Here is a 55,013-nt window from a genome sequence, read left to right as displayed (position 1 = left end):
TCCCGCGCCTGCGGCCGAATGACGGACCATGGTTCTTTGGATGTCGCGTGAGCGGCAGCTTCCAGGAAGCGGCCTGAGTCGCGGAAGATATTGCGGGAGAGCTCCATCTGGTGCTGAGGCGCCGCCGCAAGATGCGCGCCCCAATCGAGCCAGGCGAGCGACAAGGCCACAGGCGAGATTCCGCCCGTGAACCGCGCCAGCATGGCATGAAACGCGCGATCGAGTGGATACGAATCCGTTGTTTGCGGGCAAGTGCAGTCAGCCGGCGTGCCTGCGACCCTTTCGTGAATCCCGGCAGCCGGCCTGGTAGCGGGAGCTTGCAGCGGCGCTTCGGCCCGCGGGAAGATCTTCACGACGCTCATGGCTCATTGTTCCTGCGGGCTTCCGTTCTACGCCTGCGGCAGGATATGGCGACGCTTCCGCCGCGCGTTGAGCTGCATCAAATCGCGGCACGGATCAAAATCGGTCAATCAAGGCAAGCTTTGTCCGCTTGACCTGAGTCAAACCGCACCCCGATGGACTCACTAGGCTTTGTCCGTTGAAATTGACATGCCAGCGGAGTTGTCCATGCGCGCCCACCAGATCATGACCCGGTCGGTCATCTCGGTTACCCCCGACACCAGCATCGTCGAGGCGGCTAATATCATGCTGAAGCGACATGTGAGCGGCCTCACGGTGGTCGACGCTACCGGCAAGCTGGTGGGCGTGGTGTCGGAAGGAGATTTCATCCGCCGCAGCGAGATCGGCACCGGGCGCAAGCGCGGGCGCTGGCTGCGGTTCATCCTCGGTCCGGGCAAATCCGCCAGCGACTTCGTCCATGAGCACGGCCGCAAGATCTCGGAAGTGATGACCGACTCGCCCGTGACCATCACCGAGGATACGGCGCTTGCGGAGATCGTCGACCTCATGGAGCGAAACAATGTCAAGCGGCTGCCGGTGGTGCGCGGCGACAAGGTCGTCGGAATCGTGTCCCGCGCCAACCTGTTACAGGCCGTGGCCGGGCTCGCCCGCGAAGTGCCGGATCCGACCGCGGACGACGACCACATTCGCAGCCGCATCATCGACACCATGGAGAATAACGACTGGTGCCCGTTCGGGCTGAACGTCATCGTGCGCGACGGTATCGTTCATCTCAGCGGCGTCATCACCGAAGAGCGGGCACGGCAGGCCGCGATCGTCGCCGCGGAGAACGTCGAGGGCGTGAAGAAGGTGCACGATCATCTCTGCTGGGTCGACACCATATCCGGCGTCTATCTCAACTCGCCCGAAGACGACGAGCTCGCCAAAGCGAGCTGATTGCCGCGGAGTTCAGCTCGGAATGACGGCGGTGGCTTCGATCTCGACGCGCGCCGCCTTCTCGACGAGGCGGACGACCTGAACCAAGGCCATCGCTGGATAGTGCGTTCCGAAGACGTCGCGGTAGATCCTGCCGAGCTCCTTCAGATTGGCCAGATACTCGTCCATGTCGACGACGTACCAGGTCAAGCGCACGAGGTGCTCGGGCCGGGCACCGGCCTCGGCCAGGATCGCTGCGATGTTGTCCAGGGTCTGGCGCACCTGCGCGACGAAGCCGTCGGCGAGACGCTCCTCGGCGTCCCAACCGATCACCCCGCCGGTGACGACGATGCGTCCTTCGGCAGCCATGCCGTTGGCATAGCCCTTCGGCAGCGGCCAGCCTGACGGCTGCAGGATCTGCGCCTTGGTGCGCGTTCCATCCTCGGCTGCGGTCGGCAGGACCGCGAGTTGCGGGCTTTTCGGCGTCGTCACAGACAATTCTCTATCCTTCTCTCATTCCGCGGCGACGCCTGAGGACGTCACTGCAGCCTGCGCCAGCTGCCGCAGGGCAAAGCGCTTCAGCTTGCCGGTCTCGGTTTTCGGCAATTGCGCGACGAACTCGATGGCGCGCGGATATTTATACGGCGCGATCTCGCGTTTGACGTGCTCCTGCAACTCGGCCACCAGCTGAGCGTCAGGGGTCACGCCGGGCGCGGCAATGACATAGGCTTTGACGATCATGCCCCGCGCCTCGTCCGGCGCGCCAACCACACCGCACTCGGCGACCGCCGGATGCGTGAGCAGTGCCGCTTCGACGTCGGTTCCTGCGATGTTGTAGCCAGCCGACACGATCATGTCGTCGGAGCGCGACTGGTACCAGAAATAGCCGTCGCTATCCATCAAATAGGTGTCGCCGGTGATGTTCCAGCCGTTCTGGACGTATTTCCGCTGCCGCTCGTCGGCCAGGTAGCGGCAGCCCGTCGGCCCGCGCACGGCTAGACGGCCCATCGTTCCCGGCGGCACGTCCCGGCCTTCATCATCGACGATCTTGGCTTCATAGCCCGGCACGGGCTTGCCGGTGGCGCCGGGGCGGATCTCGTCCTCGGTCGCGCTGATGAAGATGTGCAGCATCTCGGTCGAGCCGATGCCGTCCATCAGCTTGATCCCGGTGGCCTTAAGCCAGGCATCGAATGTTGGCTTGGGAAGGGTCTCGCCCGCAGACACGCATTTGCGGAGCGAAGAAATGTCGCGGCCTGCGAGCTTGCCAAGCATGGCACGGTATGCGGTCGGCGCCGTGAAGCAGACCGTGGTCTTGTACTGCTCGATCGCATTCAGAATGTCGTCCGGCGTCGTCTTCTCCAGTACAACGAAGGAGGCGCCGATATGCATCGGAAACAGCACGCCGCCGAAGCCGAAGGTGAAGGCGAGCGGCGCCGAGCCGATAAAGCGATCGTTTTGCTCGGCGCGCAGATTGTTGCGCGCATAGCCGTCACAGACCGCGAGCATGTCGCGGTGGAAATGCATGGTGCCCTTGGGATCGCCGGTCGTGCCCGAGGTGAAGGCGATCAGGCAGATGTCGTCGGCGGCGGTATCGACCGCCTCGAACTCCGGACTGGCATCGGCGATCAGCGCTTCGAGCGAATCCGCCGCGCCATTGCCCCAATAGACGGCCCGCTCGAGGCCCGGTGCCGCAGCCTTCGCCTTCTCCATCTCCTCGGCGAGCTTTCCATCGCATAGCGCCAGCGTGATCTCCGCCTTCTGGATCGGATAGGACAGCTCCTTGGCGCGCAGCAGCGGCATCGTCGCCACGCAGATTCCGCCGGCCTTGATCACCGCGAGATAAGTCGCAACCATCATCGGATTGTTGGCCGAGCGCAGCAGCACACGCCCGCCGGTGACGAGGCCGAGCTTGCCAACCAGCACATTGGCGATGCGGTTCACCAGCGCCTGCAGCTCGCGATAGGTGTAGCTGACGGCCGGGCTGATGACGCAAGGGGCATCGCCATGGCCCTGCTCGACCCAGCGATCGAGGAAATAGCTGACGCAGTTCAGTCGCGGCGGATAGTTCAGCTCCGGCCGCGTGAAGATGAATTCGGGCCAGAGCTCGCGCGGCGGCAGATGTTGCCGCGCGAACGTATCGACATGGGCCGTCGCGGCGCTGCCGTCAGACGAGCCCGTCCCTTGAATCTTGGCGGCGTTGGCCATCGCACGCTCCTTTCAGCATGGATTGCACCCGGCAGCACGATCTGGAAAACATTTTAGGCTTAAAACAATTCGGCGCAATAGGGGATTTTGGGCATCCCGTGTTTTTTCATGCGGCAAAGGGTGTCGGGCTGTCGCGCCCGCAGGCTACGGCCGGCGGCGGGCGGCCGATTTCTGCGCGGACGCCTTGGTCTTGGCGAGGAGGCGCATCAATTCGCGCACATCCTTCGGGGAGAGATCGGCGAACAGATCGGCGATCCAGGTCTCGTGCTCGGCGGCCATCCTGCGGAACTCGGCACGCCCGAGCTTGGTCAGCCGGATCACCTGGACGCGGCGATCGGTGTCTGAGGTCCGCCGGTCGAGATGGCCTGATTCCACCAGGCGCTCCACGAGCCCGGTCACATTGCCGTTCGAGACCATCATGCGCTTGGAGACATCTGACAGGGTCATGCCGTCAGGTGCCTTGTCGAGCTGTGCCATCAGGTCGAAACGCGGCAACGTGACGTCGAACCGCTGCCGCAGCCGGCCGCGCACCTCCCCCTCGATCAGCGTCGTGCACGTCAAGAGCCGCAGCCACAGCCGAAGCTCTTCGGCGTGGTCCTCCGGTGTTTCGACGGCCTTGGTCTCGGAATCGAGCATGTCGATGCAGTCACTCACGGCCGGCATTGGCGCGGGCGGATTCCCCCAACGTTTTGAGCTTCAAATAAATCCGAGCCGGCCGCAAGTCCAAAGCTGCAACAATCGACCGCACGCCAATTTCTTTAGGCTTCAAATAATTGGCGCGCAGCTTGCATGCATCGCTGCTCGCAGGATGCGACGCCCCGCGCTCGGCTTGCCGCGGCCGCCGTCATCGGCATAAGCTTTGGATTGGAGTACGTGGCTTGCAGCGCAAGCCAATCGTCACGAGGGACAGATCATGAAGACGAAAATAACCTTGGCCGCAGCTGCGATGCTACTCGGCACCGTGGTGACCCCTGCCCTCGCCCAGGAAAAAATCAAGCTGGGTGTGATCGTGACCCTATCGGGGCCCGCCGCAGCGCTGGGCCAGCAGGTTCGCGACGGCTTCGCCCTCGCCGTGAAGGATCTCGGCAGCAAGATGGGTGGCCGCGATGTCGAGGTCGTCGTCGTCGACGATGAGCTGAAGCCGGATGCTGCGGTGACCAAGGTGAAGGGCCTTCTGGAACGTGAGAAGGTCGACTTCGTGGTCGGGCCGATCTTCTCCAACATCCTGCAGGCCATCCACCGGCCCATCACGGAGTCGAAAACCTTCCTGATCAGCCCCAATGCCGGTCCGTCGACCTTCGCCGGCAAGGATTGCAACCCGTTCTTCTATGTGACCTCGTATCAGAACGATCAGGTGCACGAGATCCTCGGCAAGGTCGCGCAGGACCGCGGCTACAAGCGGATGTACCTGATGATGCCGAACTATCAGGCTGGCAAGGATTCGGTGGCGGGCTTCAAGCTGGACTACAAGGGCGAGATCGTCGAAGAGTCCTACATGCCGCTGAACACGTTGGATTTCCAGCCGGAGCTCTCCAAGATTTCCTCGCAGAAGCCCGATGCACTGTTCACATTCATGCCGGGCGGCCTCGGCGTCAATCTCGTCAAGCAGTACCGGCAGGCCGGGCTCGCCGATACTATTCCGGTGCTCTCGGCCTTCACGGTCGATGAATCGACCCTGCCGGCACAGCAGGATGCGGCGGTGGGCATGTTCGGTGGCGCGAACTGGGCGCCCAATCTCGACAATCCCCAGAACAAGAAGTTCGTTGCCGCCTATGAGGCCGCCTACAACAGCGTTCCCGGCACCTACGCCTTCCAGGCCTATGATGCCGCGATGCTGATCGACAGCGCAGTCAAGGCCGTGAAGGGCAATCTCTCCAACAAGGAGGCCGTTGGCGCCGCGTTGAAGAAGGCCGACTTCACCTCGCTGCGCGGGGCCTTCAAGTTCAACAACAACAATTATCCGATCCAGGATTTCTACCTGACCAAGGTCGCCAAGCGTCCGGACGGCAAGTTCCAGACTGAGATCGTGCAGAAGGTGTTCGAGAATTATGGCGACCGCTATGCCAAGGACTGCAAGGCGGCGAACTAAGGCCGTGTATTGCGTTACGGGAGGACTGCAATGAAGAGCGAAATCACCGGCATCACGCGGGCCAATGAAGGAATCCACGGCATTTCCTGGAACATCCTCGGCCAGACCTACGTGCCGAAGAGCTACGCGGAGAACAGCTTCTCCTGGCACGCGACGCTACCGCCGGGCACCTTCGTGCCGCCGCACATTCACCCCGACCAGGATGAGTATCTCTATATGCTGGAGGGCAAGCTCGATTTCATGCTGGGCAATTCGGAGGCGCAGGCCAGTGCAGGCGACCTGATCCGCCTCGGCATGGGCGTGCCGCACGGCATCTTCAACAAGTCGGAGCAGACCGCCAAGGTGCTGTTCTGGGTCTCGCCGAGCCGCAAGCTGTTCGACCTGTTCTGGGGTCTCCACAACATGAAGGAGCAGAAGCCCGAGGACGTCGTGGCGATGGCCGCCGAGTTCAACATCCACTTCCTGCCGCCGCCGCCCGGCGGCTAGAGCATGATCCGGAAAAGTGCGTAGCGGTTTTCCGAAAAGATCATGCTCAAACAATAACCCTAAAGCGCGATGCCGATTCGTCCCAATCGCATCGCGCTTTAGGCGCGCTTCAGGCGCGCACCGCCGCGAGTCCGGGCACCGCGGCGAAACCTGCCTTGGTGGCATAGCCGCGCACGATGGCCTCGCGCTGGGAATAGCTTAGGACGTTGTCGACATTGTCGAAGCCGTCGGGCGCGAGCTGCTCGACGGCGTCGATAACGCCCTCTGGCCCGCCGCGCCGGTTGGAGCGGACGATTTCGGCCGTCATCGGCAGACGCTTCTTCTCGTATTCGAGCAAGGCCTGACGCGGGTGTTCGGCGCGCACCAGCACATCCGCAAGACAGCGCGCGTCGAGAATGGCCTGCGAGGCGCCGTTCGATCCAACCGGATACATCGGATGCGCGGCATCGCCGAGCAGCGTGACCCGGCCCAATGACCAATAGGGCAAGGGATCGCGATCGCAGGTCGGATATTCGTAGAATTCGGGCGTTGCCGAGATCAGGCTCTTCACGTCGATATAGGGCACCGAGAAGCGAGCCACATGCGGCATCAGCTCTTCGCGGCGGCCCGGCCGCGACCAGTCTTCCTTCCGCGGTGGCGGCGCGTTGCCCTCGCCCACCTTCACCAGCACCGCCCAATTGGTCAGGCGGCTCGCCGGGCTCGATCCTTCCGCGATCGGATAGATCACCACCTTGGCATTGAGACCGCCGGCCACGATCATCGATTTGCCGGTGAGAAACAGCGGCCAGTCGCGCGCACCGCGCCACAGCATGAGGCCGTTCCAGCACGGCGGCCCTTCGTTCGGAAACAGCGTCTCGCGGACGCGCGAGTGAATGCCGTCGGCGCCGATCAGGATATCGCCGCGCGCGGTGTGGACATGGGCGCCGGCGCGATCGAAGAAGTAAGCGGTGACGCCGCCCTCGTCCTGCGAGAAGGCGCCGAGCCGGCAGCCGGTGTGGATCGCCTCGCGGCCCAACCGCTCCTCGACTGCACGATGGATGACGCCCTGAAGGCGCCCGCGATGGATCGAGAATTGCGGCACATCGTGGCCGGCGTCGATGCCGCGAGCTTCGCGCCAGACCTCCTGGCCGTGGCGGTTGAGATAATAGAGCTGATCGGTGCGGATCGCGACCTCGTCGAGCTTCTGCAACAGGCCGAGGCCGGCCAACTCCCGCATCGCGTGCGGCAGCGTGTTGATGCCGACGCCGAGCTCGCGAATGGTGTCGGCCTGCTCGAAGATCTCGCAATCCAGGCCGCGCGAGCGGAACATCAAAGCCGTCGTGAGACCACCGATACCGCCACCGACGATAATCGCCTTCATCGCCCTAACTCCACTCGAACCGCAGGCAATGGGTTAACGTCGCACGGGCGGTCACTCCGCCGCAAGCGGCTTTGTCGCCTCCGTCTTGAGCTCGGCCCGGGTCTTGGGCTTAGCCTTAATTCTCAGCTCCTGGAGATCCTGCCGGTCGCGCACGCTGTCGCGGAACCCGAATACATGCGCATCGGCGACATCATCGCGCGATTGGCGAGCTTCATCTCACGCAGGCGGCAATGAAATTATTTTAAACCTAAAATAATCCCCCGCAAGTCCCCCCCTCGCTGGATTGGCTGCAGATAATTACGACCGGCTCAGTCGCCCCTGAAGACCGGTTTGACCTTGCTGGCGAAAGCCTCGAAGGCGCGCTCGAAATCCGCCGTTGTCATGCACAGGGCTTGAGCCACGGCCTCTGCCTCGATCGCCTCCTCGACGGACATCGCCCATTCCATAGCCAGCATCCGCTTGGTCATGGTGTTGGCGAAGGTCGGGCCTTCCGCGACCTGCTTGGCCAGAACCTGCGCCTGGGGCAGCACCTGCTCCGGGGTGACGATACGGCTGAAGAAGCCCCAGCGCTCGCCCTCTTCCGCCGTCATGAACCGGCCGGTGTAGAGCAGCTCGGAGGCGCGGGACTGCCCGATGATGCGCGGCAGGATGGCGCAAGCACCCATGTCGCAACCAGCCAGCCCCACCTTGTTGAACAGGAACGCCACCTTGGCCCCGCTCGCCGCAAGGCGCATATCAGACGCCATCGCGATTATCGCTCCGGCCCCGGCACAGATACCTTCGACCGCGGCTACGATCGGCTGCGGACAGGCCCGCATCGCCTTGACGAGGTCGCCGGTCATGCGCGTGAAGGCGGTCAGACCCTTGGTGTCCATCTTCACCAGCGGGCCGATGATCTCGAACACGTCGCCGCCGGACGAGAAATTGCCGCCGGCACCCGTCACGACGATGGACTTGACCGCGTCGTCGAAGGCGCAGGCGCGGAAGAAGTCGGTCAGCTCCCGATAGCTCTCGAACGTCAGCGGATTCTTTCGTTCGGGGCGGTTGAGCGTGACCGTCGCAACGCCGTCGACCACCGCCAGCAGGAAGTGCTGCGGCGAGTAATCCGCAAGCGGCACGGTGACAGGATTGGCTGGTCTGCTCATAGGATCTCCTTGGCTTTCTTGTTCCGTGCCAGTGCCCGGCAGGCTAGACTTCGCCACCGGCCACCGCAATCGCCTGTCCGGTGATCGAGCTCGCGCCCTCGCCGCACAGCCAGAGAACTGCGTCTGCGACCTCCTGAGGCGTGACTAGGCGTCCTTGCGGATTGTGCTTCGCGAGCTCGGCGATTGCCTGCTCGCGGGTTCGGCCTGTTTTCTTCATGATGTTGTCGATGCTCCCCGCGACGAGGTCGGTGTCGGTGAAACCGGGACACACCGCGTTCACCGTGACGTTGCTTCCGGCCATCTCGAGAGCAAGGGAACGCACCAGGCCAATCACGGCGTGCTTGGCCGCTGCATACGCGCTGACATAGGCGTAGCCCTTGAGGCCTGCGGTGGACGCTACCGCGACGATGCGCCCGTAGGGACGATCCTTCATGCCCGGCAGCACGGCCTGGACGGCATGCACGACGCCCATGAAATTGACATCCATCATCCGGCTGAAGAGCGCGCTGTCCGATTTCGCGAACGGCGCCGATTCAGCGCTGCCCGAGTTGGCAATCAGGATGTCGATCGGCTTGCGCGCACTTGCCCCGGCGATCGCGGCTTTCAGAGACGCTTCGTTCGAGACATCAGCGACAGCCGCAAAGTGCGCGGCGCCTGCATTGACCGCCTCGTCGAGAACCGCCGCGTTCCGGCCAAGCACGGTCACGGTCGCACCGGCGCCGACGAGAGCGGACGCGATCGCGCGGCCGATGCCGCGCCCGCCTCCGGTGACCAGCGCGTGCGGCGAATGCGGCAATCCGGACATGCGCTGGCTCCCTCGGATATCGTGACCAGTGTTCGATATATTTTAACCTTCAAGTTTTTGCAACGAAAGCGGCGCTTGGTCGGGGAATGATGCAGCATGAGCGACGGCCCGAAAATTGCTTTAAGTATAAAATTATCGCTTTCCATCCTCGAAAGGCCTGTTAGCATCGAGGGGCCCAGCAGAAGGATGTCGCGTGTCGCAGCCTGTGCCAATGATAACAAAGGACGGACGCTTCGCCTACGAAGCCGCGGGCGATCCGGACGCGATACCGCTGATCTTCCTGCACGGCATCGGCGGCGCGGCGCGGGCCTGGCGGCGGCAGCTTGCGACATTTGGCGACCGCTTCCGCGCGATCGCATGGGACATGCCCGGTTATGGAGGATCGGCGCCGCTTGCGAGCGTCAGTATCGCTGCCCTGGCGGAGGCGCTGCAGCAATTCATCGCGCAACTCGGCGTCAGTAGGCCTGTTCTGGTCGGCCATTCCATCGGCGGCATGATCGTTCAGAAGTGGCTGGTTCAGTCCCCCAAGCTGGCACGCGCAGTCGTGCTGGCGCAGACCAGCCCTGCGTTCGGAAAGGCGGACGGCGACTGGCAGAAATCATTCATCGCAGCGCGACTGGGACCGCTTGATCGCGGGGAGACGATGAAGTCGCTGGCCCCCTCCCTGGTGAAGGAGCTCGTCGGCGACGATCCCGATCCGAACGGGATGGAGGTTGCCCGCGAATGCATGGGGAGCGTGCCCGAAGCGAGCTATCGCGCCATGATGCTGGCTCTCATCGGCTTCGATCAACGCAGCACGCTCGGAAATATCTCCGTTCCCACGCTGTTGCTGTCCGGCTCAAAAGACAACAACGCGCCCGCGCCGATGATGGCAAAGACGGCGACCTATATCCCGGGGGCCGAATATGTCGAGCTGCCTGGCGTCGGCCATCTCGCCAATCTCGAACGCCCCGAGGCTTTCGACGAAGCTCTCGGCCGGTTCCTGAACTCTCTCGCGACCAAAGTCTAAGGTAACTGCGCGATGACCATGCAAGTCAGCAAGACGATTGGCGCGACCGACAAGGTCGCGCTGGATGCGCCGATCTTCGATCCCACTGCATTCCGCTTGAACGACGAGCAGGCCGGCATCATCAGCCGCGCGAGAGAGATCGGCCAGACCGTGTTCGCCGGTCGCGCCGCCACTTACGATCGTGAGGCGACTTTCCCGACTGAAAATTACCGCGATTTGCATCGCGTCGGCCTGCTCGGCATCGCCGTGCCCAAGAGGCACGGCGGCCTGGGTGCCAATTACCAGACCTATGCCTTGGCGGCGGCCGAGATCGGCCGCTATTGCGGCGCCACCGCGCTGACCTGGAACATGCATGTCTGCTCGACCCTGTGGTCGGGTCCGCTCGCCGACGATCTGGACATGGACGCGGACACCCGTGCCGAGCACGAGCGGCGGCGCGCGGTTCACTACAAGCGGATCGTCGAGGACGGGGCGATCTATTCGCAACCCTTCTCCGAAGGTGGAGCTGCCGCTGCGGGCGGCGTTGCTTTTGGCACCGAAGCAAGGCCGGTCGCGGGTGGCTGGATCGTCAACGGCAAGAAGATCTTTGCATCGCTCTCGGGCCACGCCGACTATTACGGCGTGCTTTGCACCGAGATCGAGCAAGGCGAGAAGGCGTCGCGCCGCAATACGCTTTACCTGGCGATATCAGCCAAATCAGAAGGCGTCTCGGTCGTCGGTGAATGGGATCCGCTGGGCATGCGCGGCACGGTCTCGCGGACGCTGCTGTTCAAGGACGTGTTCGTTCCGGAAGATTCGGCGCTGATGCCGCGCGGCGTGTATTTCCAGGCAGCTCAGCGCTGGCCGCACATGTTCCTGACGCTGTCGCCGACCTATATGGGCCTGGCGCAAGCCGCCTACGACTTCACCGTGCGTTACTTGCGCGGCGAGGTCCCGGGCATGCCGTCGGTCAAGCGGCGGATGTACCCGACCAAGCAGATCGCGGTGGCGCAGATGCAGATCAGGCTGGAGCAGATCAAGACGATCTGGTTCCAGGCCGTGACCGAGGCGCGCGCCAATCCGGGCAAGGAGCAGGTGCTGCGCGCCTACGCCGCGCAATATTCGGTGATGGAGGGCGCCAATGAGCTCGCCACGCTCGCGATCCGCACCTGCGGCGGTCAGGCCATGCTTCGCTCGCTGCCGCTGGAGCGGATCTATCGGGACAGCCGCTGCGGCTCGCTGATGCTGCCCTGGACCGCTGAGCTCTGCCTCGACCGGATCGGGCGCGAAGCGCTGTACGAGGCCGGTGAAACGGACGACTGACCGTGGACCTCTGTAGCCTGATCGACCGCAACGCGGCGTTCGCGCCAGACAAGACGGCCATTGCCTTCGAAGGGACGCGGCTGAGTTATGCGGCATTCGCCGCACGCATCGAGCAAACGGCCACGGCCTTGAAACAGGCGCTTGGCGTCGGCCGCGGCGATCGCGTCGCGATTCTAAGCCTGAACCGGCCGGATTATCTGGTTCTGCTTTACGCCTGTGCGCGCCTCGGCGCGATGCTGGTGCCGCTGAACTGGCGACTGGCCGTCGCCGAGCAGCTGTTCATTCTCAGTGATGCCGGCGCCAAGGTCCTGGTGCTCGAGCAGGCGTTTTCCGGAGTGCTTGCCGAGCTGGGGCAGACCGCGGCAGGGACATCCGTCGTCGGCCTCGACTTCACGCCGCCTCGCGGCACGGTATTCGAAGATTTGCTGGTCCGCGGTGACGGCACGAGCCGAAATCCACACACCGACCTCTCCAGCCCGCTGCTCATCGTCTACACGTCAGGCACGACGGGAAGGCCCAAGGGCGCGGTGCTACGCCAGGAGGCGCTGTTCTGGAACGGCGTCATGAGCCAGCACATGCACAACATGACATCCGACGACCACGTGCTGACCGTGCTGCCGTTCTTTCACGTCGGTGGCCTCAACATCCAGACGACGCCGGCGTTGCAGCTGGGCGCGACCGTCACGGTCCATGCGCGCTTCACGCCGGACGCCGCGCTTGCGGCCATTGAAGGGGAACGGCCGACACTCACGGTGATGGTTCCTGCGATCCTTCAGGCGGTGAGTGAGCATCCCGCCTGGGCGACCGCTGATCTTTCCTCACTCAAGGCCGTCGCCACCGGCTCGACCATCGTACCGCCGCACCTGATCGAGCGCTTCGTCGCGCGCGACGTCCCAGTGCTTCAGGTCTATGGCTCGACCGAAACCTGCCCGATCGCCGTCTACACGCGGCTTGGCGGCGATCTTTGGCGCGCGGGATCGACCGGCCTTGCCGGCCTGTGCTGCGAGGCAAAGGTGATCGACCAGGCCGGCGAAGAACTGCCCGCGGGCACGCCGGGCGAAATCGCGGTGCGCGGTCCCAACGTGTTCTTCGAATATTGGGGAAACGACGCCGCAACGCGCGAGGCGCTGCAGGATGGCTGGTATCGCACCGGTGATATCGGCCTGTGCGATGCCGACGGCTATTTCTGGGTCCGCGACCGAAAGAAGAACATGATCATTTCAGGCGGAGAAAACGTCTACCCGGCCGAGGTCGAGCGCGTCCTGCTCGAACACCCCGACGTCAGCGAATGCGCCGTGATCGGCCGGCCGGACCCGCGCTGGGACGAGGTGCCGGTCGCCTATGTCATTGCGAGATCCGGCTGCCGGCTCGAGGCGGACGAATTGAGGGCGCATCTTCAGGCGCAACTCGCGCGCTACAAAATTCCGCGCGAGATCGTCTTCGTCAACGACCTGCCGCGGACGGCGCTGGGCAAGGTCCAGCATTTCCTGCTGAAGCAGCTTGATGCGCAGTCACGGGCGCAAGGAGAAGCATCTTGAAGATCGCAGTTCTGGGTGGGGGAAACGGCTCTTTCGCGGCCGCGGGCGATTTTGCGCTGTCGGGACATGAGGTGCGGCTCTGGCGCCGCGATGCCGATCAGGTCGCGGCCCATCGCGCCGCCGGCTCGCGCATCCTGGTCAAGGATCACACCGGCCGTCATGACGTGAAGCTAGCGCTGGTCACGACCGACATGGCGGACGCCGTCGATGGCACGGAGTTGATCCTGTGCCCGGCTCCGGCCTTCGCTCAAGCAGATATCGCTCGCCTGCTCGCGCCGCATTTGCGGGACGGTCAGGTCGTGTTTCTGCCGCCAGCGACGTTCGGCTCGATGATCTTCGCCCAGGCGGCCCGAGATGCCGGCAACAATGCCAAGGCCAGCTTTGCCGAAACGGGCACACTCCCGTGGCTGACCCGCAAGCACGGACCCTTCGAGGTCGCGATCACCATTCGCGCCAAGCGGCTCCCCGTCGGCGTGTTCCCGCTTGACCAAGCGCCCCACGCGCTCGCTGTGATCGGACGCGCTTTCCCAGACGCGATCGAGGCGTGCGGAGACGCGCTGTCGGGCGCCCTGATGAACGCAGGCCCGATCATTCACCCGCCGTTGATCGTGATGAACGCAGGGCCGATCGAACATTTCGAGCGCTGGGACATTCACAAGGAAGGTACGCAAACCGCGATCCGCCGGGTCACTGACGCGCTCGACGCAGAACGCATCGCGGTGCGCGAGGCACTCGGCTACGGCGCGCCACATTTCCCGCTGGCTCACCATTACGCGAAGGAAGGCGAGATCTGGATGTATGGCCGCGGCTCGCACGACCGGTTGACCGATTCCGGTGATTGGCGCGAGCGGATCGTGCTGACAGAGCACCGTTACATGCGCGAGGATCTGCGGCTTGGGCTGTCGCTGCTGGTGTCCGTCGCGGGCCTCGCTGGCGTGGACACACCGCTGGCCAAAGCGTTTCTGTCAATCGGCGGCGCGGTCTGCGGCGAAGATTTTGCGCGAGGTGGCCGAACGCTCCAGACGCTGGGACTCGGCGAGCTCAGCAAGGCTGAATTGCAGACGCTGCTCCGCAATGGATTCTGATCAATGACCAGTCGCATCAATATCGCCTGTGTCGGCGCTGGCCGCATGGGCCGGGGCATTGCCGTTGCCTTCGCGTATGCAGGGCACAGGGTCACGATGATCGATATCAAGGCGCGTTCCGCGGAGGACTTCACCAAGCTGGAAACGGACGCGCTTGGCGAAGTCAGGAAGACCTTCGCCAGCCTGTCAAAACTGGGGCTGCTGACCGACGCGGATGTCGATCCGCTGATCGCGCGGGTCTCGGTGGTGCCGGCGAGCCGGAGCGGCGCAGCGTTGGCCGAAGCCGGAATGATCTTCGAAGGCGTTCCTGAGGTGGTCGAGCTCAAGCGCGAGGTGCTGGGGGCGGCGGCAAAGCAGGTCGGCCCTGAAACGATCATCGCGTCGACGACCTCGACCATCCTCGTCGACGATCTCTCGGGCGCGATCGTGAACCCGCGCCGCTTTCTAAACGTGCACTGGCTCAACCCGGCCTATCTCATCCCGCTGGTCGAGGTTTCGCCCGGCAAGGCGACAGACCCGGCCGTCATCGACGAGGTCAAGACGCTGCTCGAAGGCATCGGGAAGGTGCCGGTGGTCTGCGCCGCCACACCGGGTTTCATCGTCCCGCGCATCCAGGCGCTGGCAATGAACGAGGCCGCGCGCATGGTCGAGGAAGGCGTCGCCAGCGCCGAAGAGATCGACAAGGCGATCCGTTACGGCTTCGGCTTCCGCTATGCCGTGCTCGGGCTGCTCGAATTCATCGATTGGGGCGGCGGCGATATCCTATACTACGCCAGCCGTTACCTCGAAGGCGCGCTTGGTAGCGACCGCTATCGCGCGCCGGAGGTCATTTCCCGCAACATGCATGAAGGCCGGATCGGCCTGCGCACGGGCGTCGGCTTCCTGGATTACTCCGGGATGGACGTCGATGCTTATCGCGTGAAGCGGTTGCAGGCCATGGTCGACCTGCTCCGGCACTTCGACCTCGCCCGGCCGCCCGTGCTCGATCGCGGCTACCCGAAGACGTCCTGAAGCACGCCTTCGCGGACGACCGCAACGCCGTCGAGCTCGATCGTCGTTCCCATCATCGGCAGGTCGAAATGTCCGGCCGTGTAGCGCCCTGCAAATTCATTCGCACCGGTCGAGAACAGGAAATTGCCGGAAACGGCCCGAATCTCTGTGCCGTTGGTGTCGCGCTGGTCATACATGGATAGTGCCTCATAGCGCGCACCGGGATTCATGCCGAAGCCGACATGCGACACGGCATAGGCTTCGCGATCGCCCCAGGCGGCCAGATAAGCGCGCATCATCGCGGCATCCGTGCCCTCGCCTTCGAGTTCCACGACATAGTCGTCCTTCAGAGTCATCTTCACCGGCGAGGTCAGGTAGCGCTTGAAGGTCAGGTTGATGTCGCCGGGCGCCATCACCAGGGTGCCGTTGATGGTCCCGCTCTTGGGAAAGCTGACGACGATGCCGCCGGGCCAATGCGCGAGCGTGCCGGGCTTGTCGGTCCAGCCCCACACACCGACCGTCGACGCGCCGACCATATCGACATCGAGCGCCGTGCCGGCCTTCGAGGAGACACGCATGCGCTTCGTTCCGCGCAGCATTTTGGCCGCCGCACGAACACGCTTTTCGAGCGCGGAATCCGGCACCATGCGCTCCAGCGCTTCGGGATGCTCGTTGGAGATCACCAGGATCCGCGCGCCGGCTTTGAGAATGTCCGGCGTCTCCACCGCATGCATCAGTCCTTCGATGGTGCAATCCACGACGAAGCCGGCCTGCTGAAGCGCCGTGATCACTGGACCAAGCTTTTGGATCGCCTCGCTCGCCCCGGTGGAGCGGACCGGAACGATATGCCGGTTACGCGGCGTCGGCATCACCACATGAAACGGCCGCGCGCCCATCCGCAGCAGGGCCAGCTCCGCGAGATGGACGTTCAATGCGCGTGACTGGGTCTCCGACAGGATCGCCGCGGTATCGCCGGCCTTGACGGCGCATCGCTCAAAGATCTCGCAAAACGCATCGATCCATTTTGCCTCGATACGATCAGCCAGCATGGTTCTCTCCCGGTCTTCAGGATTCTTGTTAGTTACGCTTCGGGGAAGCCCCGGAGCAAGTACGAGCGCACGGCTCCCAGCAGGCCGTTCAAGATCAAGCCCAGCAGCGAGATCGTGATCAGCGGCACGAACATGTCCACGGCCTGGAAGGTTCTGGCCGCAGTCACGAGCGCGTGCCCCAGTCCGTCCGTCGACGTGATCATCTCGGCCAGAAACACCACGATGCAGGAAATGACAAGGCCAATCCGGCACCCGGTCAGGATCGACGGCATCGCTGCCGGCAGCACTACCTTGAAGAGAATTTCGTAGCGTGACGATCCCGCAGCCATAGCCGACCAGATCAGCTTCTGCTCGACGGTCGAGGCACCGTAATAGGTCGACAGCAGGATCGGGAAAAGAGCGTCGGCAGCCACTAATGTGATCTTCGATCCGTGGCCAAATCCGAGCAGCAGCAGCAAGGCCGGATAGAGCGCAACCTTGGGCAAAGGCGCCAATACGCGCACGATGGGCCGAACCACGGCGTTGATCGCCGGATTGGCGGCGGCGGCAATGCCGATGCTGACACCGAGCACGACAGCAATCGCGAAGCCGGCAAACAGCCTGATCAGGGTCGCCGCGATCTCGTGCTGGAACGTCGAGGTTACGAGTTGCTGGAGCAGCCTGCCGAAGACGAAGCCTGGCGGCGGCAGCAGAACTGCCGGCGCGAAGCCGAAAGACACCAAGCCTTGCCACAGCGAGATCACCAGTGCGATCGGAGCAATCCCAAGAGCGAAATTAGGGGAGAGAAGCCGCGACATCATGAGAAGCTCAGCGGCATGTCGAACTGTGGCTCGGACCAGCGCACGAGCCTGGCACGAACCCTTTCAAAAATCGCGTCGAGGCAGATTCCCATCGCTCCCACGATGATGATCATCGCAAAGACGGTTTCGTATTGGCCCATGTCGAGCGCATTGAACAGGATGTTCCCGGCGCCGGACTGACGGGCAATCATCTCGCTGGTGATCATCGTGATCAGCGCCAGCACTAACCCCGTACGACACCCCGTCAGAATTTCAGGCAGCGCCGCCGGCAGCACGATACGCACCAGACGCTGCACCGGCGAGAGCCCCATCGCAGCGCCCGACCACAGCATCTTCTCTTCGACCGCCTTGGCGCCTTCGAAGCTGTGATAAATCACGGGCAGGCTGACGCCGAGGAAGATCACGAGCGTCTTCGTGATGTCGCCGACGCCGAGCCAGAGCATGATGATCGGCATCAAGGCCGCCTTCGGCACCGGATAGATCACCATCAGCAGCGGATTGAAGAAGGCCGCAATCGCGGCGCTACGTCCCATCAAGAGGCCAAGCGGAATCGACACGAGCACGGCCGCGCCAAATCCCATCGCCATTCGCCGGAGCGAAGCAAGAATGTTGATCAGGGATTCCTTGTCGCCAAGGATGTCCGGAATCGCTCTCATCGCTCCAATCGCGGTCGGAAAGCTGTCATTCTTCAGCGCCAGTGACGCGACCTGCCACACCACCAGCAATCCGATGCAGGCGAGCACCGGGGCAGCGCGCTTGGTCATGCCGGCCGCCGACATCACGCGGGCGCTCCGGCTTCGTCGCTCTCGTCGAACATGCGCTCGATGTCGACGACGTACTTCTGGTAACGCGGATCGAGCAACAGCTCGTTGCGGCGGCGCGGCCGCGGCAGGTCGATGTCGATGACCTGCCGGATTCGCCCGGGCGATTTCGACATCATGACGACCTTGTCCGAGAGGAAGACGGCTTCGTCGACCGAATGGGTGACGAAAAGCACCGTCTTGCGGTCACGCTCCCAGATGTTCAGAAGATCGTTCTGCAGGCGCGTCCTCGTGTGCGCGTCGAGTGCCCCGAACGGCTCGTCCATCAGCAGCACTTCGGGATGGTAGGCAAGCGTCCGCGCCAGCGCCACGCGCTGCTTCATGCCGCCCGACAGCTCCTTGGGATAGAAGTTCTCGTAGCCCTTGAGGCCGACCATCTCGATCAGGGCCCGGCTCTGCGCTTCGGCCTCGGTGCCGCGAATTCCTTGCTGACGCGGCCCATACATCACGTTGCCGAGCACAGTCTTCCAGGGAAAGAGCGCAAATTCCTGGAATACCGGTCCGCGATCCGGACCGGGCCCCGTGATCGCCTGTCCCTTCATCTTCGCCGCGCCGCTGGTTGGACTGACGAAGCCGCCGACAATGTAGAGCAGTGTCGACTTGCCGCAGCCGGACGGACCAAGGATGGAGACGAAAGCTCCTTCCTCGATCGTCAGCGAAATGTCCGAAAGCGCAACGTGATTCTTGCGTGCCGAGGTTTTAAAGACCTGCGACACGCGGTCGATCTCGATGATTGCGGAAGCCGGGTCTTGTTGCGTCACCGGTCTCACCCATTCGCTCGATCTCGCAGATACTACCGTCATCCCGCCTTCCGTCCCACTCGCACGAGGATTCAGCGGCATCAGCTTAGCAAGAAGCCTGCCAGACAGGCTGTCACTTTCGCGCCCGTGCGGTGCGTCATTCGAACCACGGCCATTCTGCCGGGCCTTCATGCGTCACGGCTCCGCCCGGCGCCTGCCCAACCAGCCGCGCATATTTTGCCAGCGCACCTGCGCGGTGGCGAGGCGGGCGCGGCTTCCAATCGCGTCGCCGTGCGGCAAGCTCCTGTTCCTCGAGCAGGACATCCATCCGTCGATTTGCGGCATCAATCCGGATTCTGTCACCATTCCGGACGAGCGCCAGCGGACCGCCAACAAATGCCTCGGGGGACACGTAGCCGATGCACATCCCGCGGGTCGCGCCGGAGAACCGGCCATCGGTGATCAGCGCCACTTTTTCACCCATGCCCTGCCCGTAGATCAGTGCGGTGACGCCAAGCATCTCACGCATGCCAGGTCCGCCGACTGGCCCTTCATTGCGGATCACGAGAACCTCGCCCGCCTTGTAACTGCGGTCACGAACGGCTGCGACGCAGGCTTCTTCATCCTCGAAAACACGCGCGACGCCTTCGAAGAATTGGCTCTTCAAGCCCGCCACCTTGATCACCGCCCCATCGGGACAGAGGTTACCCTTCAGCACCGCGACACCACCGTCAGGCATGATCGGCGCGCGAGCCGTGTACACAACCTCTCCGTCGGGCGCGTTGGCCACACCGTACTCTTCGACAAGTGTGCGGCCGGTGATCGACAAGCAGCCGCCATCGATATGACCGCTCTGGATCAGCTCGCGAATGATGACCGCAGCGCCGCCGATATCGTAGACATCCTTCGCCGTATACTTGCCTCCGGGGCGCAGATTGCCGATCAACGGCGTCCTGGCAAAGACCTCCCCCACGTCATCGATGCTGAATGCAATTCCGGCCTCATTCGCGATCGCCGGTAGGTGCAGCGCGGCGTTGGTCGAGCCGCCCGTCGCTGCCACAATCGCCGCTCCGTTCTCCAGGGATTTCCGCGTCACGATGTCGCGCGGCAGCGGCCCGCCGCGGTCCAGCATCTCCATGATCAGTCGGCCGGCGCGTCGCGAAATCTGCGCACGCTCGGAATAGACACCGGGCACCATCGAGACGTTGGGAATGGTCAGCCCCATCGCCTCCGATACCATGCCCATGGTGTTCGCGGTGAACTGGCCGGCGCACGCACCGATCGTCGGCAGGCAGGCGCGCTCAATGCGCTCGAGCGTGGCGCCATCGATCTCGCCAGTCATGAAGCTGCCGACAGCCTCATAGGAATCGAGCACCGTCAGCGTACGTCCATCCACGCGCCCGGGCAGCGAGCTGCCGCCATAGATGAAGATGGATGGCACGTTGCAGCGGACCATTCCCATCATCACGCCAGGAAGGGTCTTGTCGCACCCGCCGTATCCGATCAGCGCATCGTAGGCCAACCCATGGACCACGGCTTCGATCGAGTCGGCGATCAGCTCACGCGAGAACAGGGAGAACTTCATCCCCTCATGATTCATGCTGATGCCGTCGGACACCGAAACAGTCGAGAACTCACGCGGTGTACCGCCGGCCTCCTCGATCCCGGTCTTGGCTGCAGCTACCTGGAAGTCGTGGGTCATGTTGCAGGGCGTCTGCTCACCCTTCATGCTGACGATGCCCACCATCGGCTTCGCAATCGCAGCGTCGTCGAGCCCCATGGCGCGCATGAATGCACGATGCGGCGCTCGGTCGAGGCCGTCTGTGGTGACTCGGGATCGCAACTTCTTCATATATGCATCTTCTTCGTGCAGCGTCCCGGATGGTCCGGAACGCCACGATGTTGGTTCGGTAATTCGCCCCGCTTCTATTGCAGCGGCGCGACAATCGACGGATGCTTGAACTGTGCGACATCCAGCTTCGGCAGCATTCCTGTTTCTGCATAGATATCCAGCATCTTCTGGATCGCCGGGAAGTTCGGCGCAGCACCCGGATCGCGGCCGAAATCATTGTCCTTGAGCAAGTAGGTCTCAAGCACCGGGATGGGGGCTTTCAGCACTTCATTGACGACCTTGAGAGTCTCCTCGCGGTTCGCGAGTGCCTTCTTCATGCCCGAGGTAATATCGCGGACATAGGCCTTGACCAACTCAGGGTTCTTGTCGACGAAATCGGCACGGCAGGCTTCCAGGATGTGCACGATGTTCGGCATGGCCTGGGAGAGCGAGAACAGCTTCCTTGTGCCGCCCTTTGCCTCCGCGCGCGCAGCAAACGGCTGGTTCATGTTGACCGCGTCGACGCGGCCTTGGCGCAGCGCGTCCTCGGAGACGGCAAAGCCGACCTCGACCAGCTTGATGTCCTTGGCCGGATCGACGCCATTCTGCTTCAAGAGCAGATTGAACGGCCCTTGCGTACCGCCACCGATCACGGAAATGCCGACGGTCTTGCCCTTGAGATCCGCGATTGTCTTGATGGGCGAGTCATCCTTGACGGCCCAGTAGACCGAGAAGCCGCCGGGCATCTCGAAAACATGCTGCGCGACGATATAGGCCTTGAGATTGCCGCCGACGACCCCATTGGAGAGGGAGAGCGGCGCCTGCGTCGCGCAGTCCAGCGCACCTGCCGCCAGGGCCTGCGTCATCGGCGCGGTGCCCTGGAATTGGGTCCATTCGATGTTGTAGGTCTTGCCGAGATTGGGAAACTCTGCCGGCCTGCGCATCATCCAGTACTTGGACTCCTCCGCAGGGATGGTCCAGCCGACGCGGATCGTCTGCTGCCCCCATGACGGGCTTGCGCCCGCGCTCACGGCGGCTGCCGCCCCCAAAGCCAGGATCCACTTCGAAACGGTTCGCATCGTGCCACTCCGCTGCTCCGGCGCCGACTGGCGCCCCCAACCCGACCGCCTCAAATGTTTCATGGTTCAAACAATCAGGCAAGCCATGCGAGGTGGGCGGTCTTGCCGGCAGATGGGCAATGTATGGTAAAGCGGCGTCTACGACAGAAGGAGGCAACCTATGGCTGACGACAGCAAGAACCGCACCGAGAAGCTCGGCTATCTCGGCCTCGGACTCATGGGAACGCCGATGACCCGACGCCTGCTGAAGGCCGGCTATCAGGTCGCTGTCTGGAATCGCTCGGAGGGCAAGGTGGCGCCGCTCGTCGAGGCTGGTGCCAAGCACGTGGTCACGCCGCGTGATCTCCTGGCGAGCTCGGATATCGTCTTTATGTGCGTAACGGATGCGGCGGCGGTGGAGGAGGTGATCTTCGGGCCCGAAGGTCTGGCAGCGGCCCCTGGCGCGGGCAAGCTTGTGGTCGACTTCTCATCGATCCATCCCGACGCGGCGCGCGATCTCGCGACGCGGTTGAAAGACGCGAACGGTGCGGGCTGGATCGATGCGCCGGTGTCCGGGGGCACGAAGGGCGCCGAGGAAGGCACGCTCGCCATCATGGCAGGCGGAGAAGCTGGCGACATCGAGAGGGTGCGGCCCTATGTGCTGGCCATGGCACGCAGGTTCACGCATATGGGCCCGCTCGGCGCCGGCCAGACCACAAAGCTGTGCAACCAGGTGATCGTCGGATGCGCAATGGCCGTGCTCGCGGAAGCAACCCGCCTTGCCGTGAACGCCGGAATTGACGCCAACCGATTGCCCGAGGCACTCGCCGGCGGATTTGCGGATTCCATCCCGCTCCAGCTGTTCGTGCCGCGAATGGTCAACGGCATTCACACCCCGCCGCTCGGCCACATCGCCACGATGCTCAAGGACCTCGATACGGTGGCCGACGTTGCACAGGCGACTTCGACGCCAGTGCCAATGGCCGCGCTTGCCGGGCAGCTGTTCAGGCTGGCGAAGGCCGCGCGAGGTGCGGACGCGGACGCGCTGGAGATCTACAAGCTTTCGGCGGCAGAGCGCAAAGCGCTCTAGGGGCGCATTACCGCCCGTTCTTGCGCTCATCGTCGGCCATGAAGCGACCGAACGCTCCTCGCGCAAAGAGCAGCGGCTCTTTCGCATTGTAGGTATATGCCTCGACCGCGCCGAGAAAGATCACATGGTCACCGCCATAATAGCGATTCACGGAGCGGCATTGAAAGTTGGCGACGCTCTCGGCGAGCACTGGAGCGTTGCCAAGGCCGGGGGTCCAGTCGACGCCGGTGAACTTGTCATCCGACGATTTTGCGAATTTGTTCGCAAGCGCCTGCTGCGAAGCGCCGAGAACGTTGACGCTGAAATGGCTGGCGTTCTGGAAGATGGTCAGGCTCGAGGAATAGACGACGAGGCTCCACAGAACCAGCGGCGGATTCAGCGAGACCGAGGCGAAGGAATTGCACGTCAGTCCGTACGGCTTGCCGTCGGGCGCTGCCGCTGTGATGATCGTGACGCCCGTTGCATAAGTTCCGAGCGCGTTGCGAAAGTCGCGAGGATCAATCTGCGAGCTGTCGCTCGCGAACTCATTGGCGGGATCCGGCGCGCGAGGCTGCTTCGGCAGGTCATTCATCGGCCGACCTCACAGCGTGAGATTCTCGGAGGGCAGGCCGAGGGCCACCCGTCCGTAGTTGGTCCCGGCCGCATCGAAGTTGAACGCGAGATGTGAGTTGATCGCGTGCGCATCGCGGAACTGCCGCTGTAACACGCCGCTCGTGAACAGCCCGCGAGCGCCGCTCGCGGCAAACAGCATCGAGACCGCGTCCGTGCACAAGTTCACGGAAAAGGATCCGTCGCGGCGATATCTGGTCTTGGTTGCCATGTCAGGAATATGGCCGCGCCGTGCGGCCTCCATGGCATCGAGACAGGCCGACCGCATGATCAGGCGCGCAGCGTCGATCTTGGCCGAGGCCTCCGCGATCTTGATCTGCGTGCTTTGAAAATCGCTCAGCTTGGCGCGGTTGTACGTCGAAATACGATGACGCGCGACCTCCGTATAGTCGTCGAGGCACGCCTGTGCATTCCCCAGCGCGACACCGGAGAGGACGTAAGGAAATAGCGAGAAGACAGGCAGCGTGTACAGAGGATTCGGATTGACCGCGCTTCCCGGCGTGGGGCCACCTGAGAGGTTCCCTACGGCGACCGTCATATGGTCAGCCACAAAGGCATCCCTGACCTCGACGTCGCAAGATCCTGTCCCACGCAGTCCGGCGACGTTCCAGGTGTCCAGCACCTTGTAATCGCCGCTCGGCAGCAGAAAGATTCGATACTCGATGCCGTCGGCATCGTCGTCGGAATAGACCACGCTCGCAAGCATATTCCATTCGCAGGAGGCAACGCCCGAGGAGAATGGCCAACTGCCATGCAACTGGTATCCGCCCTTGACCCGCGTGGCGCGTCCGGCGGGGAAAATGAACGAGGACGCGATCAAAGCATCCGGATTGCGGCCCCAGACCAGATCCTGCGCCTTCGGCTCGAACATGCCCAGCATCCAGTGATGGCTTGCCAGGTTGGCGAGATTCCAGGCGACCGACGCATCCGCCTGCCCGAGCAGCTCAGCGCAATCGACGAGAGCGACATAGTCGAGCTCAGCGCCACCAATCCGGGCCGGTTGCAGCATCCGGAACAGGCCGGCATCGTGGAGATCCTTTTCGGTTTCCGCCGGAAGATGCCGCAGCTCCTCCGTCCGTGCCGCCCGCTCACGGAGTCGCGGCAGAAGCGCCCGGGCCCTCGCGATCATTGACGCATAGATCTCACCGCCGGCTTGCAAGCCTGCGGGCTGGATCATGCTCGGCTCCTGGCCAGGCGCCATTCGTGTCCCTCGCTTTTACACCTTTATGCGGCGGGACCTTCGCCAAATCAAGCCGAGCCAGTGCCTCAAGTCGACCTTGGAGGTTTGACCGGGCCAAAGGCGCCCTTCTCGACAAAATCCGCGATCCGACGTTCGTTGTAGCCGAGCGTATTGTGCAGGATCTGCTTGGTATGCTCGCCCAACAGAGGTGCCGCGACCGGGTCGACCGCGGCTGTCAGGCTCATCGTAATCGGCGGCTCGATGTTGGGCACCCACTCGGCTGTCGGATGCGGAATCCGGTTCAAGCGATGGCGCTCGCGAGCCTCGGGGGCATTGAAGCCCTCCTCGACGGTCCGAAGATAGCCGACCGGGATATTGGCGAGCTTCATCTTCGTCATCCAGTTCTCGAGCGTATCGCTGGCGAAGACTTCGGCAATGGCTGCCCGCAGGAGCTCCTTGTTCTCCGAACGGGCTTTGCGCGTCGCAAACTGCGGATCGGTGATGAGATCGGGCCGATTCAGCACCTCGACCACAAGCCGGCGGTAGAGCCGGTCGTTGGCGCAGGCCATGTAGAGCGGCCCATCTGAGGCCTCGTAGACGCCGACGGTGGGAGATCCGCTCGGCGAATTGCCGAACCGGCCGGGATTTTCTCCGTTGATCAGATAGGCCATGCCGTAGAAACCGGTCATTCCCATCGCGACGTCGAACAGGGCAACTTCGACATGCTGCCCACGGCCGAGCCGCTCCCGCGCCAGCAGTGCCAGCAGGATGGCATTGCAGGCGGACATCCCTGTCGCCATGTCGACGATGGGCGGGCCGGTGCGGACCGCCGGGCCGTCGGCAAATCCGTTGAGCGACATGAAGCCGCTCTCCGCTTGCGTGATCGGATCGAAGCCTGGCCGGGAGGCAAACGGTCCGCTGCGTCCGTAGGCGGAGATCGAGCAATAGACCAGCCGCGGGTTGAGCGGCGCGACCGATTCATAGTCGAGCCCGAACTTCTTCATGACCCCGCTCGAAAAATTCTCCACGACCACATCTGCCTTGCGGATCAGATCCAGCGCGATCTCGCGCGCCTCCGGCACAGCAAGATCGAGCGCGATGCCGCGCTTGTTGCGGTTCAGGCTGAGAAAGGCGGCGCTCTCGCCTCCAATCTCCGCGTGCTCATAGGCGCGCGTGTCGTCGCCGCCATCGGGATTCTCGATCTTGATAACGTGCGCACCGTAATCGGCGAGCGTCTGGGTGCAAGCAGGGCCGGCCACCACGCGCGTAAAATCGACGACCAATAGACCATCGAGCGCGGTCGGGCCTCCTGTCCCATGCGAGGCACGTACCGGCAATTGAGGCTTGGTGGGCATCGATCGCGCTCTCCCTTACATCGGCTTATGGCCGCCGAATTTCCTGCAAGAGCAGACTTAAAGCCCGACGCCACCGACTTCGCAAGTCCCACGCCGACATCGCTTCAATACGCAAAAAGGACCCGGCAGCCCCCAGGCTGCCGGGTCCTCGGACGTTCCAGGCACGTACTGGTCATTAGATAGACGGCGCGTTCCATGCGGCGGCAAACCTGCTCAGTGCAGCCACTTCCGCCAATAGAGCGTATGCGCCCAGCCCCAAGGGGTCTCGGGCTCGAACAGCCGATAGCCCGACTGAATGAAGTTGTTCGCCGATACCGGGTTATCCGTCGTATCAGAGACGATGCTGTCCCATCCGATACGCCGTCCCCTCGCCTCGACCACACGCATCAATCTGCGTTGAAGGCCGCGTCCCCAATGCCGTTGCAACACGCCGACTCTGGAGAAATAGCCGCCATTTCGAACGTGCGTCGAGGGTACAATTCCGGCGAAGGCGACTGCTTCCTCGTCGTGATAAGCTAGCCACCACGCGCCAAGGTCGAACGTGGGCATCGCCGCGGCATCGAAGAACGTGAGTCGATGCAGATCAGATAGGGTTTCAGCAACGTCATCATCGGACGCATCGACGATACGAATTCTGTACATGAGCCACTCATTGCGCAGCAGATCTTGATCGGACGCGCGGCGACGTCACCGGCGCCATGAAGGCTCATTTGCCCAGGACCACCTTGACACCAAGCCAGACGGCACCCATCAGGCCAGTGGCAATCACTGTGATGACTGCCTTGAAGGTGTAGCTCTGGGCCTGCTCCACGCTCTTTCGCCACCTCCGCAAGTGCTGAAAATCGGCTCGCATCTCGCTGCCGACCCACCGCACGATCCAGATGGTGAAAGCATCCGCCGCGGCGCCGGCGCCGCCGATGTCGATGAAGGCACGCAACGGCAGCAGCGGATCCGCGGCAACTTTGCCGATCCGCCCTTGCGCGCGCGCTTCCGAGAGCAGCGAGGCAAAATAAGCACCCTCGAAGGCGCGTGCATACTCGCCTTCCCAGATGTGGTCGTAACGCTCCGGATAGAGCTTCTGGTCGAGCAACCGCTCCTCCTCGAGCACATCCGGAAACCAGGGATTGTCGCGCCAGTTCGCCTTCACGATCACGGCGCCATCCGGCTGTCGCCCACGCAGAAAATCGTCGATCGCATCGCTTTTGCGACGCGGATTCCAGCTCGACCAAAGCTCTGAGTCCTTGGCGCGGATCGTTGGCCGCAGCAGCGCGAGGCTGCGCGCGCTCAGGGATTGCGCCTCGTCGATCCAGGCGATGCGAAACCCCTCCAGGGATTTGATCGAGTCGGCCGTGTGATCCTGAAGCCCGCGGAAGATGATGAGCCCGTCGCCGGGCGTCTCGATCTTGTCGCTGAACAACTTGAAGCCGTGCCCGAGCCCGAGGCTTGCGATCTTGCCTTCGATCAAGCGCTTCGACGATTGCGCCAGCGTGCGCTGCGCCTCGCGAATGCAGACCGCGAGCGTGCCGCGCTCGGCCTGGCAGGTCTCGACCAGGAGCTCGCCGAAGAAATGCGATTTGCCCGAGCCGCGCCCGCCGTAAACGCCCTTGTAGCGCGCAGGCTTGAGCAGCGGCTCGAAGATTTTAGCGGTCGGAATTTTCAGGATGGACAATGGCTGCGCTCGCTCGCCCTAGGGCAGGCCGGTGCGCCTGCGCCACATCGCGGGCCAGTCTTCGTTTCCCGGGGCGTGGGATTGTCGTTGACGGAAACGAAGCATCAGGCGGAATAGCGGGTATCGGTGCGGGATCATTCGAGTCGAAAGCAGATCGATCGGACTTTCCGGCAGGCATCCTCCTCAAAACCCGGACATCTTTGGAACGGGACCGCGGCATCATATCCGCGTTTTGCAGATATCGCTTGTACTCCGGAATGTAGGCCGGCGCGGGAACTGGATCGAACGGTCCCAGTGCATCCGCAAACGCACCTGGGTCAAGAACATTACCTGCAAGATCCTTGATTTGATAATGGACGTGGTGGTGCCCTGGACTGCCCTTCTTGTCAGAAAGACCGGTATTACCCATCGTGCCAATCACCTGACCCGCCGCAACCACATCGCCGACCTTCACCTTCCGAGAGTTGGTATGCAGTATCTGGTGACGCAAGCCGTTATTGTCTCTGATCGAGATTGCCCCCCATTGATCATCACCGGCGCGCTCGACGACGCCATTCACGGGAGATCGCAATTCTGGGTGACTCGTGTTCAGCCGAGCACTTTGACCACCAACATAATTGAAACCGATGCCCCGGTGTGGGTTGCTTGATCCGCGTGGCCTGCCTGTCTCCGCGCCGTATGGACTCGTGACATGGGGCGAGATGCCCTCGACGGGCTGAAGAATGCGCCGCATCATGTCGTCCCACATTTGAATATCCTTTGCGGTAGTTGACTAACTAGTTCGCGTGCGGTGTCTTGATCGAGCCGATCTTGCGTGGCCGAGGAATGAGGGGCTGACATGAAAAGAGCTATCCGCCGCGTTCTCACTGCGGCCGCGACGGTCGCTCTCGCACTTCCTGCCTTCGCACAGGAACCACCTGCTCCGACATCCGACAAGTGGCGTCCCAAGGCCGGCGTCTATGCCGAACCTGGCAAGAACTTCCAGCTAGACTGTGATGAAAGTGGCGGCCTGACAATCGATCTCGGCAGGAAATCGGTCAGCGGTTACGAATGGAGCTGCAAGGTCAAGAAGATCAACGATCTCGGCCCGGGCTCGCTGAAGGTTGAAATGGTCTGTGACGATTACAATCTGGCGCAGAACCTCAACCCGCGCGATCCCAACTGGGATAGCAGACAATTCAACGAGATCATGTTCATCAAACAACTGGATGCGGCGGCGATCTCGGTCCAGAAAAGCCTGAACGGAAAGCTCAAGGATCCTCCCTGGCGCGCGGCTTACTGCCCTCTGAGTACACAGCGCGCGCTTGCTGAAGCGAGGCTAAGAGCCGAGGCAGAGGCCAAGCAAAAGGCCGAGGAAGCCAAGCGGAAGGCCGAAGAGGAGCTCGCTCTCAAGAGCGCTCATCCGCAAGATGGCGTCTACGCCGCACTGGGTGCCGATTTCGAGGACCGTTGCGCGAAACTCAGCGATACCGTCGTTGCGTTCGCCAAGAGGTCGATCGTTACGGCCTCGAACAAGTGCGATATCCGCCGGATGCGTGTTCAACTCCCAGACACCGTCAGGATCAACGCTACCTGCACCTTACAGGCGGCTTCCGGCCCTGACGCCGTCAGTGTGCAGGACCCGAGCACCACCCCGGACCGCGAGAACCTGATGTTCAAGAAGATCGACGACAAGACCGTCGTCCTCTGGATCATCAAGGACGGGCGCTTCACCGGTGACGGCCGAAAGCTGTCCTATTGCAGCGACCAGGTGCAGCGCGCCTATGCCGTGCAGCACAGGGCTGGCAAGCAGACCAGGAATTAGCCGAAGGCACCAACAAAAAACCCGCGCCGGATTGCATCCGCGCGGGTAACAGCAACTTCTGTCGATGATGCCATTCTGCCAGTGTTTTGCCCGACGGGTCAACGCTCAATCGAGACGCGGTTGCAGATCGGGATATCCACTGTCTCGAGCGTCGTGACGGCGTCGCCGCTGTTCGAGCTTCCCGGATGCACGATGATGCGCTCGATCCGGTGAATCAATTCCAGCACGCCGTCCTCGCCGTTCTCGACCGGCTGTGCGGCCTTGCCCCAGCCGCGATCGAGGATGGCGTTGGCCGCCGAGACGCGCGCCGCGGGCGTTGCATCCTCGCTGCGCATGATGCCGACGAGCACCCTGATGGCGGTTCGGGTGTGGCTGCGCGCAAGCGAGCGGATCTCGGTCAGGTTGCGCGGGCGCGACGCCTTCGCTCGCGGGGGCAACCGAAGCGGTGCAGGCTCAAGCTCACCTTCGATGATGTCCTCGCTCACGAGAACGTCTCCCACAGCACGATGGCAACGAGGCCCGCGAGGGCCAGCGATATCAGATAGGCGGTCATCGTTTCTCCTCGAAAGCAATATGCGCGGCAGATCGCGCGAAGAGCGCGATCGTTTCGGGCGCGAACCCTATCTCCGGTCCCGGAGACCGCAGCGGCGCAGGCGATGCCCAGCGCCGCGGGCCGGCACGTTCGCGCGTGCACGGCCAGCAATAGGTTCGGACGACGGCGCGCCGATCGGCGCTCTCTCAACGCGTTATCAAGCGAGTGCGTGGCCGCAATGCGCCGCCGCCGTCCGATTCCAAAATCGAGAACGAAAAAACCCGCGGCGGATCGCGTTCCGCGCGGGTGAACCAAACTCGTCTCGATGATGGCATTATGCCGGTGTTTTGCCCGACGTGTCAAAACCTTCCGCTGAATTGAAAAAGCCCGCCGCGGATTGCGTCCCGCGCGGGCCATCTCAAACTCGTTTCGATGATGCCATTCTGCCAGTGTTTTGCCCGACGTGTCAAACGAACGAATTCGCACGAGCCGCGTTGGACAATCAGGAGCGACCGGCCATGACCATCAAGACGACCTCACCCGGCACATCGCAAGACGAGACGTTGCGAGATCGTCCGGGCTCGAAGCCGCGCATCGACAAGGAACGCGCCACGCAGCAGGCGATCGTCGAAGATGCCGACGTGACGGCGGACGACGGCCGCGATCTCGCGCATGGCGAGGGCGGCAGCATCGATCTGCCTACACAACCCGGCGATTTGGCGAAGGACGATTAGCCCGCGGCACAAGCGGCGCGCATCTCGATGATGCCATTGTGCCGGTGTTTTGCCCGACGTGTCAACGCGCCGAACAGGCGAGAGCCTCATCTCCCACCTCGATATGTGGTGCGCAAGGGGCTTGCTTCAAGCCCCCGGTGATCGCGTAAGACCCCTCGGCCTGAACAACCAGTCGAGGGGTCACGACATGCCTTTCCCGCTTCCGACGTCACGCTCGCGCGGCCGAACCAGCGCGGAACGCGCAACTGCCGCCGGCCATCAGGTTGTCATCGCCGGCGCCGGCCCGACCGGCTTGATGCTGGCCGCCGAGCTCGCGCTGGCTCAAATCGACGTCGCAATCGTCGAGCGGCGCGCGAGCCAGGACATCGTCGAGACGCGCGCCGGCGGACTTCACGCGCGCAGCATCGAGATCCTCGATCAGCGCGGCATTGCCGAGCGCTTCCTGCGCGAAGGGCAAATCACCCAGCTCGCCGGCTTCGCCTGGACCAGGCTCGACATCGGCGATCTCCCCACCCGCCATCCTTACGGGCTCGCGCTGCGGCAGAACCAGATCGAGCGCCTGCTGGCCGAATGGGCCTCCGAGCTCGCGGTGCCAATTTATCGAAACCGCGAAGTGACGGACTTTGCGGAAGACGCGAGCGGCCTCGACGTCACGCTGTCCAGCGGCGAGCGCTTGCGCGCGCTTTACCTCGTCGGCTGCGACGGCGGCCGCAGCCTGGTGCGCAAGGTCGCGGGCATCGACTTCCCCGGCTCAGAACCTTCGCTCAGCAACCTCATGGCCGAGGTCGAGATGCGCGAGGAGCCCCCATTCGGCCTGCGTCACGACGCGCTCGGCTTTCACGGCCTCAGCAAGACCGAGAGCGGGCGCGTGCTGGTCGTGCTGACGGAGGCACAGCTCGCGCAGGGTGGCGAGCCCTCGTTGCGCGATCTCAGCGCGGCGCTCGAAGCCGTGTACGGCACCGATTTCGGCGTGCAAAATCCCGCCTGGATCTCCCGCTTCACCGACGCGGCGCGGCAGGCCGCGTCCTATCGCAGGGGCCGCGTGCTGCTCGCCGGCGATGCCGCGCACATTCATCATTCCGTCGGCGGCCAGGGCCTCAACCTCGGTGTGCAGGACGCGGTCAATCTCGGCTGGAAGCTGGCGCAGGTGGTCAGGCGCATCTCGCCCGAGAGCCTGCTCGGCACCTATCACAGCGAGCGTCATCCCGTGGCCGCGCGCGTCCTAAAGAACACCATGGCGCAGATCGCCCTGCTCCGCCGCGGCGACGACGGCCGCAAGGCCGCGCGCGAGGTGATCGCCGAGCTGCTCGCCATGGACGAGCCGCGCCGGCGCTTTGGTGCGATGATGAGCGGGCTCGACATCGCTTACGACCTCGGCGAAGGCCACGCGCTGCTCGGCCGCCGCATGCCCGATCTCGATCTCGTTGCGGGCGGGCGGAAGCTACGATTGCTCACGCTGCTGCACGGCGCGCGCGGCGTGCTGCTCAATTTCGGCCAGCGCGGCGGCCTGGACATCACGCCCTGGGCGGATCGCATAGGGATGGTCGATGCCGATTGCGACGGCGACTGGCAGCTTCCGGCCATCGGCGCGGTCGCCGCGCCGCGCGCGGTGCTGGTGCGGCCGGATGGGCACGTGGCCTGGGTGGGCGAGGAGAGCCAGCGCGGACTTGCGGAGGCGCTGACGCGGTGGTTCGGGCCGGGTGGCGCGTAGGGCGCGAACGTCTCGTGCGCCGTCAAAACAAGCAAGCCCTCGGCAGATCCGCGGGCTTGTTCCGAACTTTTCGATGATGCCATTCTGCCAGTGTTTTGCCCGACGTGTCAAACGACCACTCTCGCTCCACTACACAAACGTCATTGCGGCGGAAGCAAAGGCCGTATCCAGCGCGAGGACCATTCCTCGCCATCATCGCGCGGATGGAGGGAGCCGTCCACTCCGAAGATCTGTGGAGGAATGAGATAACTCGGCTCGTCTGCAAACACGCCGATCGGCTTGCTGGGTTGCGGCTGCTGGCCGCGAGCGGCCGGGATAGTCCAATTGCCATACCGATCGTCGAATGCGGTAGACGGCAGATACGGGACTGGCGCACTGCCCGATATAAACACGTTGCCCGCGTTCGTCTCATTCACACGGGCGAGACGCCGGACATCTTCGGGCGCGACTGATGCGCTTAAGCGCGAGACTCCTGATTGAAGCGCTTGCGGCTGCTCAGTTGGTCCCTCAGAGGTCTCGTCCTGATTTCCGCGGTGCCCCATCGCCAAGGGCGTTGCGATCGTTTTGGCATCTTCGTTCGACCAAGGGCCCGCATTCAAGCCGCCAACATAGCTGCTCGTCTGGTCGCGATTGAATGGATCATATGCGGGCGCTCCGGTGGAGAACACTCCTCCGTCGCCAGTCCCAGCAGTTGCCAGCGTCGGTACGCTAGCAGCTAGCCCAGCGACCCCTACCCGAGCCCAGAGAGGCAAGAATTGTGGCGCTAACACCGCAGCCGCAGCAAGTCCCGCTCCCATGTAGAGGCCAGCCGGCGGCGTTGCATGAGACGGAGCGCCAGGGTCCAATATCGGTGAGCGTTCGGAGAATGGAAGGGGCCAACCGGTTGCTGGATCATACTTGAGCACTAAAGGATCCTCGGCCACCCCAGTAGTAGGAGGTAGTTGTCCAAAGCCTCGAGGATTGGTCGCCGGAAATCCCGGCAACCCGTACGTGATAAGCGGATTGCTAGGCGTAAATCCTTCCGGTTCGTTGATTCCCTCAAGCGACGGCGGAATAAAACCTGGCAAACGCGTATTGACGAAGGGCGGCACCAGGCCCGGAAGATCGGGGACAGGTCCGACGTTGGTAAATTGCAGCGAGATAGGAGAGCCTTTCGGCGAACGCTTCAGGATTGCGATCCTCTCTGCCATGCTGAGACCGCTGGTTGGAGAGAGAAGCGGAAAGTCCAAGGCCGCGTCCGCGCGACCGGCAGCGAGGAATTGGTCCACTGTCTCCTGCATCTCCCGGATCTGCGTCTGATGATCGGCGGCGTATGCTCTCCAGTTGTCGAACCATTGCTTGTTCACCGCATTTGCGTTTTCGGTGGTCATTCCCGTAGGAGTATTGGCAAATAGATGACCGCTCGCCAGCGCGTACTTGGCGGCCGCCACGAGTGCGTTTACGTCCGACACCAGCTCATCGAGCTCATGCGAGTCACCCGCGAGAGCCGCCGCGTACCTCGGAGATTCTTCTACCGTCTTAAGGTAGTCGCCGAACCCCTGATGATACGCCCCGAGATGGCCTCCAGTATGAGGGCTCGCACCCAGATCGCTTGCCGCCGATTGTACGGAGGGCAAACTCATACGATTTCGAGTTGCGTCAACTTCGAACCGTCCACGTAAAAAGCGGACGACCGGGTGGTCGGCGAAATGCTGAAGTAAAATGTGGTGATTTTGAAACATGAAATTGCGGCTCCTGCCGTGCGCCGGCATCCGAGCTGCTCCTGAATGCAGCCGGCGTTCTGGTTTGAATGCTGTTTAGATGGCCTGCACGGGGGAGGCCGGCCGCTGGATTTGCGGGTTGTATCGTCCGACGTGCCGGTAAACGTTGTGGCACGAAGCTGTTGCCGACGTCGGCATCTGCCGGAAGGCTTCGGGACAGCGGAGCGCTTGGCTACATCACGTAGATCGGGGGAATCCCCCGCGCCAACAACACGCAAGCACCTTCGGACGCGGGCGGTTCACGTGCGTTGATAGATCATTGAGTCTTGGGAGACTTTCGACGGTATCTCAGTGCGCTACGTCTGGGATCAACCCCAATTGATGTAGGGATTTCCGAATCTTAGACCTTTCAGGCCTGCAGCCTTACAAGCATCCTTCATTGCTTGACTACAAACAACTTTGTTCAAAAAGCGGGCTCGGAAGATATGAGCCGAACCGATGACCTCTTCGCGAAAGACGAACGTGGAATCCATCGCCGTGCCGACATACCGCCTGAAATCAGTCCCATCTTCCAGGACTTTGAAGTTCGACTTCTCCTCATCGATGACATCGAGCTCACGGACGATGTCGCAGAGCCAATATACCGGTGCTTCTCCTCTCAACGACCGCGTTTCGCATCTCAGAAAAGCAACCCCCTCTCTGTCCACCGACTCGAGAACGTTTTTCATTCGATCGGACACGAGCCAAAAGTCGTGAAATGGCTCCCAGTCGGCCGGCGGCCGCCCGAGAGATCTGGCGATCAGCAGCCGCGGCGTTTCTAGGAGCGGAGGAAAGCTTCGCTTGCCTCGTGGTGAATACAGCACGGGGCCAACGCCCAAGGCGTCGAAATTTTCCATGTTCCAACCGGGCGACGTGCTAACTCTAATATCCCGTTCGAACTTGTATAGCTTTGACGACTTTTTCTTTCGCGCTGCAATACCTGACTCGGGCATCGTTTGTCGCTCCCTTGCCTATCGCTCGGCCCACGGCGCTTCTCAGAGCTTTGAAGTTCTCAAGCCGATTTCTTTGCGCACCATGGACTTGCACGTGGAACAAGGCTTGCGCGCAACAATAAAGCCCGCGGCTTCCCGCGAGCTTGATCGGCCTTTCTCCATGATGCCATTCTGCCAGTGTTTTGCCCGACGTGTCAAAGCGATTTCGAGCAGTGCAACTACCATTCGACACGTGCAAGAAGTTTGGGAGACTAGTGCTCGAATTCATCCGTACAATAGAACACCGGCAGACCTCCAAAAACATCAGAGTTCTTGTAGCGCACTGCAATCCGCTCGCTCGCACTTGCTCCGATCGTATCACCGTCCTTCACCACGTTTCCGTGCTCGATCAGATACACGGAAAGTCCTGCCACCTTGTCGAACAACGCCGGAAGCGCGAGCTTACCGGTCACGAATTCGATCTCGCGGCCGACAAACGCGGACAAGCCCATCGTGATCGCTCCGATCTTCGCACCTGACCGGAACGGAAGAATGTCGACCCATAGTCTAAAGGGATAGTCCGGATACGGTGCGAGCGACCAGCGAGACGCATCGAGCCATAGATCGGCCGGCTGTGCCACCCGGCCCGCCCACACCACGCCGCAACATTCCGGCACGGTGGCAATCAATGCACCGATGACTGCAGTCGTAAGGCGGGCGGCGACCAGCGGCTGCTCAGATTTTCCGAGCAGCGAGACGATAATGTGGCCTTGATGGTTCGTTGCCACAGCCTCGCTTTCGGGCCAAGTTCGCGCAGCGCGCGCCCAAAGCCCCGGATCCTGCGGGATGGGCGCCGGCATCGACATGACCGCAACAAGCTCGTTGCCACAGCGGATGAGCGGCGAATTCGCTTGAGCCGGTTGCAGCTCGTTATCGTCCGGCGCCTCTGCTGCCAATTCCGGATGGCGGGCGTGAAGAACTTTGGCGACTGCTGACATGTCAGGCGTCACCGGTCTGCTCAACAGGACAAAAGAGAGAAGCGAGCTACTCATCAACGACCCCGCAGAAATTCCAGTGTGAGTCAAACTTCGGCTGTTCGCCCAGAGGTTGAAACCCTCTTTAGAACAAATAGGGAACAATGTCAATCGGCGTTTTCCGCGCTCCGGGTGAGCGCAAGATAGAGGGGTTCACGCAACAACAAGAAATACCGCGCGCGCCGTCGCCAGAGCCACACCGGGGCCGCCCTCCCAGGAACAACCGGCAACACACCGCGTTGCACGGCCCATGCACGGATCAATGGCCGATCCCCTGTTGGCGCGCGCCGATGCCGCCCTCCGCGAAGCCGAAGAGCTTCGCCTCGCCCTGACACGTCAACGCGCGTTCGCCCGCGCGATCTGCGCCAACGCCGCCCAAACCCGCACGCTGCAATCCGGCCTCTCGCCGACCGTCGCGATCGCGCTGACGGTCAACGCTCCTCGTTCGGCGTAGCGTCGTCGTCGGCCTGGAGAGGCTCGTGCGTCCTGCGTCCCAGAAACGTATCGGGCGGCGGCTGCTTCAGCAGCTCGCGGCATTCGCGCACGATCCGGCGCATGTATTCGGCCTGCTCGTGGTCGGCAGGCAACGGCCGATAGACTTGCATCGCGGTGCTCCCCTTGCTTTGCAGGCGGGAGCACGCTCGGTCTCTCAGCCACCGACGCCTACGGACGAAGCCTTGGCCGGTGATGCCACATCAACTAACACAGATCGATGTTGTTCAATAGTGCACGCAAGAATCGCGGCGCCGCAAATTGAGTAAGCCACTCAAGATGCTCAAGCTTCGCCCGCGAAAATAAATCAGCGCGCCATATCAAATGATGTGACTCGCCTCTGCCAAAGGCGTAGGGTTAATCATCACCGCAAGGCCCGTGGCAGAGATCGGTGATGAGAACGCCAGTTGCGCTCCCGCCCTACTCTAACGAGGGAGCACGCCCATGCAGAAGCGGCGTCGTTTCAAACACACCACCACCTTGCGCGAGAGACTCGCGGACGAAGCGGAGCGTTGCCGCGAGGAAGCGCGCAAGCTCGCCCCTGGCCCCCGCCGCGACATGCTGCTGCGCCAGGCGCGCCGCGACGAAACCGCCATGCAGATCGATTCCTGGCTGCGCTCGCCCGGCCTGAGGGCGCCGACATGATGCAATATCGCGCTTATCTCATCGGCGAGAACGGTGTCTTCCGCTCCGCCGAAGCGTTCGAAGCCCCGTCCGATTCCTCCGCGCTGGATTTTGCGAAGCGGTTCACGCGGCTCGGCAAGGTCGAGGTCTGGCAGCTCGGCCGGAAGATCGCCGTGCTGGACTCCGAGCAGCTCTGCCCGCCCCTGCCCGAGCCGTCCCGCCCGACGCTGACGCGTCAATGACCGCGTGAGCGCGGCCGCGACTTCAGGTCTTCGATCTGGAAGCAGAACTTCACCTGCATGACGGGACCGCTGGCATCGCGCACGTCGATCGCCAGCTCCCGCCGGTCGCCGGTGAGCGGCGCGGAGAGCAGCGCATCGCGCGCGAGGTCAGCGACCGACTTGGCGGCCTCGGCCTGAACGGCACGCGGGCTCGACAATTCCAGCCCCTCCTCGTCCAGCGCAATTCCCTTGTCGTCGCGAAGGTCGAAGTAGTATCGGGCCATGAGTGCAATCCTTTGCCCTATAGGCCGAAGCACGGACAAAGGTTTCCGGCGGGACTAAAAAATCTCTTGGGATCCAATGGGTTCCGGGAACAGGGGGCCGATCTGCGACCGGCCCGCCTATTCCTCCGCAAGCTTGCGCTCGATGTAGGCGTCCACCGTCTCGGCGAACGAGCGCTGCACGCCGACCGCCACATCGTGCTGGTCCAGCGCATCGCGTTGAAGCACGCGCAGGCCCCGCCCGCGCATGCTCGCGGGTGCGGTGTTGAGGTACTGGTCGATGGCGCCCTTGGCAAGCGGGATGGCCTTGGGATCGCCCCTGGCGATCAGGAGCCTGAGCAGGCTCTGGCATTCGGCCAAACCGGGCATGGCGTCACTCACCTCTGCTGGGATTTCGGCTTCGGCCGCTCTGCCTTCTGGGTGTGGGTGCCAAACAGCGCCAGCAGCAGCGCGACTTCTTCCTTCGAACCGATCTGGATCATGATTGTCTCTCCGTTTCGCTTGGTTGGTCGGCCCCGGCGGGCGCCGAGTTCAGGACGATCTGGTTTCAGCACTGTTTCAGGCGTGTTTCGTCGTCGCCGTGGGCTTGGCAGAAAAGGAAAAGCCGCCCTGAGGCGGCCAGTTTCAGACTTTCCTTTTTCGGTTATTTCTTGAGGGCGTCAGAGGCGTCCCGCGCTGCGTCCTTTACATTCCCAGCGACGTTGTGGGCGGATCCCTTGGCCTTATCCATCTCGCCTTCGGCTTCGAGGTCCTTGTCCCCGGTAAGCTTGCCAGCCCCCTCTTTGATCGCGCCTTTTGCCTTGTCAGCGGCGCCCTTCACATGTTCACGGTCCATGATCGTTATCCTCCTTGTCTAGAAGACGAGCACAACGAAAACGCTGCGCTGTCGTTCCTGCGAGACGCGCACCACACGAAGAACGGTCGATTGCGATGTCCATGAGCTGTTTACGCAGCTTGTACTTGTTGCTCGCCGCGGGTGTGCAAAAGTGGACAGACAGGGCCGTTGAGGTTTGGTTTAGCTCCTGCATTGGACTTGCAATTCTTACTTGCGATCGGCCCGGACGCTCACACTCCGGGTTTTTCGCTTGGCGTCCTAATCCGCCTTGAGCGTGAAGCAGACACCGACCCGCTGACCGAGTGTTGACGAGTCCACGCCCCCAGCACGCGCTATTTGCCGCGCCTCTGCGTGACGCCGCGCAGCGCGATGCCGTGCTGCCAGGCCCGCACCCGCACCGCCGCTTCGCTCCGGTTGAGCTCTGCGGCAATTTCGTCGGGGCGGCGTCCGGCTTCAGCCAGCGCTTTCAGCCGCTCATGCTCGTCCGCCGTCCACCTCTTCAACAAGGGATAGCGTGATTGCATGGTTGGAGCGGCTCACCCGTCGTTCAAAGCGCTGGCGACAATCCACCCGGACGGACCAAGTTCCTATCTGGCCGCGCGTGGCGGACCGACACTAACAGCGGCTTGGTAAGCTGAACTTTGCAAAAATTAAGCCCGCGACGGATCGCTCCGCGCGGGCATTGTTTCGAGCGCAGGCTCGGGTGAGACCTTCGCTCAGTGCATCAGTTCGAGGTGCAGACCTTGACGGTCTTCATGCCGGCCTCGGCTTCCGCCCTGGTCTTGTACACGGTGTCGCCGCTGACGACCGTCGTTTCCGTGGTCGTCGGCTTCGACTCGGTGATGGTGCACTTCTTGGTCTTGACGTCCTGCACAACGTAGAACGATTGCGCAAACGCGGGAGCCGCAACCGACGTCAGCACGGCGGCGGCAATGATTGCTTTGAAGTTCATCGTGTCCTCCTCCAGCAGCCCGGTCATCCAGGCTTGTCTTCTACAAACCCGACAAATTGCCACTTGTTCCCGATCACCGTCCCGAACCAATTCCGGCGGATTGCGTTGGTGCGCAAACAGGAGGCTTCGATGCTGGACGTGCGGCTGGTGACAACTTCCCTGGCGCTGCTGGTTGCACTGATGAGCGTGGCGCTGGGCGAGCCCGTCAAGGATCAGGCCGCACCTGTGGTTCAAAGCGCCCCCGAAGCCCGCCCCATCCGCGTGATCCTTCCGGCGCCGTGGGAGCCGACCAAGGGCCAGGCCGAGTCAGTGCAATCTTCAAAATAGCAGGTGGCGGACGCATGTCCCTGCGGCCGCGGCGGCAACTCGCTCCTGGTCGTGACCAAAGAGCCGCGACCGAAGAGCCGCAGCAAACTCATCCAAACCAATAGCAACCAATCCGACTCTCACTTGTTGTCGCCCGCACAATCACTTGCAGGAGACAACAACATGAAACATCTGACAATTCTGGCCGCAACCTTGTTGCTGCTTGGTTCGGTGCCCGCGGGCGCTCAGTCGCAGCCGGCGCAAAGCGGGCCGGGCAACAACGCCGTGAACAGTTCCGACCAGAACAACTCCAACGCGCCGGTCGCGGGCCGCAACAGCTTCACCGAGGGACAGGCGAAATCGCGGATCGAGGGCGCGGGCTATTCCAACGTCTCCGGCCTGCAGAAGGACAACGAGGGCGTCTGGCGCGGCAAGGCCGACAAGGCCGGCACCAAGACCGACGTCAGCGTCGACTTTCAGGGCAACGTCAACCCCGCCAAGTAATTTCCGCCAAGTAATTCGCGCAAGTCATCCGCGAGCAAGGAGATCCAGACATGACGACCACCATCTCTCGCCTGTACGACAATTACGCCGATGCCGAGCGGGCCGTGACCCGGCTCGAAAGCGCCGGCGTGCCGCATTCCGACATCAGCCTCGTCGCCAACAATTCGGACAATTGGTACGGCTCACGCTCCGGCAAGGTCGATCGTGACCGCGACGGCACCGATGATCGCGCCGAAGGCGCCGGCACGGGTGCCGGCATCGGCGCTGGGCTCGGCGGCGCCGCCGGCCTGCTCGCAGGCCTTGGCCTCCTTGCCATCCCGGGCCTTGGTCCGGTGGTCGCGGCCGGATGGCTCGCCTCGACCGCGGCCGGCGCGGCTGCCGGCGCGGCCACCGGCGGAATCATCGGCGCCCTGACCGAGGCCGGCGTCTCCAGGGAAGACGCATCGCGTTATGCCGAGGGCGTCCGCCGCGGCGGCACACTGGTGTCCGCGAGGGTGCCGGACCAGGACCGCGCGCGCCTCGATGCGCTTCTGCACGAGCGATCGGTCAACCTTCAGGAGCGCAGCGCCGCATGGCAGAAGTCCGGCTGGACCGACTTCGACGCCGCAAGCCCGCCATTGTCGCCGGAGGATGTCGTCCGCGAGCGCGAACTCTACGGCGTAGGCTCGCGGCGATAGAGCGGCAGAGCTCCGACACGACAAAGGCCCCGCGATGCGGGGCCTTTTTGTCATCGCGACGCCGGCACTCGTTGATGATCTTGCCGGTGTTTTGCCCGACGGGTCAAACTTTATCTCAAATGCCGCAAAGCGGATTGGCCGAAGTGAAATCTCTTCGCCTCATGCTGGGACATGTCGCCTGGACGGGGCAAGCCGGAGAGACCTTCGATGTATTACGTCGCCGCTGCATTGCTGGTGCTGTCGGGACTGTTCTATTCCGCGAGCCGTCATGAGCTCGGCCAATTCGGCGCGGACGTGTGCAGGTATGGCGGCACGTTCTGCGACAACCCGGTGGTTCTCTTCACCGGCGCGGCGCTGGCCGCGGCCTGGGGCATGTTCGTCAGCATCAGGTAGGCCGATGATGGCAATATAGCCCTGTTTTGCCCGACGGAGCAAACTCGACTTAGCATTTTCGGAAATCAGCCGCCCGCTTCGGCAGCGGGAACTTATGGCATTCGATTCGCATTTGCTAAAGACGACGTCCGCACCCGTTCGAGCCCGTTCATGAGCGACAGCGCCCTCACCCCGACGAAATCCGCGCCGACGCTGTTGCAACGGCTGGGGCCCGGCCTGATCACCGGAGCTGCCGACGACGACCCGTCGGGCATCGCCACCTATTCGCAGGCCGGCGCGCAATTCGGCTTCGGTCTGTTGTGGACCGTGTTTCTGACCACGCCGTTCATGATCGCGATCCAGCTCGTCAGCGCGCAGATCGGCCGCGTCACCGGCAAGGGGCTCGCCGCCAACGTCATGCGCGTCGCGCCGCGCTGGGCGGTGCTGGCGCTGGTGTCAATGCTGGTCGCTGCGAACACGTTCAACATCGCCGCCGACATCGCCGCGATGGCCGAGGCGCTCTCGCTCGTCATCGGCGGCCTCAACCACGAGCACGCGCTGATCTTCGCGGCCGGCTCGACCCTGCTGCAGGTGTTCGTGCCCTATCGCCGCTATTCGCCGGTGCTGAAATTCCTCACGCTGGCGCTGTTCGCCTATGTCGCGACCGCCTTCACGGTGCAGATCCCCTGGAGCACGGCGCTGCTCGCCGCGGTGTGGCCGAAGCCGAACGTCAGCGCCGACTATCTCCTGATGGTCGTCGCCGTGCTCGGCACCACCATCAGCCCCTATCTGTTCTTCTGGCAGGCCTCGCAGGAGATCGAGGAGATGAACCAGGGCGAGCGCGACAAGCCGCTTCGCCAGCTCAAGCGCGGCGGCGATCACGAGCTCGACCGCATCAAGACGGACACCATCTCCGGCATGCTGCTCTCGAACGGCATCGCCTTCTTCATCATCCTGACCACCGCATCGGTCCTGCACGCCAACGGCATCACCAATATCGGCTCGGCGACGGAAGCGGCCGAAGCGCTGCGGCCGCTGGCCGGCGATTTCACCTTCGCCCTGTTCGCGACCGGCATCATCGGCACGGGCCTGCTCGCCATTCCCGTGCTGGCGGGCTCGGCGGCCTATGGCGTTGCCGAGATCTTCGGCTGGCGCGCCACGCTGGAGGCCAAGCCGGACGAGGCGGCCGGCTTCTACACCATCATCGCCGCGGCAACCCTGATCGGCTTCGGCCTCGGCTTCACCGGCATCGACTCGATCAACATGCTGGTGTGGAGCGCGGTGCTCAACGGCATCGTCGCCGTCCCCATCATGGCGATGATGATGCTGATCGTCTCGAACCGCACCATCATGGGCCGCTTCAGGGCCCGCTCCTGGCTGATCGCGCTGGGCTGGCTCGGCACCGCAGTCATGGCGCTCGCCGTTCTCGCCTTGCTCGGCTCGTCGGTGATCGGCTGACGCAAGGCCTGCTTCGGACGCGCTGCCGCGCCGCATCTCTGCATCTTCCCGCCGCCCCGCGCTTGGCTTAACAATGCGGTCCGGGCCCGGCTCAAGATCGGGCGACAAGAAAAGCCCGGCCGGGCGACAGGGAGCGACATGACCAAATCTTCAAAAGCAACGAGCCTCGAGATCCTCGCCTGCGATGCCGGCTGGAGAAACTATCATTTCGTCAAGCTGACGACCGAGGACGGCATCGTCGGCTGGAGCGAATTCGACGAAGGCTTTGGCTCGCCCGGCGTCGGCGCCGCGATCCAGCGCCTCTCGGCGCGGGTCATCGGGCAGAACGTCTTCCAGCACGAGCGCATCTTTGCCGAATTGTTCGCGGCGACGCGTCCTGCGGCCGGCGGCGTGGTGGCGCAGGCGTTAGGGGCGATCGAGAATGCGCTGCTCGATGCCAAGGCGAAATCGCTCGGCGTCCCCTGCTATGAGCTGCTCGGCGGCAAGGTCCGCGACCGCGTCAGGGTGTACTGGTCGCATTGCGCCACGTGGCGCATCAATCACCCGTCCTGGTACAAGCCGGCGATCGAAACTCTCGACGGCGTCAAGGCGATGGGGCGCGAGGTGCGCGAGAAGAAGTTCACCGCACTCAAGACCAACATCTTCTCCTATGACGAGGGCAAGCCGACCGGCTGGCGCCCCGGCTTCGGCTCGCCCTTCGCGCCCGAGATCAACGTCGACCGCAAGATCCTGCGCGACCTGCACATGCATCTGGAAGCGATCCGCGACGGCGCCGGCCCCGACGTCGACATCCTGCTCGACTGCAACTTCAACGCCAAGACCGAAGGCTACTTGAAGATCCTGCGCACCATTGCCGACCTCGACATGTTCTGGGTCGAGATCGACAGCTTCAATCCGGAAGCGCTCGCCTACATACGCAAGCAAAGCCCGCACCCGATCTCGTCATGCGAGACGCTGCTCTCCTTGCGTGAATTCCTGCCCTACTTCCACGCGCAGGCCATGGATGTCGCGATCATCGACACGCCCTGGAACGGCGTCTGGCAGTCGATGAAGATCGCCGCGGCGGCCGAAGCCTTCGAGGTCAACGTCGCCCCGCACAATTTCTACGGCCATCTCTGCTCGATGATGAACGCGCATTTCTGCGCCGCGGTGCCGAACCTGCGCATCATGGAGATCGACATCGATCGTCTGTCCTGGGATCGCGAGCTGTTCACGCACGAGCCGGAGATCGAGAACGGCCATCTCATCATCCCGAACCGGCCCGGCTGGGGCACCGAGCCGAACGAGGAAGCCTTGCGGGCTCATCCGCCGAAGACGAGTGGCGGGCTCCTCAACTACGGCCGCAAGAGCTGAGAGGCTAAAGCATGATCCGGAAAAGTGTCTAGCGGTTTTCCGAAAAGATCATGCTCAAACGATAACCTAAAGCGCGATGACGATTCATCGCGCTTTACGGCGTCACGGGATTGACGGTTGGAGACGTCTTCGGCCGCTGCGGCTCGATCGGCGATTTCGGATCGGTCGGGAGCACCAGGGCGCCAGCGGCCCGTGCCGCTTCGCCCGTGGTCGCGTACATCGCGACGTGGGCCGGCTGTGTCTTGGCCCGGCTCCACGGGCCGTGGTCGACGATCAGCATGGCCGCAATCGTCACGCCCGCCACGATCAACGCCATCACGCCGGGGTGACGCAGGGCTCTGGACATTGAGTAGGCGAAGCGACCATATGTCATCGAAGGGTCCGCAATCTTCCTATCGCAGGTTAATTCGGTCGAGCCCCCTCCGGTTCCCCTACTGTTGCAGCTCGTAGCGTTGGGCGATGCCGCGCCGGTCGTGGCCTCGCGCGAGGCGACGGGGTTGCTGGGAGGAGTTCCCGGCTCGGGCACTCCGGGCGCAAGCTCTATCCCTCGCACACGACGCGCAAAACCGTCACGATGGTCGCCGAGATGAGACATGAAATCGCAAGCAGGGTCCAACTCGGCCTCGTGCTCGTGCGGGCCACGCGGACAACGAGCATCTTCATGCACGTCAACATTCATCCCTGGGAAGGCGGTGCAGGTAGGCTATCCCGAAAGAGGCGAGCTCTTCGGTATCGCTTGGGTGCTCTTCCCACCTCCTCTGCAGATGGCGTTCCAGCAGACAGCGCCTTGTGTCGTGCGCGGCGACCTCGGGGTGCCGCGCCCGGTACACCGTCCAGGCGGTGTCCGCGGCGTTCTTCAAGACCATGTCGTCGTCCATGCCTGCTCTCCGGAAATCCGAACTCGTGGCGTCCCAACTTAAGGACAGGCTCCAAAGTTTCCGGTTTTTCCCGGTATTCGACCCTTTAATGATTCAGGGGCGATTTGATCGGATTCTTTCTCGGCGCGCCGCGCGCCGGCTCGGGGCAGTCCCGAACCTCTTGGAGGCATTTGGTCGAACTGATGGGAACGGCGGGCGTCGCCGTCCAGGCCCGAATTCTCGGTGACGCCGTCCCGACGCCGAGCACCCATTGGCGTCGTTACCGGCCAGCAGCAACCATTGCTTATTCTTCCCGTTATTCCCTAAGGCAATGTGATGTGAGAGGTATGTTGATGAAGAAGATTGCAATGTCAGCCCTGATGGCCGGCGCTCTGGGCCTGAGCTCGATCGCAGCAACGTCTCCCGCCGAAGCCCATTGGCGAGGTTGGGGACCTGGCATCGCCGGCGGCCTGGTCGCAGGCGCCGTCATCGGTGGCCTTGCCTCCTCCGCCTACGGCTGGGGACCTGGCTATGGCTACTATGGCGGTCCCCGCTATTACAGTGCCGGTTACTACGGCGGCCCCTACGCCTACGGCTACGGATACGACGAACCCTATCGATGGGGCGGTGGCTACACCACCACTTACTACACGGCGCCTGTATCCTACGGCTATCGCTATCGCCGCGTCGTGCGCCCCGCCTACGCCTATTACGGTGGGTCCTATCCGGTCGTTCGGCACCACTGGCATCGGCACCACCGCCATTGGTGAGAGCAGCCGATCAGGCGCCACGAGAGCCGCGCTCGACATGGGCGCGGCCTTTCGCTTGCAGGCCAGCGGCCATCACTCGCCTGGTGCGATGGCATTGCTCGGCGTCGGCCGGTCGGTGATCTGCTGACCGAACAGGCTGCCGATCAATTCGACCGCCGTGCGCGCGGTCCGACCGCGTTCGTCCAGGAACGGATTGAGCTCGACGATGTCGACCGATCCGACGACGCCGGAATCGTGCAGCAGCTCCATGATCAGATGCGCCTCGCGATAGGTGGCGCCACCCGGCACGGTGGTGCCGACGCCCGGCGCCACGGAAGGATCGAGGAAATCGACGTCGAAGCTGACATGCAGCACGCCATTGCTCGCCTTGACCCGTTCGATGACGCGGCGGATCAGGACGGCCACGCCGAACTCGTCGATCTGACGCATGTCGACGATCCTGATCCGGCGCGTGCGCATCAGCTCTTTCTCGAGCTTGTCGATCGAACGCGCGCCGAACAGATCGAGCTTGTCCGGGCCGATCGAGGCGCGTGGATCGTCGCCGAGCAGGCCGTCGAGCCCGGGCTCGCCGCACAGGAACGCGGCTGACATGCCGTGCATGTTCGCGGTGATCGTCGTCTCCGGCGTGTTGTAGTCGGCATGGGCGTCGAGCCAGAGAACGAACAGTTCGCGGCCGCGCTCCTGCCAATGCCGCGCCATCGCATTGACCGACCCCATCGACAGCGTGTGGTCGCCGCCGAGAAAGATCGGCAGCGCACCTGATGTCGCGATCTCATAGCCTTTGCGGCTGAGGACGCGCGTCCAGCGCTGGATCTCGCGGTAATGATTGGCCTGTTCGGGCGGCCTGTCGGTGAGGTCCCGGACTTCGGCTATGGACAGATCGCCATAATCGACGACCTCGAAATCAAGACTTTCCAGCAATGTCGCAAGGCCGGCGGTGCGCAGCGCCGCAGGCCCCATCAAGGTGCCGCGCTGCGAAGCCCCCATGTCGATGGGAGCGCCAAGCAAGGCGATGTGCCGGGCTCGATCCGTCATGGTCCGGTCGGTCACGGCTGTCTCCTGACGTCAGCAAGGTTCACCCAGCCTAACAGAGATTCGCACCCGTCGTTTCCCGGGGAGCGCGCAAGCCGCCGGCATATCATCCGGAACAAAATCCCCTGCGCTGAATTGCTCATCCAAGGCCGGCACCCGCCGTCAATCACGGCGCCTGTCGCGGATAGCCAAAGGTCACCAGACCCGCTGTTCAAAACGAGCGCTCGCGCGGATAGCCAAAGGTGCCGGCTTCGATCATCACGCCAGGAGGTCGCGTCCTTGAGCACGGAGATACCGCAATCCTCGTCCCAGCCCGGCATGGCCGAGCGTGCCATCGATACGGCCGCGGACGTCTCCCGCACCATTGGTGAAGTCGCCGGAGGCCTGCACGCAGCGGTCGATCGCCTCACCTCCGCAGTCGAGGAATCGCGCAAGCCCGGCGGGGCACTCGCGACGGTTTCCGCGATCACGCGCGAAGCACCGCTTGCCAGCCTGTTCGTCGCCTTCCTGTTTGGCGTCGCGGTGGCGCGCCGGCGGTAGCTGTTCTGCGATCGCCCTCTGGGTGAAACCGTCCTGCGTCAGGCCTGGCTCGGCGCTGCGGTCCGGCCTCGGAGCCGATCTACGTCAGAGCCAAGCGGAGTGCTACTTTTACCAACGAAAGGTCAGCGCCACAGAGTGTGGCGCCAGCATCGCCTTATACGGTCGAGAACGGCTAATCTAGCTGATGCTTCACGAAAGCGGCACTTGCGTGAAGCTGCTCGCCCCCGACGAAAATCTCCTCGCTTTATAATAGGAACGTCTCCGTTCCGGATGCTTTCCGGAAAGCAACGAGCCGGAGCTCCGCCAACAGTGCCGTGCTGCTGTTCACTTGCAGGGCAAGCCCGACGGATCGGCCCGCTATGCCGAGCACGTCAATTGCTACGTCCGCAATGGCGCGGAATATCCCAGCCTTGCCGCCCTGCTCCGCGCGATCGAGGCCGAACACGCTTATAACGAGACGTGATATGTAGGTGGTCCTCAGAACAGTCCCTACGCTCTTCTTCACTGGCTCAGATCAGACCCACGATCATCAAGACTCCGATCTCAATCATGAGGAGCGTAGCCGTTGCCGCGCAGATGAGGAACAAATCACCTAATGACAGGTGCATGATTTGCCTCACAATTTGCCCTAGAAGCGGCCCTTACATCCTTGGAACGGGGCGACAGGGCGGGATGATGGGGCCGCTTCTAGGAGGTCCTTGACGCGTTCATCCGGCGCCAAGCGGCCCTCATTCTAATCCAAATTTAAATCTCGTCCAGCATTTAATTCATTTAAAATTGCGTATTATATTAATATTTAATTGCGCCAGGACTTGAACGATGCAGTCCGCTGGGGAATTAGTTTCTTTACGGCGAGCTATCTATCTGCCCGAGCATGCGAGGGACACAAGCTGTGGCTGGCGACAGCCGGCAAGCAAGCCTCCTCGGGGCCTGACTGGATCCAAGACGATGACCGAATGCTGGCATGCGTGACAACGAGCGCGTGCGGCTGCTCTCTCTCGCAATGGCACCGAGGGACCAAGCGGTACCTGGATCGATGAGGCGGCTCTGAAGAATCGCCACAAGGAACCAGCCCGGCGCCAGTGCAGTGCTCTGCGGGCACAAGCAGCTTTAATCTGCCCGGCGCATGAGATTGGCTTCGGCGAAAAGCGGTGGCGAGCGGGAACGTTGAGACGGAGCTGAGGTTGATCGAGAAAGAAGAGATTGGCGGCGCCAGCTGAGCACACTGATGGACAAGACCTTCGTCTATGATGCGTTGAGGCAGGTCGAGCGAGGAGAACGACGCCTTGCAGAGCAAGAGAGAGCGATCCTTCAGTTGAAGCGGGAAGGAAAGGATACCGCTACCGCTGAAATAGAGTTGGACACATTGCGCAGAGCCCAGCGTGTTCTTGATCAGGACCGACAACGCCTCCTTTCGCTGCTACAGCCTGGAACGGGTGACGGCATTCGACGCCTCTGTGCGTTAGAGCATGATCCGGAAAAGTGCGTAGCGGTTTTCCGATAAGATCATACTCAAACAATAACCTAAAGCGCGATGACGATTCATCCTAATCGCATCGCGCTTTGGTGCATCGTGAAAATCGCTGCGGAGCCAAAGCTGACGCGAACCAATGTCCCCCAACCCTGTTGTCTGCGACCGCCCCCTAGTGAGACCATCCTCCGTCAGGACTGGCTCGCGCTGCGGTTCGGTCCCGGAGCCGAGTACCGAAGGCACTATTCGTCGCATTGCCGCGGTGGCACCTGCCAACGGTAGACTTCACCTTGAAGGGTCGAATGCTGAGCGCGGCTCGCGCAAGCGTCCGCCGATTGCGTTCGCGATGTCGCCGTGCTTTAGGCAGCAGCACGGCCGCTTGAGCAACTTGCCAACGCGAACAGCCTAACGTCTGCCGTGGGGTCATAAGCGCGCTTCACGCGCGAGCCGCCCCTTTCCTTGGCACGAATAGCCAGCGCAGGCAGATCATCGCCTTATGCGTAAACGCCGCGCAGTCGTTTGAGGGTGCGTTCTGTCAGAAAGCCGGAAAGCCGGGACGGGTCTGCTGGTGGATTAGTCTTCTTGTTTCTCGCCTGCGCTTCTTCCATCGGAGCTTTTCGAGCGCTCTTCGAAACGATCAGCGCCCTTAGCTAGATCCTGCCCCATCTTGCTCTCGGTTTTTTCTTCCTCCTTGGAAGCTGCTTCGCGCAAGCCTTCAGCGGCCCGTTCCCCTGTTTTTGATGATTTTCGTTCGTCGTCCATTTTGGCTCCTCCCTCATCAAGATGCTTGCCAAGAAACCGCTGGTCCTCAGCTGGGATGGACAACGTTCCAATTAGATCGCCTGAACATGGTTCCAAGTTCCGCGGGCTCTCAGTCGGATCGCGTGCGACTCCGTCGAATACCGTGATAGAGTAATCACGAAAGCAGAAGCGGTTGTTCGGAGTTTCCAATGAAAGCCAAGTGGGCTCTCTTTGTGAGCTTCTTTCTCGTGATCGTTCCGGGCTATCCCGCAGCCCAACCGGTGGAAGTGCTTTGGCTTGGGCACGCAACGACCCGCATCACTAGTGTCGCCGGCAAAGTGATAGTGATTGATCCCTTCCTCACCAGAAACCCGAAGACGCCGCCTGAGTACCGGGACTTGAAGGCGATTGGAAAAGTGGACCTGATCCTAGTGACGCACGGCCACCAGGATCATATTTCCGATCTCCTCGATCTGGCACGTCTGACGGGCGCCAAGGTTCTTGCCAATTACGAGTTCGGACGAAATCTTGTCGCGCTGGGTCTCCTTGAAGAGAACAACGTTATTGCCATGAATAGGGGCGGCATGGCCGAGCCGCTCGGCCGGGGCGTCAAGATCCATATGGTGCCGGCCGATCACAGCTCGTCGCTCGACTACAATATTCTCGGCATAAGGAACCCTGACCAGTCAGCATCCATCCGGCAAGGCGGAGGGGCCGGAGTTTCCGTTGGCTACGTGATTGAGATGGAGAACGGCTTCAAGGTCTACCACACGGGCGACACCAGCGCCTTTGGCGACATGGCGCTCATTCGGGAGCTCCACAACCCGGACCTCGCGCTGGTGTGCATCGGGGGCTTTTTCACCATGGGGCCTGACGAAGCCGCTTACGCGGTTCGGGAGCTGATCAAGCCGAAAGCGGTGATACCAATACACTACGGCACCTTTCCGGTGCTGAACCGAACCCCGGCCGAATTCAAGAAAGCTTTAGGATCTACTAGTGTCCAGGTCTTGGACGTCGCCCCAGGTCAGGTAATGAGATTTTGAGGCCGCTAATCGGGCACGTTGGCGAGTCTAAGGCCCGTCGCCATACGTTCCCAATCCGCTGAATCCTTGAAGGGATACCAGAAAGCAGTTCCTCGAATGGAGAGTGGGTCTAGTCCCTGTCGATTCTTCTCGGCCAACGAAAAGATCCGTTCAGCGTCCGCTTTCCGGCCCAAATGGCCGTAGGCGGCGAGAAGCACACGATAAGCCCATCGGTCGTCTGAATTGAGAGCGATAGCCCGCTCCAAGCTTGCCGCTGCACTTTGAAATTGCTCCAACCCGAATTGGGCCAATCCGAGTTCATAAAAGTAAGAAGGTGGGGAGAATGGATTGAGCCGCATGCCATGGAGGACGAGCTCAAGAGCCTTGGCCGGCTGACCGGCTAAGCTCAACGCTCCAGCGAGCGCGACGTAGGCGTTCGCGTCGTTGGGATCCATGCTGATTGCTCGCTCTCCCTCTTTGATCGCCTTCTCGTGCATTCCTTGCTGAGACAGAATGGCCGAAGCGACCTGATGATTGAGGGAAATCGGAGACTGTTGTGCTTTTGTGATGTACTCTTCAGCCTTCAAGCGCGCATCGTGCACCGATCTTAGCCCGAACCTCTCTTCCTGCCATTGTCTCCTTGCAATCTGCCAGTATGTGGCCGCGAGCGCAGCAAAAGCACGAGAGTAATTCGGCTCGATTTCGATCGCTCGCTCGAAGTGGCCGATCGCCTCGCGCGCGGCCTTCGGATTCTGCTGAAGGTACCTGTTCCAACCCTTCAGGAATTCGTCGTAGGCCACCGGGTTTTCGGTGCGCTTGGTGGCGATTTGCCCCTGCTCCTTGGATGTCAACTGAACCGCCAATGTTCGCGTGATCTTGCCGGCGATTTCATCTTGCAGCCCGAAAACATCTCCCATCGCGCCCTCGTAGCGATCTGCCCAGAGCTGCCCGCCGCTCGCCGCATCGACCAGTCGAACGTTGATGCGAATCCGGTCCGCGGCTCGGCGCACGCTGCCTTCCACCACGTAGCGGACCCCGAGATCCGCAGCGGCCTTTCGCACGTCCACGGCAGTGTTCTTGAAGGTAAAGGTGGAGTTGCGGGCGACGACGAAGAGTCCGGCCACTTTGGAAAGCTCGTTGATCACATCATCGGTAATCCCATCCGAGAAGTATTCTTGGGCTTTGTCGTCGCTGAGATTGGAGAACGGCAGCACGGCAACTGAGGGTTTGTCGGACCGCACCGGGGTGCTGTCGCCCGCGTTCTGCACCCCGCCTCGCTGCTGGGCCCCCATCCACCACACGGCTCCGCCCGCGCTCGCAACCACCAGGGAAGCGACGGCGATCGCAGCAAGGGCAATGCTTCGCGCCCGCTGCGACGCGCCATCGTGCGCGGTCGGGTCGGCGAAGCCCGTCCGCGCCGAACCCAGGCTCTCGCTCGAAACAGCGTAGGCCTGGACCGCTCGGTCGATGTTCTTGAGTTTTTTAAGACCCAGATTCTTGAAAGAGAATGGGAGCGCCTTGTGGACCTGCTCGTAGACGGCGCCCGAGATGCACACGCCCCCTGGCTCGGCGACTTCTTGGAGCCGCGCGCCGACATTGACCCCATCTCCAAGCAGATCTCGCCCGCGCGCTACGACATCCCCCACGTGAATACCGATCCGGAACTGGACACGCCGGTCTCGAGCGATCTCTCGTCCCATTTCTAGCAGTCGACCCTGGACCGCAACGCCGCATTGAACGGCATCGACCGCGCTCGGGAACTCCGCCAGGACGCTGTCACCCGCAGTGTTGGCAATCCGGCCCCCATGCTCCTCAATGAGAGTGTCCATGACCTCACGCGCGCTGGCGAGGCCTTTCAAGGTGCCAAGTTCGTCCAGGCCTACCAATCGCGAGTAGCCCGCGACGTCCGCCGCAAAAATCGCGGCAAGGTGCCGCTCAACCCGTTGTTCCTGCCGCAGCGGCATCCATCGTCAGCCTTTGGGGTGCCTGGCAATTCTGCAGCTTGAGATGCAAGGTTTCAAGGCACAGCGGGGTACGAAGCGAGGCTTTGGTACGCGAGGGTCGGCTGTCCGGCGAGTCGACGCCACCGCTGACACTTGGACCGGCTTGAATCAGGACTGATGTACTCCGTCCGGACCCCAGTCGCTGACGTCCGACCGGTGATCCGTCGTCAGGCAGGAAAGCCTAGCCGGGTACGTTCGAGTAAGGCCGTGTTGGCTCGGGCAGCTCCTTGTCGTCTGCATTCATTCCATTGCGGCAGGTCGGCTTTGGGTCAAAGGCTGCCATCGGCGGCTCCGGCAACGGTTTCCCCTCAGCCCTCGGAAGCGGACGCTGCGAGCCTAAGAGGCGAAGTCAGCGGTGGCCAAAAGCGGTCATCGGTGCGTTGACCGCATGGCGGGTGAAGACGTGCTAGGTCGTTACCGCACGGAACAGACGCCATTTGTCGGGCACGCCTTTGAGAATGTGGCGGCCGCGCTCCTCAAACGTCAATCCAGAGCCTGCCACGAGATCGCGAACCGTCTGTGAGACCAGAACTTCACCCGGGGCAGCTAGCGCCGCCACACGTGCACCAATATGCACGGCAATGCCAACAATATCGTGAGCGACGAATTCGCACTCGCCGGTATGCAAACCGCAACGGACCTTCAGATCGAGTGGGCGCACCGCGTCGCCGATTGCGCTTGCGCAACGTACAGCGCGCGCAGGGCCATCGAACGTGGCAAGGAAACCGTCGCCGGCGGTATTGACTTCGCGGCCGCGATACTGGCCGAGCACGCCCCGAGCTTTGGCATAGAACGCATCCAGCAGCACGCGCCAGGCGCCGTCGCCGAGAGCGGCCGCGCGCTCCGTCGATCCCGCAATGTCGACAAACAGCACAGTTGCAAGCACCCTGTCCGGCTCCGCTGCTTGCCGATGCCCGGTGACGAACTCTTCGACCTCATTGATAATTGCATCCTGATCGCCAACCCAGACCATATGGTCCTGACCGCTGAGCTCAATCAGTTTGGCGCAAGGAATCTGCTGCGCCATGTAGCGCGCATGCTTCACGTCAATGACGCGCTCATCGGTGCGATGCAAAATCAAGGTCGGCACACGCGTCACGGGTAGGATGTCCCTGACATCGATCTCCCGGTTCATGCGCATGATCGCCGATGCCGCGCCTGGGCTTGCCGAGGCCCTGAAGTAGGCGGCGGTTTGCTCAAGTGCCTGCTTATTGCCAGCGAGGCTAGGCGCCCACATCAGCAAACTCATCGCATCTGCCGAACCCCAATGGTGCTCAATGTCATCGAGGAAAGCGCTCCACTGCGCATCGGTCCATGCGAATGCGTAGTCAGGGGCCCACGAGCGTCGCGCATAAGTGCCACAAAGCACCAGAGCTGACGTGCGTTCGGGATACGTAGCTGCATAGAGCAGCGACATCGGACCGCCCTCGGACACGCCAAACAAGGTGGCCCGCTGAGAACCAACCTGGTCCAGCACCGCCTGCACGTCGTGCATCCGCTGTTCAAGCGTGAAGATCTGGGAACCGCGATCGGACATTCCGGTGCCGCGCTTGTCGAACGTGATGACCCGCGCAAACGTTGCAAGCTTGCGGAAAAAGGAAGCGCGTGCCGGCGATTGCCAGAGCGCTTCGACATTGGAGACAAAACCTGGGACGAACAGCAGGTCGCGCGGACCGTCGCCCATCACCTGATAGGCAATATGGACGTCGTCACTTTTGACATAGTGAGTGGCCGGGATGTCAGCCATGGTGGCCTACTGCGTGACAAACCGCGGGCGCGAGTGTCGCACCTCATTCCGCGTCAGGCTAGCGAAATTCGGTGGAGAATTTGGCTGCCGCCCACCCGTAAGTACCGGGCGACTGGGGAACCAGGTGCGGCCGCGATGTGCGTTTCGGGTCAAACGCGACCGGTCCGGCCGATCTTGCTCACCCTTTGATGTCGGCTTCGTCCCGAAAGCTACCGAGTTGGTGCGGCGATGCAATGTGACACGATGGGCCAATTCCTGAAGTGGACTGTGCCTACTCGATCACCGCGTCGGCACAGTCGAGAAAGAATGCCGGAATCTCGATGCCGAGCAATTTCGCTGTCTTTAAGATTGTTGGTAAGCAAGCATTTGGTGGGCTGCTCCGGTCATTGAAAGTTTGCGGTTCACGGGTCAGGTCAACCACGCATCATAAGATGATCAGAACGAGAGTCGCCCCCGGCTTGGGTCCTCGTTGATTGAGCAGGCGCCGCGCTCAGCTCCCACCAATAGGCTATCGGGCATAAACGCTTCCACTACTCTGCACAGGACCGGGGCGGCGCCCCACGGCGGGGGGCGTCGCCCGACTGCTGTCAGATCGTCACGCGGCTGCCGTCGAAGCGCGTGAAGGAAAAGCCGTCGAAAGGTTCGCGGAGGGTCATGCGCTCGTCCCGCAGCATGCCGATAGCCACTTCTTCGCCGATCGCCATTGAGGCCGAAGCGTCGGAACGCCAGTGGATGCCCGCCCAATTCCGTCCGAAACCGAAATTCACCGCGAGCTTGT

General features: G+C 62.6%; 60 protein-coding genes and 2 pseudogenes (1 of these 62 running past the window's edge). 25 read left to right on the top strand and 37 right to left on the bottom strand.

Annotated features, from left to right (window positions below):
- Positions 1-362, bottom strand: the 5' end (the start) of a protein-coding gene (locus I6F36_RS24870) for an alpha/beta hydrolase (protein ID WP_225133156.1). Its footprint begins 1,465 nt before the window's first position; the window shows 362 of its 1,827 coding nt (coding positions 1-362); it begins with the start codon at positions 360-362; its stop codon lies beyond the left edge, outside the window.
- A 205-nt stretch (positions 363-567) separates the two neighbouring features.
- Between I6F36_RS24870 and I6F36_RS24865 the strand changes: the two genes are divergently transcribed.
- Positions 568-1,296 (top strand): CBS domain-containing protein, encoded by a 729-nt coding sequence (locus I6F36_RS24865; RefSeq protein WP_225133157.1) that lies wholly within the window; start codon positions 568-570, stop codon positions 1,294-1,296.
- Between the two features lie 12 nt (positions 1,297-1,308).
- Here the strand turns inward: I6F36_RS24865 and I6F36_RS24860 are convergent, their stop codons facing one another.
- The 3 genes from I6F36_RS24860 to I6F36_RS24850 all read right to left on the bottom strand — a co-directional run bounded on the left by I6F36_RS24860 (position 1,309) and on the right by I6F36_RS24850 (position 4,143).
- The gene (locus I6F36_RS24860) at positions 1,309-1,773 is read right to left on the bottom strand and encodes a RidA family protein (protein WP_192893131.1); all 465 of its coding nucleotides are present in this window, start codon (positions 1,771-1,773) and stop codon (positions 1,309-1,311) included.
- 15 nt (positions 1,774-1,788) lie between these two features.
- The gene (locus tag I6F36_RS24855) at positions 1,789-3,480 is read right to left on the bottom strand and encodes a benzoate-CoA ligase family protein (RefSeq protein WP_225133158.1); all 1,692 of its coding nucleotides are present in this window, start codon (positions 3,478-3,480) and stop codon (positions 1,789-1,791) included.
- 144 nt (positions 3,481-3,624) lie between these two features.
- The gene (locus I6F36_RS24850; protein ID WP_225130381.1) at positions 3,625-4,143 is read right to left on the bottom strand and encodes a MarR family winged helix-turn-helix transcriptional regulator; all 519 of its coding nucleotides are present in this window, start codon (positions 4,141-4,143) and stop codon (positions 3,625-3,627) included.
- Between the two features lie 250 nt (positions 4,144-4,393).
- Between I6F36_RS24850 and I6F36_RS24845 the strand changes: the two genes are divergently transcribed.
- Positions 4,394-5,569, top strand: a complete 1,176-nt coding sequence (locus tag I6F36_RS24845) for an ABC transporter substrate-binding protein (RefSeq protein ID WP_225172399.1) — start codon at positions 4,394-4,396, stop codon at positions 5,567-5,569.
- A 30-nt stretch (positions 5,570-5,599) separates the two neighbouring features.
- The gene (locus I6F36_RS24840) at positions 5,600-6,055 is read left to right on the top strand and encodes a cupin domain-containing protein (protein WP_225133159.1); all 456 of its coding nucleotides are present in this window, start codon (positions 5,600-5,602) and stop codon (positions 6,053-6,055) included.
- 109 nt (positions 6,056-6,164) lie between these two features.
- Here the strand turns inward: I6F36_RS24840 and I6F36_RS24835 are convergent, their stop codons facing one another.
- The 3 genes from I6F36_RS24835 to I6F36_RS24825 all read right to left on the bottom strand — a co-directional run bounded on the left by I6F36_RS24835 (position 6,165) and on the right by I6F36_RS24825 (position 9,365).
- Positions 6,165-7,415 (bottom strand): flavin-dependent oxidoreductase, encoded by a 1,251-nt coding sequence (locus I6F36_RS24835; protein ID WP_225133160.1) that lies wholly within the window; start codon positions 7,413-7,415, stop codon positions 6,165-6,167.
- A 308-nt stretch (positions 7,416-7,723) separates the two neighbouring features.
- Complete coding sequence (locus I6F36_RS24830; RefSeq protein WP_225172398.1) at positions 7,724-8,560, bottom strand: enoyl-CoA hydratase family protein; 837 nt, start codon at positions 8,558-8,560, stop codon at positions 7,724-7,726.
- 43 nt (positions 8,561-8,603) lie between these two features.
- Positions 8,604-9,365, bottom strand: a complete 762-nt coding sequence (locus tag I6F36_RS24825) for an SDR family NAD(P)-dependent oxidoreductase (RefSeq protein ID WP_225133162.1) — start codon at positions 9,363-9,365, stop codon at positions 8,604-8,606.
- Between the two features lie 211 nt (positions 9,366-9,576).
- Between I6F36_RS24825 and I6F36_RS24820 the strand changes: the two genes are divergently transcribed.
- From I6F36_RS24820 to I6F36_RS24800, 5 genes are read left to right on the top strand one after another with little or no spacing between them, the layout of a single operon-like run.
- Positions 9,577-10,374 carry an alpha/beta fold hydrolase gene (locus tag I6F36_RS24820; RefSeq protein WP_225133163.1) on the top strand — a complete coding sequence of 266 codons (798 nt, stop codon included), beginning with the start codon at positions 9,577-9,579 and terminating at the stop codon, positions 10,372-10,374.
- A 12-nt stretch (positions 10,375-10,386) separates the two neighbouring features.
- Positions 10,387-11,676 (top strand): acyl-CoA dehydrogenase family protein, encoded by a 1,290-nt coding sequence (locus I6F36_RS24815; protein WP_225133164.1) that lies wholly within the window; start codon positions 10,387-10,389, stop codon positions 11,674-11,676.
- A gap of 2 nt (positions 11,677-11,678) precedes the next feature.
- Complete coding sequence (locus tag I6F36_RS24810) at positions 11,679-13,214, top strand: long-chain fatty acid--CoA ligase (RefSeq protein WP_225133165.1); 1,536 nt, start codon at positions 11,679-11,681, stop codon at positions 13,212-13,214.
- Positions 13,211-14,299, top strand: coding sequence for an NAD/NADP-dependent octopine/nopaline dehydrogenase family protein (locus I6F36_RS24805; RefSeq protein WP_225133166.1), 1,089 nt, complete (start codon positions 13,211-13,213; stop codon positions 14,297-14,299). The genes I6F36_RS24810 and I6F36_RS24805 overlap by 4 nt, the downstream gene beginning before the upstream one ends.
- Positions 14,300-14,302: 3 nt before the next feature.
- Complete coding sequence (locus I6F36_RS24800; protein WP_225172397.1) at positions 14,303-15,310, top strand: 3-hydroxybutyryl-CoA dehydrogenase; 1,008 nt, start codon at positions 14,303-14,305, stop codon at positions 15,308-15,310.
- Here the strand turns inward: I6F36_RS24800 and I6F36_RS24795 are convergent.
- The 6 genes from I6F36_RS24795 to I6F36_RS24770 all read right to left on the bottom strand — a co-directional run bounded on the left by I6F36_RS24795 (position 15,292) and on the right by I6F36_RS24770 (position 21,609).
- Positions 15,292-16,338: a peptidase M29 gene (locus I6F36_RS24795; protein WP_225133167.1), complete on the bottom strand. Its 1,047-nt coding sequence runs from the start codon at positions 16,336-16,338 to the stop codon at positions 15,292-15,294. The two genes, I6F36_RS24800 and I6F36_RS24795, sit on opposite strands and share 19 nt — an antisense overlap.
- A gap of 32 nt (positions 16,339-16,370) precedes the next feature.
- A complete protein-coding gene (locus tag I6F36_RS24790) occupies positions 16,371-17,138 on the bottom strand; it encodes an ABC transporter permease (protein WP_225133168.1) in 768 nt (255 codons plus the stop codon).
- Positions 17,135-17,920 carry an ABC transporter permease gene (locus tag I6F36_RS24785; RefSeq protein WP_225133169.1) on the bottom strand — a complete coding sequence of 262 codons (786 nt, stop codon included), beginning with the start codon at positions 17,918-17,920 and terminating at the stop codon, positions 17,135-17,137. Before I6F36_RS24785 ends, I6F36_RS24790 begins: the two co-directional genes overlap by 4 nt.
- On the bottom strand, positions 17,917-18,762 hold the full coding sequence (locus tag I6F36_RS24780) for an ABC transporter ATP-binding protein (protein WP_050996053.1): 846 nt from the start codon (positions 18,760-18,762) through the stop codon (positions 17,917-17,919). Before I6F36_RS24780 ends, I6F36_RS24785 begins: the two co-directional genes overlap by 4 nt.
- A 94-nt stretch (positions 18,763-18,856) precedes the next feature.
- Complete coding sequence (gene ilvD / locus I6F36_RS24775) at positions 18,857-20,551, bottom strand: dihydroxy-acid dehydratase (protein WP_225133170.1); 1,695 nt, start codon at positions 20,549-20,551, stop codon at positions 18,857-18,859.
- Between the two features lie 74 nt (positions 20,552-20,625).
- Entirely contained in the window at positions 20,626-21,609 is a 984-nt protein-coding gene (locus I6F36_RS24770; protein ID WP_036007594.1) for an ABC transporter substrate-binding protein, read from the bottom strand.
- 160 nt (positions 21,610-21,769) lie between these two features.
- On the opposite strand from I6F36_RS24770, the gene I6F36_RS24765 reads away from it, so the two are divergent.
- The gene (locus tag I6F36_RS24765; protein WP_225133171.1) at positions 21,770-22,678 is read left to right on the top strand and encodes an NAD(P)-dependent oxidoreductase; all 909 of its coding nucleotides are present in this window, start codon (positions 21,770-21,772) and stop codon (positions 22,676-22,678) included.
- Between the two features lie 7 nt (positions 22,679-22,685).
- On the opposite strand, the gene I6F36_RS24760 is transcribed toward I6F36_RS24765, so the two are convergent.
- From I6F36_RS24760 to I6F36_RS24735, 6 genes and pseudogenes are all read right to left on the bottom strand, one after another.
- Positions 22,686-23,249, bottom strand: a complete 564-nt coding sequence (locus I6F36_RS24760) for a flavin reductase family protein (RefSeq protein WP_036007598.1) — start codon at positions 23,247-23,249, stop codon at positions 22,686-22,688.
- A 9-nt stretch (positions 23,250-23,258) separates the two neighbouring features.
- Positions 23,259-24,464: an acyl-CoA dehydrogenase family protein gene (locus I6F36_RS24755; RefSeq protein ID WP_225133172.1), complete on the bottom strand. Its 1,206-nt coding sequence runs from the start codon at positions 24,462-24,464 to the stop codon at positions 23,259-23,261.
- A gap of 89 nt (positions 24,465-24,553) precedes the next feature.
- Entirely contained in the window at positions 24,554-25,822 is a 1,269-nt protein-coding gene (locus tag I6F36_RS24750; protein WP_225133173.1) for a CaiB/BaiF CoA-transferase family protein, read from the bottom strand.
- Positions 25,823-26,035: 213 nt separating this feature from the next.
- Entirely contained in the window at positions 26,036-26,464 is a 429-nt protein-coding gene (locus I6F36_RS24745; protein WP_225133174.1) for a GNAT family N-acetyltransferase, read from the bottom strand.
- Positions 26,465-26,918: 454 nt separating this feature from the next.
- Positions 26,919-27,491: pseudogene (locus tag I6F36_RS39885) on the bottom strand (PBSX family phage terminase large subunit); the annotation flags it as partial.
- Positions 27,463-28,239: a M23 family metallopeptidase gene (locus I6F36_RS24735; protein WP_225133176.1), complete on the bottom strand. Its 777-nt coding sequence runs from the start codon at positions 28,237-28,239 to the stop codon at positions 27,463-27,465. The gene I6F36_RS24735 and the pseudogene I6F36_RS39885, both read right to left, overlap by 29 nt.
- Before the next feature lie 90 nt (positions 28,240-28,329).
- On the opposite strand from I6F36_RS24735, the gene I6F36_RS24730 reads away from it, so the two are divergent.
- Positions 28,330-29,295 (top strand): hypothetical protein, encoded by a 966-nt coding sequence (locus I6F36_RS24730; RefSeq protein WP_225172396.1) that lies wholly within the window; start codon positions 28,330-28,332, stop codon positions 29,293-29,295.
- 98 nt (positions 29,296-29,393) lie between these two features.
- On the opposite strand, the gene I6F36_RS24725 is transcribed toward I6F36_RS24730, so the two are convergent.
- Both I6F36_RS24725 and I6F36_RS24720 read right to left on the bottom strand, forming a co-directional pair.
- Positions 29,394-29,732 (bottom strand): hypothetical protein, encoded by a 339-nt coding sequence (locus I6F36_RS24725; protein ID WP_225172432.1) that lies wholly within the window; start codon positions 29,730-29,732, stop codon positions 29,394-29,396.
- Between the two features lie 44 nt (positions 29,733-29,776).
- A complete protein-coding gene (locus I6F36_RS24720; protein WP_225172395.1) occupies positions 29,777-30,244 on the bottom strand; it encodes a hypothetical protein in 468 nt (155 codons plus the stop codon).
- A gap of 101 nt (positions 30,245-30,345) precedes the next feature.
- On the opposite strand from I6F36_RS24720, the gene I6F36_RS24715 reads away from it, so the two are divergent.
- Positions 30,346-30,561, top strand: coding sequence for a hypothetical protein (locus I6F36_RS24715; RefSeq protein WP_225172394.1), 216 nt, complete (start codon positions 30,346-30,348; stop codon positions 30,559-30,561).
- Positions 30,562-30,748: 187 nt separating this feature from the next.
- On the top strand, positions 30,749-32,272 hold the full coding sequence (locus tag I6F36_RS24710; RefSeq protein WP_225172393.1) for an FAD-dependent monooxygenase: 1,524 nt from the start codon (positions 30,749-30,751) through the stop codon (positions 32,270-32,272).
- Positions 32,273-32,412: 140 nt separating this feature from the next.
- On the opposite strand, the gene I6F36_RS24705 is transcribed toward I6F36_RS24710, so the two are convergent.
- From I6F36_RS24705 to I6F36_RS24695, 3 genes are all read right to left on the bottom strand, one after another.
- The gene (locus I6F36_RS24705) at positions 32,413-34,023 is read right to left on the bottom strand and encodes a hypothetical protein (RefSeq protein ID WP_225172392.1); all 1,611 of its coding nucleotides are present in this window, start codon (positions 34,021-34,023) and stop codon (positions 32,413-32,415) included.
- A 317-nt stretch (positions 34,024-34,340) separates the two neighbouring features.
- Positions 34,341-34,964 (bottom strand): DUF1629 domain-containing protein, encoded by a 624-nt coding sequence (locus I6F36_RS24700; RefSeq protein WP_057028650.1) that lies wholly within the window; start codon positions 34,962-34,964, stop codon positions 34,341-34,343.
- 251 nt (positions 34,965-35,215) lie between these two features.
- On the bottom strand, positions 35,216-35,941 hold the full coding sequence (locus I6F36_RS24695; protein ID WP_225133182.1) for a DUF4261 domain-containing protein: 726 nt from the start codon (positions 35,939-35,941) through the stop codon (positions 35,216-35,218).
- 298 nt (positions 35,942-36,239) lie between these two features.
- Here I6F36_RS24695 and I6F36_RS24690 point away from each other — a divergent pair, with 298 nt between their 5' ends.
- Positions 36,240-36,431 (top strand): hypothetical protein, encoded by a 192-nt coding sequence (locus I6F36_RS24690; RefSeq protein WP_225172391.1) that lies wholly within the window; start codon positions 36,240-36,242, stop codon positions 36,429-36,431.
- Here the strand turns inward: I6F36_RS24690 and I6F36_RS24685 are convergent.
- Positions 36,409-36,582: a hypothetical protein gene (locus I6F36_RS24685; protein WP_225172390.1), complete on the bottom strand. Its 174-nt coding sequence runs from the start codon at positions 36,580-36,582 to the stop codon at positions 36,409-36,411. The genes I6F36_RS24690 and I6F36_RS24685 overlap by 23 nt on opposite strands.
- A 331-nt stretch (positions 36,583-36,913) precedes the next feature.
- Between I6F36_RS24685 and I6F36_RS24680 the strand changes: the two genes are divergently transcribed.
- Both I6F36_RS24680 and I6F36_RS24675 read left to right on the top strand, forming a co-directional pair.
- Positions 36,914-37,114 (top strand): hypothetical protein, encoded by a 201-nt coding sequence (locus I6F36_RS24680; protein WP_225172389.1) that lies wholly within the window; start codon positions 36,914-36,916, stop codon positions 37,112-37,114.
- Positions 37,111-37,335: a hypothetical protein gene (locus I6F36_RS24675; protein ID WP_225133183.1), complete on the top strand. Its 225-nt coding sequence runs from the start codon at positions 37,111-37,113 to the stop codon at positions 37,333-37,335. The genes I6F36_RS24680 and I6F36_RS24675 overlap by 4 nt, the downstream gene beginning before the upstream one ends.
- Here I6F36_RS24675 and I6F36_RS24670 read toward each other — a convergent pair.
- From I6F36_RS24670 to I6F36_RS24650, 5 genes are all read right to left on the bottom strand, one after another.
- On the bottom strand, positions 37,329-37,598 hold the full coding sequence (locus tag I6F36_RS24670) for a hypothetical protein (protein ID WP_057028648.1): 270 nt from the start codon (positions 37,596-37,598) through the stop codon (positions 37,329-37,331). The genes I6F36_RS24675 and I6F36_RS24670 overlap by 7 nt on opposite strands.
- A gap of 117 nt (positions 37,599-37,715) precedes the next feature.
- Positions 37,716-37,964, bottom strand: coding sequence for a hypothetical protein (locus tag I6F36_RS24665; protein ID WP_225133184.1), 249 nt, complete (start codon positions 37,962-37,964; stop codon positions 37,716-37,718).
- Between the two features lie 274 nt (positions 37,965-38,238).
- A complete protein-coding gene (locus I6F36_RS24660; RefSeq protein WP_057028646.1) occupies positions 38,239-38,430 on the bottom strand; it encodes a CsbD family protein in 192 nt (63 codons plus the stop codon).
- 332 nt (positions 38,431-38,762) lie between these two features.
- Entirely contained in the window at positions 38,763-38,954 is a 192-nt protein-coding gene (locus I6F36_RS24655) for a Myb-like DNA-binding domain-containing protein (protein ID WP_036007637.1), read from the bottom strand.
- Between the two features lie 200 nt (positions 38,955-39,154).
- Positions 39,155-39,382, bottom strand: coding sequence for a hypothetical protein (locus I6F36_RS24650; RefSeq protein WP_036043993.1), 228 nt, complete (start codon positions 39,380-39,382; stop codon positions 39,155-39,157).
- A 63-nt stretch (positions 39,383-39,445) separates the two neighbouring features.
- Between I6F36_RS24650 and I6F36_RS24645 the strand changes: the two genes are divergently transcribed.
- From I6F36_RS24645 to I6F36_RS24620, 6 genes are all read left to right on the top strand, one after another.
- On the top strand, positions 39,446-39,709 hold the full coding sequence (locus tag I6F36_RS24645; RefSeq protein ID WP_225172388.1) for a hypothetical protein: 264 nt from the start codon (positions 39,446-39,448) through the stop codon (positions 39,707-39,709).
- Between the two features lie 162 nt (positions 39,710-39,871).
- The gene (locus tag I6F36_RS24640; RefSeq protein WP_225172387.1) at positions 39,872-40,192 is read left to right on the top strand and encodes a hypothetical protein; all 321 of its coding nucleotides are present in this window, start codon (positions 39,872-39,874) and stop codon (positions 40,190-40,192) included.
- A 50-nt stretch (positions 40,193-40,242) separates the two neighbouring features.
- The gene (locus tag I6F36_RS24635; RefSeq protein WP_036028865.1) at positions 40,243-40,869 is read left to right on the top strand and encodes a hypothetical protein; all 627 of its coding nucleotides are present in this window, start codon (positions 40,243-40,245) and stop codon (positions 40,867-40,869) included.
- Positions 40,870-41,076: 207 nt separating this feature from the next.
- A complete protein-coding gene (locus I6F36_RS24630; RefSeq protein ID WP_036007759.1) occupies positions 41,077-41,262 on the top strand; it encodes a hypothetical protein in 186 nt (61 codons plus the stop codon).
- A 150-nt stretch (positions 41,263-41,412) separates the two neighbouring features.
- Positions 41,413-42,699, top strand: coding sequence for an NRAMP family divalent metal transporter (locus tag I6F36_RS24625; protein ID WP_225145332.1), 1,287 nt, complete (start codon positions 41,413-41,415; stop codon positions 42,697-42,699).
- 138 nt (positions 42,700-42,837) lie between these two features.
- A complete protein-coding gene (locus tag I6F36_RS24620) occupies positions 42,838-44,052 on the top strand; it encodes a mandelate racemase/muconate lactonizing enzyme family protein (protein ID WP_074448219.1) in 1,215 nt (404 codons plus the stop codon).
- A 94-nt stretch (positions 44,053-44,146) separates the two neighbouring features.
- Here the strand turns inward: I6F36_RS24620 and I6F36_RS24615 are convergent, their stop codons facing one another.
- Both I6F36_RS24615 and I6F36_RS24610 read right to left on the bottom strand, forming a co-directional pair.
- The gene (locus I6F36_RS24615) at positions 44,147-44,425 is read right to left on the bottom strand and encodes a hypothetical protein (RefSeq protein ID WP_036028856.1); all 279 of its coding nucleotides are present in this window, start codon (positions 44,423-44,425) and stop codon (positions 44,147-44,149) included.
- 295 nt (positions 44,426-44,720) lie between these two features.
- A complete protein-coding gene (locus I6F36_RS24610) occupies positions 44,721-44,930 on the bottom strand; it encodes a hypothetical protein (protein ID WP_036007651.1) in 210 nt (69 codons plus the stop codon).
- 332 nt (positions 44,931-45,262) lie between these two features.
- Here I6F36_RS24610 and I6F36_RS24605 point away from each other — a divergent pair, with 332 nt between their 5' ends.
- On the top strand, positions 45,263-45,679 hold the full coding sequence (locus I6F36_RS24605) for a hypothetical protein (protein WP_063888446.1): 417 nt from the start codon (positions 45,263-45,265) through the stop codon (positions 45,677-45,679).
- A 72-nt stretch (positions 45,680-45,751) separates the two neighbouring features.
- On the opposite strand, the gene rocF is transcribed toward I6F36_RS24605, so the two are convergent.
- Positions 45,752-46,729, bottom strand: coding sequence for an arginase (rocF, locus tag I6F36_RS24600; RefSeq protein WP_225145330.1), 978 nt, complete (start codon positions 46,727-46,729; stop codon positions 45,752-45,754).
- A gap of 261 nt (positions 46,730-46,990) precedes the next feature.
- Here rocF and I6F36_RS24595 point away from each other — a divergent pair, with 261 nt between their 5' ends.
- Both I6F36_RS24595 and I6F36_RS39720 read left to right on the top strand, forming a co-directional pair.
- A complete protein-coding gene (locus I6F36_RS24595; RefSeq protein ID WP_036007657.1) occupies positions 46,991-47,251 on the top strand; it encodes a hypothetical protein in 261 nt (86 codons plus the stop codon).
- Between the two features lie 328 nt (positions 47,252-47,579).
- Positions 47,580-47,714: a hypothetical protein gene (locus I6F36_RS39720; protein WP_260343353.1), complete on the top strand. Its 135-nt coding sequence runs from the start codon at positions 47,580-47,582 to the stop codon at positions 47,712-47,714.
- 1,581 nt (positions 47,715-49,295) lie between these two features.
- On the opposite strand, the gene I6F36_RS24590 is transcribed toward I6F36_RS39720, so the two are convergent.
- A complete protein-coding gene (locus I6F36_RS24590; protein WP_225145328.1) occupies positions 49,296-49,484 on the bottom strand; it encodes a hypothetical protein in 189 nt (62 codons plus the stop codon).
- A 188-nt stretch (positions 49,485-49,672) separates the two neighbouring features.
- Here I6F36_RS24590 and I6F36_RS24585 point away from each other — a divergent pair, with 188 nt between their 5' ends.
- Positions 49,673-50,506 (top strand): metal-dependent hydrolase, encoded by an 834-nt coding sequence (locus I6F36_RS24585; RefSeq protein ID WP_050992072.1) that lies wholly within the window; start codon positions 49,673-49,675, stop codon positions 50,504-50,506.
- A gap of 5 nt (positions 50,507-50,511) precedes the next feature.
- On the opposite strand, the gene I6F36_RS24580 is transcribed toward I6F36_RS24585, so the two are convergent.
- From I6F36_RS24580 to I6F36_RS24570, 3 genes and pseudogenes are all read right to left on the bottom strand, one after another.
- Positions 50,512-52,449, bottom strand: a complete 1,938-nt coding sequence (locus I6F36_RS24580) for an adenylate/guanylate cyclase domain-containing protein (protein ID WP_225172386.1) — start codon at positions 52,447-52,449, stop codon at positions 50,512-50,514.
- Positions 52,450-52,894: 445 nt separating this feature from the next.
- The gene (locus I6F36_RS24575; RefSeq protein WP_036046399.1) at positions 52,895-54,235 is read right to left on the bottom strand and encodes an adenylate/guanylate cyclase domain-containing protein; all 1,341 of its coding nucleotides are present in this window, start codon (positions 54,233-54,235) and stop codon (positions 52,895-52,897) included.
- A 587-nt stretch (positions 54,236-54,822) separates the two neighbouring features.
- Positions 54,823-55,013 (bottom strand): annotated as a pseudogene (locus tag I6F36_RS24570) (twin-arginine translocation pathway signal protein); the annotation flags it as partial.

The sequence above is a fragment of the Bradyrhizobium sp. BRP19 genome (assembly GCF_020194195.1).
GTDB classification, from domain to species: domain Bacteria; phylum Pseudomonadota; class Alphaproteobacteria; order Rhizobiales; family Xanthobacteraceae; genus Bradyrhizobium; species Bradyrhizobium yuanmingense.
This window is presented reverse-complemented; position numbering and strand designations above follow the sequence as displayed.

Coding starts and splice junctions, on each gene's coding strand:
- I6F36_RS24730 (WP_225172396.1), top strand. CDS start 28,330: ATGAAAAGAGCTATCCGCCGCGTTCTCACTGCGGCCGCGACGGTCGCT.
- I6F36_RS24790 (WP_225133168.1), bottom strand. CDS start 17,138: ATGATGTCGCGGCTTCTCTCCCCTAATTTCGCTCTTGGGATTGCTCCG.
- I6F36_RS24650 (WP_036043993.1), bottom strand. CDS start 39,382: ATGAACTTCAAAGCAATCATTGCCGCCGCCGTGCTGACGTCGGTTGCG.
- I6F36_RS24755 (WP_225133172.1), bottom strand. CDS start 24,464: ATGATCCAGCCCGCAGGCTTGCAAGCCGGCGGTGAGATCTATGCGTCA.
- I6F36_RS24770 (WP_036007594.1), bottom strand. CDS start 21,609: ATGCGAACCGTTTCGAAGTGGATCCTGGCTTTGGGGGCGGCAGCCGCC.
- I6F36_RS24695 (WP_225133182.1), bottom strand. CDS start 35,941: ATGTCAGCAGTCGCCAAAGTTCTTCACGCCCGCCATCCGGAATTGGCA.
- I6F36_RS24780 (WP_050996053.1), bottom strand. CDS start 18,762: ATGACGGTAGTATCTGCGAGATCGAGCGAATGGGTGAGACCGGTGACG.
- I6F36_RS24800 (WP_225172397.1), top strand. CDS start 14,303: ATGACCAGTCGCATCAATATCGCCTGTGTCGGCGCTGGCCGCATGGGC.
- I6F36_RS24690 (WP_225172391.1), top strand. CDS start 36,240: ATGGCCGATCCCCTGTTGGCGCGCGCCGATGCCGCCCTCCGCGAAGCC.
- I6F36_RS24705 (WP_225172392.1), bottom strand. CDS start 34,023: ATGCCGGCGCACGGCAGGAGCCGCAATTTCATGTTTCAAAATCACCAC.
- I6F36_RS24625 (WP_225145332.1), top strand. CDS start 41,413: ATGAGCGACAGCGCCCTCACCCCGACGAAATCCGCGCCGACGCTGTTG.
- I6F36_RS24590 (WP_225145328.1), bottom strand. CDS start 49,484: ATGGACGACGAACGAAAATCATCAAAAACAGGGGAACGGGCCGCTGAA.
- ilvD (WP_225133170.1), bottom strand. CDS start 20,551: ATGAAGAAGTTGCGATCCCGAGTCACCACAGACGGCCTCGACCGAGCG.
- I6F36_RS24820 (WP_225133163.1), top strand. CDS start 9,577: ATGATAACAAAGGACGGACGCTTCGCCTACGAAGCCGCGGGCGATCCG.
- I6F36_RS24580 (WP_225172386.1), bottom strand. CDS start 52,449: ATGCCGCTGCGGCAGGAACAACGGGTTGAGCGGCACCTTGCCGCGATT.
- I6F36_RS24685 (WP_225172390.1), bottom strand. CDS start 36,582: ATGCAAGTCTATCGGCCGTTGCCTGCCGACCACGAGCAGGCCGAATAC.
- I6F36_RS24825 (WP_225133162.1), bottom strand. CDS start 9,365: ATGTCCGGATTGCCGCATTCGCCGCACGCGCTGGTCACCGGAGGCGGG.
- I6F36_RS24610 (WP_036007651.1), bottom strand. CDS start 44,930: ATGGACGACGACATGGTCTTGAAGAACGCCGCGGACACCGCCTGGACG.
- I6F36_RS24865 (WP_225133157.1), top strand. CDS start 568: ATGCGCGCCCACCAGATCATGACCCGGTCGGTCATCTCGGTTACCCCC.
- I6F36_RS24835 (WP_225133160.1), bottom strand. CDS start 7,415: ATGAAGGCGATTATCGTCGGTGGCGGTATCGGTGGTCTCACGACGGCT.
- I6F36_RS24710 (WP_225172393.1), top strand. CDS start 30,749: ATGCCTTTCCCGCTTCCGACGTCACGCTCGCGCGGCCGAACCAGCGCG.
- I6F36_RS24765 (WP_225133171.1), top strand. CDS start 21,770: ATGGCTGACGACAGCAAGAACCGCACCGAGAAGCTCGGCTATCTCGGC.
- I6F36_RS24640 (WP_225172387.1), top strand. CDS start 39,872: ATGAAACATCTGACAATTCTGGCCGCAACCTTGTTGCTGCTTGGTTCG.
- I6F36_RS24850 (WP_225130381.1), bottom strand. CDS start 4,143: ATGCCGGCCGTGAGTGACTGCATCGACATGCTCGATTCCGAGACCAAG.
- I6F36_RS24745 (WP_225133174.1), bottom strand. CDS start 26,464: ATGTACAGAATTCGTATCGTCGATGCGTCCGATGATGACGTTGCTGAA.
- I6F36_RS24680 (WP_225172389.1), top strand. CDS start 36,914: ATGCAGAAGCGGCGTCGTTTCAAACACACCACCACCTTGCGCGAGAGA.
- I6F36_RS24665 (WP_225133184.1), bottom strand. CDS start 37,964: ATGCCCGGTTTGGCCGAATGCCAGAGCCTGCTCAGGCTCCTGATCGCC.
- I6F36_RS24795 (WP_225133167.1), bottom strand. CDS start 16,338: ATGCTGGCTGATCGTATCGAGGCAAAATGGATCGATGCGTTTTGCGAG.
- I6F36_RS24635 (WP_036028865.1), top strand. CDS start 40,243: ATGACGACCACCATCTCTCGCCTGTACGACAATTACGCCGATGCCGAG.
- I6F36_RS24815 (WP_225133164.1), top strand. CDS start 10,387: ATGACCATGCAAGTCAGCAAGACGATTGGCGCGACCGACAAGGTCGCG.
- I6F36_RS24700 (WP_057028650.1), bottom strand. CDS start 34,964: ATGCCCGAGTCAGGTATTGCAGCGCGAAAGAAAAAGTCGTCAAAGCTA.
- I6F36_RS24575 (WP_036046399.1), bottom strand. CDS start 54,235: ATGGCTGACATCCCGGCCACTCACTATGTCAAAAGTGACGACGTCCAT.
- I6F36_RS24830 (WP_225172398.1), bottom strand. CDS start 8,560: ATGAGCAGACCAGCCAATCCTGTCACCGTGCCGCTTGCGGATTACTCG.
- I6F36_RS24760 (WP_036007598.1), bottom strand. CDS start 23,249: ATGAATGACCTGCCGAAGCAGCCTCGCGCGCCGGATCCCGCCAATGAG.
- I6F36_RS24605 (WP_063888446.1), top strand. CDS start 45,263: ATGAAGAAGATTGCAATGTCAGCCCTGATGGCCGGCGCTCTGGGCCTG.
- I6F36_RS24585 (WP_050992072.1), top strand. CDS start 49,673: ATGAAAGCCAAGTGGGCTCTCTTTGTGAGCTTCTTTCTCGTGATCGTT.
- I6F36_RS24735 (WP_225133176.1), bottom strand. CDS start 28,239: ATGTGGGACGACATGATGCGGCGCATTCTTCAGCCCGTCGAGGGCATC.
- I6F36_RS24615 (WP_036028856.1), bottom strand. CDS start 44,425: ATGACATATGGTCGCTTCGCCTACTCAATGTCCAGAGCCCTGCGTCAC.
- I6F36_RS24620 (WP_074448219.1), top strand. CDS start 42,838: ATGACCAAATCTTCAAAAGCAACGAGCCTCGAGATCCTCGCCTGCGAT.
- I6F36_RS24655 (WP_036007637.1), bottom strand. CDS start 38,954: ATGCAATCACGCTATCCCTTGTTGAAGAGGTGGACGGCGGACGAGCAT.
- I6F36_RS24720 (WP_225172395.1), bottom strand. CDS start 30,244: ATGGCCCGCGCGGGACGCAATCCGCGGCGGGCTTTTTCAATTCAGCGG.
- I6F36_RS24675 (WP_225133183.1), top strand. CDS start 37,111: ATGATGCAATATCGCGCTTATCTCATCGGCGAGAACGGTGTCTTCCGC.
- I6F36_RS24715 (WP_225172394.1), top strand. CDS start 30,346: ATGACCATCAAGACGACCTCACCCGGCACATCGCAAGACGAGACGTTG.
- I6F36_RS24845 (WP_225172399.1), top strand. CDS start 4,394: ATGAAGACGAAAATAACCTTGGCCGCAGCTGCGATGCTACTCGGCACC.
- I6F36_RS24670 (WP_057028648.1), bottom strand. CDS start 37,598: ATGGCCCGATACTACTTCGACCTTCGCGACGACAAGGGAATTGCGCTG.
- I6F36_RS24660 (WP_057028646.1), bottom strand. CDS start 38,430: ATGGACCGTGAACATGTGAAGGGCGCCGCTGACAAGGCAAAAGGCGCG.
- I6F36_RS24750 (WP_225133173.1), bottom strand. CDS start 25,822: ATGCCCACCAAGCCTCAATTGCCGGTACGTGCCTCGCATGGGACAGGA.
- I6F36_RS24840 (WP_225133159.1), top strand. CDS start 5,600: ATGAAGAGCGAAATCACCGGCATCACGCGGGCCAATGAAGGAATCCAC.
- I6F36_RS24855 (WP_225133158.1), bottom strand. CDS start 3,480: ATGGCCAACGCCGCCAAGATTCAAGGGACGGGCTCGTCTGACGGCAGC.
- I6F36_RS24630 (WP_036007759.1), top strand. CDS start 41,077: ATGTATTACGTCGCCGCTGCATTGCTGGTGCTGTCGGGACTGTTCTAT.